Raw genomic sequence first — 42818 nt, 5'->3', positions numbered from 1 at the left:
GAATGTAATCAGTCTTTTTAGCGACCTGATGATGGTGAGACTTAAATACCGGTGCAATAATTTCATGTTTTTCTTCCATAAAGTAAAAACCTCCTAAACTAAGTTACTTATAGTTTAGGAGGCCTGAATCTTGATTCATAGACGTATCGTTATTGGATGCTTACCACATTCATAACATTTTATACAATTTCAAACGCTTAACAATTTAAACGAAAAAATAGGAGAAAGCTTGATTTAACAAGCTTTCTCCTATTTCATTAGCTTAGCTGACACTTTTGTACGAAAGCAATAATATGCCTCCGGTGGGGGTAAGTACCTAAAATTAAGTCGAATTAATATATACAAATACTTATTTCTTCCTATTATATGGAATTAACTTGAAGTACCATATTAATTTTTGATGTACATTTCGATGTACAGGTTACCCGACACCTCAAAAAAGTGCCGGGTTATTTTGCGTCATTTCTTTTTTCGACCCTTGTTTCAAGATATTCAGTCACAACTTTATCAAGGGTCTCACGCTCATATTCATCAAAGGCAAAACGAGGTTGCATACAGTTCCAAGTTATATCAAAAAAGCTAAGAGCATTTTGCGGAATTGTAACAGCAACATTATCATGAGCATCATAAATCTTAACACAATCTTCAACTTGTTCCGCAGACAGATCGCGTTCACGGTTGATACTTTCAATTAATTCATTAGTCTTCATTTGATTAATCTCCCTTGAATTCTTTAACTCAAATTAACTTGTAATAGATATTAGCATACGTTAGAACCAAACTACAATATTTCTTACAATTTGCAACTAACACAAAAAGCCCTAGTAGACGTGCAGGAAATGCAACAACCACTAGGGCTAATGTTTTATTCAAATTTCCCGAATGGTTGGTTTGTCTTAGCATCACGAACAGCCATGTAACCATAGCCGTTTTCTCGTAATTGACGAATCCAAACATATCCAGCATGACGACTAAAGGCATCATATTTAATAGTAGAACCAACTGGTAAAGTAGCAATAATATCTGATGTGGTCCGAGCACCACAGCGCAGGTTGACTGCAACATCAAGCGTGAACTTACCATCTTCTTTAAACCAAGAATCACCTAACTCATCAACAAAAGAAATTTCTTCAAGTTCTTTATGTTCTTCTACTGGTTGAACTGGTGATGGTTCTGGAATAGATACATTATTATTCGGGTTAGCCATCTTCAACCAGCCTTCTTTGGTTGTATTAACCATGTTTCGGTCCATGTCTGAACCTGTAAACTGATGAATAGTGAAAACCTCCCAAGGCGCAATACTAAACCCAGCTCCCTGGTAATTCCAGTTAAGAGGTTGAGAATACTTGTAGTAAGCAACCCACAGCGGACAATCATTTACACAGTTAGCAACTTGCCGAATTTCAGATTGCGATACATAAATCATGCACCAAACACCTGTTAACTCGTGTACACGATTAACAAATTGACGTACATAACCATAATTACCCCAGCTAGAATTCTGATAACCTTCCCAGTCTACCGCTAACACCGCTTCACCGACATAATTCTTAATGTTATTAATGAAGTAATCAGCTTCTGCAATCGGATTACCACCAGCACAATAATGGTATAACCCTAAAAGTTTCCCAGCAGCTTTTGCATTGGCATAGTCTGTGTTGCAAGCTGGATTGACATAGCCTGTACCTTGTGTTGCCTTAACCATTGTAATATCTGTTTCTGGTAAAGTTGCAAAACTACGAGGGCTACCAGAAAATACATCAACCATTTTTAACATTTTATTTTTCCTCCTTATTGCTTACCGTAGGCGTTAATGGTGACTTCTCATAAGCAGATTGAACTGCTGATTCGGCAAGCTCTTTAGTAACAACAAAGCCTTGGTTCTTCATAAAAGTCAATACATTCTTTGTTGCTTCATCAAATTTAGCTTGACCACTCATAGGTTGACCAACTAGAGCATTTACAGCCGTAGTGGCTACTTTTTCTAAGAGCATCCAAACCGCCTTTGATTGCTCAGTAGCAGCGTGTTCTGTTTTATTATCCAACCAGGGTTTAACATACTTCCAAGCAAAGATTGTAATAATTGTTAAAGCTCCAGATGATAGAAGCCAATTAAATACATAGTTAAGTGTCTTCACGTTGCTTTTCCTCCAATTGTTTTTTTAGTTTTTCATTCTCTCTTACTAACTCATCATTAACTGATGGCTTTTTGCTCTGGTGCGTTGTTAGATATGCAACTACAATTGAGCCGATTGTACTAATCAACGCTACTAGAACCTGGTCATGCAATACTATCAGCCCCTTTTGATTAATATTTCCCCCAAAATCGACAACACTATAAAAGAGGCAAACAGCGATTGGAAACCAAAGTGACCCATCGTAAAATCTTGGTATAAAAAAGCACTCAAGAACATTAACCACACAAATGTTAAAAGCCCTGTCATTAACGGCTTAAAAAACATATGCTTAATGTTCCAAAGTGCATATACCATAGCTAGAGTTCCTGCTATTGCTAACAAGAAAATAAATGGTGGATCATCAAGAAATTCTAAAACATGACCGGGAGGAGTAAATGTCCCGATGCTATGCTTAACGATAAATAAAATTCCTAGTCCATAGGTTTCCATCGCAAGCAAGAACCAAAAATAATTTTTCCGTAAATTCTTACCCACAAACTCACCCCTCACTTCTCAGTTGAAAAACCACTTGGACGTTGCTCAGGGTGCTCATCAAAGTAGCCTTTTTCTTCTAGTTTACTAACGGTGTCATCATAAAAAGGCTTGATAACTTTATCTAAAGTCCACAAGCCTTGCGTAATTAAGTCTACATATAGATTAACCATTCTGAATACCTCCCATTTGCATTGCTAATTGAGCGATTGCTAGTTGGTTCTCTTGTTTATTCTTTTGCATTTCTAAGATGATATATTCATCTTTATCATAAGTTGTTAGATCAAACTCATATTGTTTTTCCTTATTACCATTGATATCTTCTTCAATCTGTTTTAAATTTTCTGCCACATATACATGGTATTTATCAATCCATATATCTTTAGGTTTTACAAAACTTTTTACTGCTTTATTTTTCTTCATTTTATCAATCTCCTACTTAGTTATAGAGCCAAAACTAACCTAGCTGATGCGAACCTTTCCGCGGTTCTATCTGTTTCGCTCATTAACTTCATGGCAAATAGCTCAGGACCAGTCATTACATATACGTTATTCGTATTCACGCTAAAATCGTAACTTGCCCCAATTGGTTCAATACTTGTTCCCTGATTCATTATTGGATAAAAAGCCCAATCATCGTTTTCCGTATATTTAAATCGTGAAATATATCCTTTAGAGGCTGAAATAAAGGTAGATTTAATTTTAGAACTATCTTCATCATATATAGTTACTTTATTATTCAGTACTGAATACTTTCTATCAAAAAGATATATTGTATTTTTATTAATTTGCTTCTCACCTCTAAATGATCGATCCTTTAACATTCGGGTTCCGTTAAAATTACCATATTCAATAATAAATAATAATAAACTTATTGAATATGTAGCTAACGAAGATAATTTCCAATTAGGATTTAACTTTTGAGTATTTTCTAAATATTCTTTCCATCCAACCGCATCATTAGCCAAAGCATTATCAGTGACACCCTTTTTAGACGTTATATAGCCATCTATAGATGATGTTGTTTTCGCTAAATAAGAAGCTAAATAAATTTTGTCTAGTTCTTTACCATCTACAACGAATGCCGGATGAATCTTAAAGCCAATATGTGGAGTAGAAGAAACATAGTAGCGTGCTTTATCTAAAGAAAGTGTTCCACTACCATTATCAGTTGTTTTTACTGGCACAACACGATAATAGAACTTAGGTTGTTCTACCATAATTGCATATTCGGTATCAGTACCATAAGTTTTACCATTTACAGTAACCGATTGCGCTAAAGTACCTGTTTCTGAAAAGTTCGGATCTCCTTCGTACGCAACTACGTCACCTGTTTTATAATCAACCATGCAACGACGCCTTTTCCAAGGCCCTAAGTTATCAAAGTCTTTCCCTGCCGTTAGGTTCTTTGCTCCAGCTAAACGAGTAAATTGATTGTTCTCGAAATCAGCTTCTAAGCCAAAAACATCGTTTTCGTTATATCCAACGATTGTTTGCAAATCATTAAGCTGTTGCCGTACCTCTTCAACTTCATAAGAGCTTGCATAAGTCGTACCTGACATCAAATTAACTTGATTAGTATTACCAATAGTTACTGTAATCTTAAACATTGCGCCAGAGGTTGTTTTTCCGTTATATGGTGGCATATATCCTGGCTGATCTGCACGTGTATAAGCATATAGGATTTCGTTTCCTGCCCCATCAGCGGCACATAGACCTAAGGTTCGCATGTAATATCCCTTTGTTAATTGCGTATTATCAATACTAGCAATTACTTCAACAGCTGGGTTAGTCATACCTCCAAAGCTTTCAACAGCATGAACACTAAGTTCCGATGTCTCTTGATTAATCGTACTAAGCGAATCAAAAGATATAGACTCAACACTGTAGTTTTGCTCATTTCCCTTTATATCTTGAATATCTCCAATTTCATTTTCTGAAACGATCAATCTTGTAAATTGCATTTCCTTCTTCTTAGACATAATATCAGACATTAACTGCTGCCCGTCTCTAGTAATTATGACTCGTTTAAAATCTGCCATTTAATTTTTCTCCTTTTCCTCATCCGTCGTAATCTGGTACGTTTCAGCTGTAACACTAACTGTACCAAGATTAGCTTTACCATTTGTTTCTACTGAAGTATCGTATTGATCAGTTAACTCAGTTTCTTTCACATCAATAATTGTATTCCCTAAGTTAAAACTTCCCGATGCTTCACGGTTATAATCCTTGCTATCATCAATATCGACGGTTTCAACATTAATCATAGTAGTACCAAGTTCAAAGTGACCAACCGCTGTTGCTGTAAATTGCAAGTCTTGCAATCTCACTCCAGCAGCAATAATTGACTCTATTTGATGGATCATAAATTCCTGTTCATATTCAGAACGTGCAAATCTCATAGGAACACTGTTAAGTCGTATTGCCAGTGGCTCACGTTTTCCATCCGGCAGCTGTACTGGACGTAATCTAACGTCTCTTACACTTATTCCTAAAGCATTCTGCATTGTACGCAAAACACCATTAACTGTTGTATCTCCTTTTCGGTTTGCTACTTTAGCTTTAATCATCATTCGATAAAAGCTATCATCCGCCGGCCCACGCCTTACTCCGTACTTTTCTCCTAACTTATCCAAAAGGTTTCCTTTGGCATTATCAATGTTTCGATAAAAGTCTATTTTACTGAAAGTTTCATTTACCTTATCAAAACTACTAGAGTAAAACTTTGCTAATTTCCAATTATTGCTATTAGCTATTTTTACTAGTGATCCAGGCATTAGTTTCAAAAATTTACTAAAGAAACTCATAAGATCATCACCTTTTCAGCGCTTGTTTGAGCAGTTTCGATATTTGTCAAGGTTATATTTTGAGCTGATAGTTTGTTACTATCGGTACCAATTTTCACATCAGCTACTTGGATACCTGGAACATTATCGTATATAAGCCTGTAAAGATAGGAATAATACAACGTGTTTCCCATTCCAACTTCATTAATGTATTTCATTACTATATTCTTAACTTGTTCATCTCCATTTAATGGATATTCATTAGTCTTAGTTAACTTGATAGAAACATATACATCACGAGTAGTTGGGTAATCAAAACAAATAGTATGCTCTCCACCAGCAATATCAGTAACCTTTACTGATTGTTGCCCAACCGTTAAAATTCCAGCACTAATTGAACCAAAGATAGCCTCCGCAACGTCATCCTTATATCCACCATTAACATAGATATGAATTGACTTTGCGGGAGTATTGGTTGTTTCATCATCAACCATTGTATCGTTTGAAATGATACGAACAGCAGTTACACCAGTTACTTTCTCAACTGCTGTAATAATACCGTTATATGGCGATGAAGGAGCTACCGTTCTATTTGATAGATTAATACGGTCACGGAAGTTAATATCCGTTTCTATATCAGCACCACCGGAAACTTCCTGTACGATTACATATCTGATGTTTTCACTAGCGTTAACCATAATCGCCTTGGATTTATTCGCTTTATTGTAAGCTGCTCCTGCCTTATTCGCGTAAAGATAATGAGATATCCCCACTCCTATATTAGGACAGGTCCCATTACTTTCCGTCGGCATTTGGAGGTTGCTTCCATCATCTAAGGTCATATTATTTTTACCTGTGTCTTTCAGAACAATGTCCTCAGATGTCACGTATTCCAATCCATCATCAGTTCTAACCAAACTACCAGAAGGAACCGTATAACCAATTTTTCCGTAAAAAGTTACAGTTCCCATTGCAACTTGACTAGGTAAACGAGTTAATCCAACATTTGCACCTAATTGTTCTAATGTTGTTCCAGTTGCAGAGTCTACAAACTGAGAATTGTAAATAACTTCCGCTAACTGATAAAGCTTATCCATAAAGTAAGAATGAATGCGTATTAAAATACCGCCTACTGAATGTGCATTGGTTTGGGCGTTTTCGCCGAATAACTGAACCCACTTATCAGACTCCTGTTGTACTATTTCATCGTAAGTTGGTCTTGTGAACCCATTTTTATCAAGCATAGTTCACCTCCATTTCTACCGGTTTATCATTTCCTATATCAGCAGTTAGATTAAGAGTTATCGAGCGATTGTGTTTATCTACTTTTGTATCAACTTTAACGTTTTTTATTCGTTCTTCTTGTCGTACAGCTTCATAAACATCACTTGCAGCCATCTCTTCGGCATATTTCTTACCTAGCAAGTTTGAGTGATTTAACCCCATTTCAGGAGCTAACACAAACTCACCTTTACGAGTCCCAAGAATAATTTCTGCTGATTGGATTATTTCTTTACTTCCGGTAATGTAATCAAGCTGAATATCTCCTGCACTGAGCTTAATGTCCTGCACTCCACATCACCTCACAAATAACAGCATCGTTAACATCGTGCATTCTTTTGTTAGCCAACGAGAATTCTTGATTATCAGCCTTGCTCCAATTTTCCATTGAGCGGTCAAGAAACATGACAAGAACCACTGATCCTTCCGAAATATAGCCTTGAGCAACCATGCCCACAGGAACGTTAATTAGCGGTGCCCTTTTCTTACCACTAGCATCAAGAGCTAAAGGTTGAACGTCCGCTCTTGAATGATCATCGGTAAGCTTGTATACCCTTGCTAATTGAGCAACATGGAGATTAGCATTAATGTTATTTATTAACGTTTTAAGAAACCTAATGTCTTGGTCACGTTGTCTTACCATTTATTGTGTCACCGCCTCAAATTCCGTTCTTGCTTCTTCACCATCAAAGCTATGTTCACCATTAATGACCATAACTCCCACATCAGCATACTTATTATGAAGCTTAACCCATGCAAAAGTAGTTAGATGATAATTAAGAATTGACGTTGCTGAGTAGCTCCATGCTCCCAACCCATCGTCATCTTCTTCATAATCAGCCCAGTCATCATCACGACTTTCTCGTGTTGGTCCTTCTACCAATCCCGTAGCAGGGCTTAAATCAAACTGATCCGCACCATTTCCATCATAGACATATCGCATAGTTAACTGGCCTCGTAAATAAAATAAGCTTGCTTTACAGTCCTGAGCGAGCGTACTTAAAACTTCCATTGGGTGGTCATCAGCAGTAAAGCCATCGTTATAACACTTATTATCCTTAATAGAGATATATCGCAAATTAATACCAGCAGCACTTACAACTTGTGGAATGATAGTTGAGGCATAAGTATTATTAGCAAATGTCATATTTAATTTAGGCTTTCTCGTGTAGTCTTCACCCTCCAAAATACGGATTTTATATGCAGTATCAGCATCTTCCGCATAAGGAATTGTTGTTTTATAGATAGTTCCGCTTACCAGTAAGCCAACATCTCCAGAATAGCCAGCGTATAATTCTGCCTTATTTCCTGGCTGAATAAGATTAAAATGCCTAGTATCAATATTAAAAAGCTCAATTTCTGTTATGTGCTTCTCTGTTTCATTAGAAAATGGGACAGTAAAATGAATTTCAATTGAGTTTTTCATTTTTCCATATTCATATGTCAAATTGGCATTTGCTGTATAAACCACTACCTTACATTCGAAATTAAATTGTGGTTTACCCATTGTCTTCCACCACCGTATCTATAAATAAAAAGACCGTCTTGCCGAAGGTCTCTTTGTTGCAGATATTACTTTTTCCTGACTCATCTAACGGCACTAAATCTACTGCTGGAATACGTTCATCAACAGAATTACGCCATAGTCTTTTACCATAGATTAACTTTTCACCAGTAATAATTGGCTTATTCTGTATATCAAATAAGTCAACTGTATAGAAATCACCAGTCTTATTGTAATTAATTCCAATGTTTACAGCAGTATTCCCAAAACTTGTAGAAAAAACTTGTGGAATATTACTAACATCAATATCAAATTTTGATCTATAAGACATTTACTTCACCCTCGCTCTAACACCGACTGGAATCCTTCTATCGGGCCAATGGTTCCAATCTCTTAATGTTTGGATTGGAGTTCCATATTGCCGCCACCAACCCCAATAAGTATTCCCTGGTCGAACAGTTACCCATACACCAGGATTAGCTGGTGGGCTAGGTGCTTTAGGACCAACGTTTACTGCTTTAACAAAACTGGATTGAACTACATCAATATAAGTAAGCTCCATTGAGAACTTAAGAGCATTCTTATATCCACCATCTTCATAAGTACGATGCAAATTGGTAATCATCATATTTCCATGCCAGATGGCACCAGCATATTGCAAAATAGTACCATTATGTTGCCAATCAAGTAATTGTTGCCATTGCCGCTGAATATCATAACGATCATTACCAAAAAGCAAACCCTCAAAAGTGAAAGTTTGCTCTTCCCGTTGTGTATGGTCGGTTATATTATTTCCAGCTTGAATTGGGTATTTTGATACAGTATTAGTTGTTTCTTCTTCTTCCGTTTCAGAATGAAGATAAACCCGTTGGTTCCCAGTAGCTAACACAGCCATCCTTTTACACCTCACTTTCTGGGAATGCAACCGTAAGCTTTTCTGCTATTTGGTTAGCAATCTTATTAATTAGTTTCTGGTCAATGCCAGCACTACCATCAACATTAACGTTAATATTGAATGTATTGTTATTAACAACTGTTGACTTTTCACTCTTGTTAGAAGACTTAGCATCATTCTTAATATTAAAACTAGGAGTTCCTGTCTTTAGTCGTGGGAACTTCTTTTTTGTTTCGTTTGCATTAAGAACCTGTGTCCCTTCTCCAAGAGGAACAATCAAATTACGCTGTTTAGGAAAAAGACCAATAGTACCAGCCCTAGTCATAAACGCTTCTACAAAATCAGCACCTGGAGCATCATTAACAAGGTAGTTTCCTTTCTTAACACCACCATTAGCTGACCATTGGTTTGTAGTTGCTGCTGGTGTTCCTGTAGCTAATGCAGCAACAAAACTAGCACCAGCTCCTGGAGTTCCAGTAGCTAGTCTTCCTCTAAAGGCGTTTGAAGCCCCAGGTGTACCAGTAGCTAGATGTCCGCTCTTAGTAACTGTTGCTGAAATAGTAACATGTTTACTGTGAACAGCTGCAATTGCACTAGCTAAGCCACGTACTTCACCGGTCCCACTAACCTTAGCTGTTACACTAACGCTCTTTCCCTTTACGGAATTAATAGCACTAGTTAATTGCTTAACCTGTCCTGTTCCAGTTACTTTAGCAGTAACGCTAGCAGTTTTATTTTTAACTCCATTAATGGCACTTTGAAGGCTCTTAACTTGACCAGTTCCTGTTGCATGAGCCGTTACCCGTGCCGTTTTATTCTTAACACGATTAATAGCACTTGCGAGGCTTTTGACTTGTCCCGCACCGGAAGCAGAAGCTCTTACTCTTGCTGTTTTATTCTTAACACGTTTGATTGAACTGGCTAGCGATTTAACCTTTCCTGCACCAGAAGCCGTAGCTCTTACCCGAGCATTCTTATTTTTTACCTTTTTGATATTTTGGCTTAGTTTTTTAACCTTACCTTCGCCAGAAACACGTGCCCTTACTCGAGCATTTTTATTTTTGACTTTCTTAATATCTTTGGCTAGCTTCTTAACTTTGCTTTCACCAGAGACTTTAACCTTGACCTTAGCGTTTTTGTTCTTAATCTTCTTAGTATCTTTGGCTAATTTCTTAACCTTATTTCCACCAGAAGTTTTAGCCTTAATCTTGGCGTTCTTATTTTTTACCTTCTTGGTATCCTTAGCTAATTTCTTAACCTTGTTACCACCAGAGGTCTTAGCCTTGACCTTAGCACTTTTATTTTTAACGCCTTTCGTAGCCTTAGAAAGCTTCTTAGCATCCTTAGTACCTTTAACGTTTGCTTTAACCTTAGCATTCTTGCTCTTGACACCCTTAGTTGCTTTTGAAAGCTTTTTGGCATCTTTGGTACCTTTAGTTTTAGCTTTAACGTTAGCGGTTTTCGAATGTGGCTTAGAAGAACTTCGGCTCTTGTTATTACTCTTAGAAGAACCTTTTCTCTTTGACGAGGACTTGGCTTTCTTAGACGCAGACTTATTCAGGTTAGACGCAGCTTTATCTAACTTACGAGAAGCAGCTTTCTGGTCACGACTAGCATTTTTACTTCCGTTTGAACGCTTCTTTCCAGAACTTGAACGAGATTTTTTAGAAGCTGGCTTGGAATTGCCCCGAGAAGACTTAGCTTTAGAACGACTTGACTTTCTGCTCGAACCTTTTGATTTTGGCTTAGAAGAACCTTTACTACTTCCACGATTCTTAGAACCGCTCTTTGAATTCTTTTTAGACGCACCGCTCTTACTACCTTTACCTTTAGAACTTGCCTTAGACTTTTTGTAGTCTTCACCAGTGTCATCTTTGTACTTCTTTTTGGCTTTATTAACCTTATTCTGAGCAGACTTTGTATTCTTTCTGGCTTTTTGGTAATTTTTATCACCTTTAGCTAACTGTTTAGCTTGTTCTCTTGCTGCTTTACCTCGTTGACCATTGTTGTATGCCTCGCCTAATGCCTTAGTATAAGCATCATCATAGGCCTTTTTCTCAGCTTTCTTAGCTTTACTCAATCTGCTTTGAGCACTTCTAACACCTTTAGCATCACCTGCTTTAACCTGCTTTTGAGCTTGGCTAAAGTACTTGTTAGCAGAAGCTAAATCTCCTGCTTGCATAGCCTGATCATAAAGCTGAGCTGCTGCTTGGGATTTGGCATTACCTTTAGAAGCGGCGTTCATAGTCTTATATGCTTTGTTAGCAGAAACAGGAGCTTTCTGTCCAGCATTTTGATAAAGACTGTTATAGCCATTGGTGAAGTTGGTCTTAGCTACTATTTCATCAGCTTTAATGGCATCACGCTGTTGTTGGGTTAGCTTGTTACCAGAAGGCTTGCTGCCACCAAATTTAGAACCAATCCATGAACCAACTTTTCCTCCGGCCCAACCACCAAGAAAGCTACCTGCAACAGCTCCAACTGTAGGCATACCAATTAATGAACCCAAAGCAGTTCCAGCAGCCATACCAACAGTAGATCCAACACCTTGTCCTACTGCATTTCCAACGCCTTTATGTCGTGCAAGTGAGCCTGATTTTGTGGTTCCTATAACTGACATGGCATCCATAGCCGCAAAGGTAGCATTCATTCCTGGAGCACCTTTAGCTATAAAGCCTCTTGTTGCTCTTAAGCCTCGTCCACTTGCTAATGCCCCACGATAAATAACATTACCAATACGGCTTTCGCCAAAGACACGTTGGCCAGCTCTACCAACACCAGTAAGTACATTTCCTTTGATTCTCTGAACAAAACTACCTTTCCCATGCTTTGGATTAGCAGCGCCTAAATAATTTTGTCCACGAGAAATTAACTTATTAAACCAAGCATTAGGATCACCATTAGTACCTGCTTTACTATGATAGAGACCGGTTCTAGTTAATGGTCCAGTATAACCATCGTAAATTTCGCCATTATTGTAATAGCCATTACTACTACCATAGTACCCAGCTGATTTAACCCCATTACCACCAAAACCACTATTTCGACTACCGCTATTCATACGATTAGCAGCAGACATCATAGTATTAGCGGCATTTTGCATTTTTCCAGCAGCGCTTAAGTTTTTAGTTTCATCAAGCTTCTTAATACCAGTAATCTTGGATATAAGGCCACTTAGCCCTTTGCCAACTACTGGTAACTTTGAAGCAAACTTTAGCAATGGTTGCATTGCTTTAGTAATACCTTGACCAATCTTAGGTAACTTAGATAATCCACGAACAGCAACTAAAAAGGCTGTAATCTTTCCGGTAGCATTACCAAGTTCATTACCAATCGATGAAAACTTACCCTTAGCGCCTTTAGGAATAGTATCACTTAACTTAGAAGCTGTACTCTTCAAGCCGTTGTATGCAGTAGATAGCCCATTCTTAAATGCCTTAACCTGATCAATAAAACCAGTAGAAAATCCACCAGCAATCGGTTTAGCAACATCCGATAGCTTTTTAGCTAAATCAAATGCTTCACGTCCACCTTTACCAACGGTAGAAATAACACCAGCGGTCCCATCAGCTACTTTATTAGTGAAGCCCTCTGTTTTCTTAGGACTATTAAACCAATCGGTAATTCGTGAGAATAGCTTCCCATCACCACCAAACGCTTTATTTAGTCCACTAGCTAATCGCTCTTCAAAGCCAGCAGTCATACGAACTGCACCATTTTTTATAGCACGTTGTACACCCGCTAAACTTTGATTCATCTTCTTAGAAGCATCATTAACACCTGGAGCCATACCTGCCATATGTAAGGCTTTTACAAGATCATCACCAGTGTAATCACCGACTTTACCAGCTTTTTCACCAGTTCTCTTCTTGTGTGCTTTATCTAGGTACTCATCAATGTTAGGGTTAAATTGCTTTAACTGTTGAAGTCGTTCTGTGGTTAATTTATCTTGGTCTAACGTTTTAGCAACAGAGGAGATAAACCGTCCCATTTCTTCATCATTCATACCACCAGCATCTTGCAGGTTAAGCATGTCTTTAGTTAATTGGAGCGTTTTCTTTTTATTACCAGCAGTTGAAACACCAGCACCAGTAGCATAGAAAGCTAATGCTGCATCTGACACTTGCTTATAATCGTTACCAGCAGAAGTTGCAAGGTTAGAAATGTCTTTAACCATTCCTTTAGAGAAGCTAGTAGCTTCTTTATTACTCATATTCTTCCCAAGCAGTTTATTAACTGAACGAGCATTAGAAGCCCATGAAACTTGAGAAGCCTGCTGTTGACTGATATAGCTTAATCCAGAGCCAAACAAGCCTTTTACACCTTCACCTGCTGCCATAATTCCATTAGCAGCAAGATTACCAAGAGTATACATACCGGCTACATCACGGATAGCACCTCTTACTTTACCTTCCTTTTTGTCCGGTGAAGAGGAGCCAATCATTGCCATCTGTCGTTCAGACTGAGCGTTTTGCCGTGCTGCTTGAACAGCTTGTTGCCGTGCTTGCGCTCCTCTTTGAGCTGCACTTGCACTCTGCTGTTCAGCTTGAGCTACTGAATGAGCCGCACTGGCTAATTCTCTTTCAGCTGCAATTGACTTTCTAACAGAACCTTGAAACTGATTAGCTTTACTTTCGGCACGACTTAGACCCTCACTGATCTTTTGTCCTGCCATACCACCATTAATGTTATTTACTTGTTCAAGCTTACTTCTTAATTGGCTTGCCTTAGCTTCTGCTTTAGATAGACCTTCACTAGCGCTATTTCCAACTTTACTAAGGTTCACATCATTAGCCTGTTCGAGTTTATTTTTTAGCTGACCAGCCTTACTCTCAGCTTTATTAAGTCCTTCGGAAGCAGAACTTCCAGCTTTTGCAAGGTTAACGTTATTAGCTTGTTCTAATTTAGCTTTTAATTGATTGGCTTTATTCTCTGCTTTAGATAAACTCTCAGCAGCGGCATTACCAACCTTGCTTAAATTAACATCATCGGCTTGTTTAATAGCCGCCTTTAATTCTTTTGCTTCTACCTTTGCTTTGTTAATGCTAGAGGACAAACCACTTAGGCCATTATTACCTCCAGTACGACCCAAGCTGGATAGAGAATGATTCATCTCCTTGATTAAGCTATTAGCTTTTTCAAGTTCTGAAAGGCCACTAACTTTAACGTTCGCTCTAATAGTGGTTTCGTTACTCATTCTCTATCTCAACTCCTCCCATCAACTCTAGCTTTCGGCTTGCAATTTCATTTAAGATTTGCACCTCTTTCATAGTGGCCCTCTCCATTTCTTCACGAGTAGCCACACCAGCAATTACCGGAAACCAAAAAGCATCATTTTCATTGACTTCATTAATGATTTCCGCTTGGTTAGCTGGTTTAGAGTAAGCCACCAAGAAAGGAGTCCATAGCATTAAACAATTCATCTACCCCAGGACGATCAATTAAATCATCAAGCGATGTTAACTTTTCACTAACAACAATGTTTTGTAGGTATTCATCAAATAGAATAGACTTAGCAATTTGACCATTACCCATTGTTGCGTTATCTAACATTTCATATGCCTTTTTAAGTCCTGGGAATTGGAAACGGTACTTCCAATCGTAACCATTAGCATCAGTAAATACCCAATCTTCATGGGCGCTTAAACGATCAACAGTTTGTGGTTGTACTTGGTTGTCCTTAGTGTTTACGTTCTTTTCAGTCATAATAAAATTCCTCCTAAATTTTCTGTCTTTATAAAAAAACGGCTAAAGGAATTGAACCCTTAGCCGCTATTCAGTTGCTACTAATTAAAGTGCTTCTACTCGCATATCCAATACTTCAAATGTGTAAGAACGCTTTGGCGTATCTTTACCAAAGGCACCATCAGGAACCTTAACAATAAATGCTTGATTACCTGATACCTTTTCAAATTCAGAAGTAATAGTTAACGTAACCTGCTTATTAGCATTGGCAATGTTATTTAAGTACTTATGATCTACTGAATTACCAGTTAAATTAATTGTAACGGTAGCCAAGTGGTTGTTATTAATTGCAATCGCTGGGTTACCTTGTGCATCAACAGATGTCTTTACCTTTTCTTCCTTGTAAGTGTAGGAAAACATGTCTCCATCTTGGAAACCTTGAATAGTTCGACCATCTACAACAATGTTAGCCTTTAGAGCATCATATAAACGTACATCAGCCATGAATAAATCCTCCTCTAAATATTAATTTGACCGTTAACCTTAACTGTGTGAATTGCTCCAGAACGAGTGTAGCTAAATTGAAGACCCTTGTAGCTCCGTTGTGCGATGTCTTCTTTAGAGGACTCGGCACGTGAAGCAGTCTTAACAGTAAATTCACCAGCATTAGTTTCTGGATTAATAGAAATAATTCCATTGTTAGTTGCATCAGTAAGAACAGATGTTACTGTTGCATCAATTTGTGCAATACCAGCAGCATCATACGTAACCTTCTTGGAATTAGACAGTAATTGTTGAAGGCGAGTTTCTAGAGAAGCCTTTACCCAATCATCACCATGTAAAGCATCGACAAATTCTCCACCCAAAGTCTTGCCTTCTGATGTTTGGTCTAATCCAGCCTTAGTAACATAAGTAAAGATGTTGTTATCATGTAACTTTTGAATTTGAGTTACCGTTAAATCAACCGGCTTTACTCCACCAACCTTACGGAATTTCCATGTTACAGAGCCAACAGTTTCATTACCAACAGCTCCAACAAGCCCACCGATACCATATTCAGCTTCCGCTTGCGTTGAGCCACTAAAGAAAGCAATGGTACGTGGTGAGTTTCCAAACGCCTTCTTAAATTCAGGGGCATTTTCAACATTTTCAGCAATTGCAGGCTTAGCAACAACTGCAAAGCGTTCATTCTTTCCATCAATAAAGCTTGATAAAGCAACCGCATCAGCTAATACATTAGTTGTATCGGTAGAAGCTGGTTGGGCATCCTCTTTTCCTTCATCACTCGATGGATTAATTACGACAGGCGCTGTTGGGTCAACCGGAAGAACCGTAGCAAATTCCCAACCTTCACCGTAGTAAGCAGAAGCAGCCGTTGCTACATCAGTGTAGGTTACAACAAATAGCTTATTTCCGTGATCATCTTGACTAAAGAAACCGTTAGCTACCTGTTTCAATAATTCATTTGAACCGTATGTTTTCTGTAGGTCTTCATAAGACCCAAAAGTTTCTACACCTTGATTATTTCCCTTTACAAAAACAGCCAAGTTTCCCATATTTACAGGAATGCTTGGCGTTTCAATATTAAGTTTAACTGTAATATCAGATAAAATATTACTCATTTTGTATCCTCCTTATATTTAACATGTTCAATCATGCCTTCACCGTTATCTTCATATGTCTCCCATAATCGCAAGCGCATATCAAACCCAAACATAAAGGCATAATTATTACTTTCTTCAACATATCGTGGTTGTACCTGCATTCTTTCAACCATCACAATATCGTTATCTTCATAAATGTCTCTTGAAGCAAGATCACCTAAAACCGCTCTTAATTGATTACAGTAATTTAAGGCTTGTAGCTTTGTTTTGGCGTAGATAGTAAAAGAGACAACAGCCTCAAAGGTTCTGTCGTCTTCTAAATAATTTGTTGGTATCTTCGGTGCTACAATATCAAATGCTACAAACGGAGGCTCAGGTGGCTTTCCATTGCCATAAAGTTCAATCATAACTAAATTCAGCCGGCTCTTAATAAGTCGGCTGAAAGTTTTATATAGAATTGAATAATCATAACTTGTTGCCATCTTGTCCCTCCTCGCTTTGAAGATAATACATAGTAACGTTTGAATAGTCACTAAGGTCTTGGATATTGCATACTCTATAACGTTTTCCTTTATGCTCAACAATTGTATTGATTGGATAGTCTGAATGTTTAGATAACCAAATAGCGTTGTATTGAGTGAAGTCACCAACATCTCGCATAATATTCATAAATGAATACTGACCCACTAAATCATTAGGTACAAATGGCTCATAATAAGTAGTTTCCTGTCCTTCGGCTTCTTGCCATTGACCATCGACCCACTCACCGTTAGAACTACCAGAAATTACTTTAATTTCTGTTTTGAATGTATCTAAAACGCTGGTCATATCAATATAGAAGCTCATTATACAGCCCTCCAATCAATCGAACCGTACATTGATCCACTATCAATTAATTGTTTGCTATGGCCCTTCTTAGCGATTGTAGATGCTGCTAATGGAGCAAAACCACCAGCCGCAATCGTTCGCTGAATGCTCATTTGCATAAATGGTCCTAATGCATTGACTACTCCATCAGCCGAACCACCATTAAGAATATTAGTAATGAACGGAGCAACGTAGTTAGCAAAACGCCCTTCATTTTCGTAAAGAGCATTTCGTAGGAAAGGACGTGCTGGAATACCACGACTTGTCCCATATTCTTGCCACATTGCTTTCTTCTGGTCAAAGCCACCAAAGACACCAGCTTCAACAGCTTTTCCATCTAATTCTCTAAGATTGGTAATCATCTTTTCAATTCCCAAGTCGCCCTCAACGCTACCTTCCATTGAAATATTCATAAGATCACCTACATAAATCGAATGGAACTTTGCTTCAATGAGTTCTTTAAGCGATTGTATTCGACTAAGTAATCATCACTACCGCCACGATCAAAGTATTCAATTGTCAGTACTGATGCCTGTTGCTTTGAAATATTAGAACCAGTAGCACTTGCTAAGTTACAGAAGTGAGCTGCTAGGTAAGTAGCGCCACGAACGATATTACTTTCAGTAAAACCATCAGCTTGTGCTTGGCTCATTGCATCATCAACAAGATCATCAATAATTTCTTGGTCGAGTTTTGATAAAGCATCGCTTAAGTTAGGAAAGAGTTTCAGCCGTTTTAAGACTCGCTCATTTTGTTCCTTGCTCATCGTCAGTAACCTCCTCAATAAAGCCGCCATCAGTTAATTCAGCTAGTCGTAGCTTTGTTTGAGCGCCTGCATACTGTTTATAAGGGTATTCGTCTCCCTCCCAGTACACGTGCTTTTCTCCAGTTTCATCAACTGAATTAAGGTTGCTATCAGTAAACGCTTTAATAACTTGATATGCCATTAAGCTTCGCCTGGCTTCTTAGCATCGTTAGCTGTCTTAGTGGATTTTTTTGATTGACGACCTAAACGATTTTCTGCCTTAACGTTAGAAACAGTTTCATCAACTGACTGTTGAGCAGGTGCACCAGTAGTGGCATCAGGACCATTGACACCATTGAACGTTACCTTGATAACTTTTGATGGATCATAAAGATATGGTGCTTGGTAAGTAGTTGCGTAAAGACTTGTTGACCGTTCTCCAGCATGGCGTTCTGCTTCAACAACAACATCACGCTTTAGCATAATTTTTAATGCTGCTTTGTCCTTAGAATCCTTCTTAGGAAGAATAAAAATACCTTCGTTAGCATTTAATTTTCGTGAACGTACAATTTGGATACCAAGGGTTTCACCTATTACACCAGAGATGATACGTTGCGCTCCTAGTTCAGAACCTCGTAGCCAATCCTTGCCAGCAGACAAACGCAACCGACCAGCAACGGCAGGTGATACAACTGCAATAACAGGGCGATCATCTTCTAAATTGTACATATCAAGCACATCTTGAAGACCATCTAAAGTAGCATCAGCCGTCTTTGTTTGGGTTGCTCCTCGAAGTGCTTCTAATGAATCATTATCAACTTTGTTTTGAATTGAAGTAAGCAACTGATTACCGGCTTCACCATATGGATCACCATAACCTGTTAAAAGGCTTTGATCAGTAAGAGTTACACCATTACCAACTTCTTTAATTGTTGCTGACTTAGTGCCATAAGTAAGAGCAGCAGTTTCAATTGCTTCCCCTTCTTTAAGGTCCTTAGCATCACCAATGTAGTTCCACGCTGGGAAGTCCACAGTTGAACCTGGCTTTCCTTCTAACGTATTATCAATTTCTCCAAGTGGAGCAAAACGTAATCCAGCTGTTAATTGGGCTGATAACATTTCACTAAGAACTTGGGGGTCAAGCATTTGACCACTAACAGTAATTTCTCCAGCCATTAATTATTACCTCCTAATGCTTGCTCAACCAGTTGTTTATAAATTTCTGGCTGAGTTTGTTTTAATTTAAGTTTTTCTTGGTAGCCCATTGTATCAAACTTTTCAGTATCAATACCTTCACTACCTTTTCCACCGCCTGTAGGTACAGGATCATTGAACTCTTCGCGGCGATTATCTTGAGCTTTGCGGTTAACCAAGGAAACAAATTTATCAATATTAGCCTTTGTTGTTTCAGCATCATCAGCAACTACAAAAGATAATGTTTCACTATCAGCAGCTACACCCTTTTTGCTAAGAATATCTGTTGCGATACGCTCCATTTCATTGTGGTTGATTTGTGCTTCTAATTCAGCAATACGATCATCTTTCTGTTGATTTTCATATTCTCGCCGTTGATCTGCATCCATTCGTTTTAACTTTTTGGCTTCGTCTTGCTCATCCTTGATTTCATCACGAATTTCTTTTTCAATGACTGGCCGTAAGTCCTTGCGAATGTTACCTCGTTCTCGCCCTAATCGCTCTTCAACAATGCGGTCAACATCAGCTTGTGTAAACGTCTTTCCCGATTGGGCCCCACCGTTCTTTTCTGGCTGTTCAACACCTGCTTGTGTTTCAACTGCACTATTATCTTGTCCTTGATCCATGACGGATACCTCCTTTTTTAAGTCTTGTTTGACTATTTACCTTGCAGCTTTTTACGCCATCAGCATGTTTTGGGCATAAAAAAAGACACCCTTGATTGGATGTCTAATTCTTATCTTTAATAATTTTCTCAATTTCAGCTAAGAAATCATTATTTTCTTTTTCTTCTTTTGGAGTTAGTTTTCGTTTTCGTTTTTTCAATCCATTCTTCAACTCGTCAAATGTTCCGCGCCATCTAGGATCTGAGTATGGTTTATTATGAGCCATAATGTTCCTCCAAATATACAATTGGTAGTCCGTCTTTAATCGTCTTACCTACAATATGAAACACCGTATGGCGAGGAAAAAGAACCTCCTCTTCTCCTTCCACACCATACTTACTTATATCAACACCATTATAATACTTCTGAATAACAAATCGTAATTGTTGTTCTCCCCTTCCATAATCACCTTTTGAGGTTGAAAGGTAAGCATTATCAATAAAAGTATCAGACCGATTAAATTCTTTAGCAAAATCTACTAATGCATCCTTGCTAAAGAAATAATCACGGTTTAATGGCTTTGTTGATTTATATTTAGGCATTTTATTCAAAACGCTATCAAATGAATGGATAAACTCCTCATCTTCATCTGATAGCGTTCCTTTTCTTAAATTATCGTTAATCTTATAAGCGTAACTACCTGTATATTTTTGCAATAGAGCAACATCTTTTTCAGATAGATCTTGCGATTTTTCATCATTTCCATCAATAGGTATTCTCCGACAGCGACAGTTAGGATGCGAACTGCTTGGAATTCTTGGACTATCAGGATCACCTACTCTATAAGGTCCAGCTAGCGAAATCGAAATACACTTTTTACATGCACCCTTTTCTGTTACCCAGCCAAAGTATTTAATCTTCTTAGCTTTGAAGAATTGCTCGTCCAACTCATCTTCTCTACTGGCAGCTTCAGTCCTAGCAATCCGTTTAGCCGAAATTGAAGCATCTCTCATCGCCTTTGGTATGTTATCTTGTCGCATACTCTCAGCATTTCCAGGGAACATAACATCAGCAATATCAGCAGGAGTCATTCCCTTTTTAAGCATGATATTAATGTTATCGTCAATTCGATTAAGTAATCTATCATGATCCAACCATAACCTTTCTGGCCACGACACATAAATATCATTTTGTGATGGCAATTTGTAATCAGGCTGAGCAACTTGTTTAGTTTTCCTATTAAGCCGTTTATGCTGCGTCTTAGTAAACTCATTGTTCTTGGTCAAATAATCAGCTTCCTCCTTAGCGGCAGTTTGATTATTTGATTGAAGAATGTCCTTTGCTTTATGCGTCACTCCTATTAAGGCCATACCGACAACAGCAGTTATCAAGCCTCTTTGTGATGTTTGACTAACGGCAGTATAGTAATCACGCCTTTCTTCCTCTGGTAACTCTAAAACATCAGGAAGTTTGTCAAATTGTCGTTTAAGAAGCATCATGTCACTTCTCGTTACCTTATGAGAAAGATTAGCAGGAATGAGAACACCATCAATTGCATACTTAGTAAAGATTTCATTGATAATTGCTCTTAGCATGTCTACTCCTTCGTTGTAAACTGCTTCAAGTTGTTTATCCGTCTTATTATCTCTACTGAGTAATTGCTCTATCCGTTTCTTTTCCTGTTGAACTGTCGTCATTAGCCTCACCGTCCGTTACAGCATGTTTTCCCTTCAAAAACTCATAGTTCTCTTGAAGCTGCTTCTGCTTCTCAGCGTCCATATTCTCTTCTTCCTGCTTAGGGTCATTCACAGCAGAGATGGTCTTTAACCAAGTTAAACGAGAGATACCTAGATCAGCTAAAGCTTTAGCAGTCTGTGCTTCTGTCAATGTATCGTGAGGTAAATCGAATTGATAGTTAATATCCAAGTCTTTCCAAGTATCAGCATCTACTTGTTTGATTAAATCAGAAGCAAAAATAACCCTATACATCTGTTTAATGGAGCGAGTAAACATTCGACCTTTCAGAGTTGCAAGATTCATCATCGGCTTATATTTCATTTCTAAGGCAACACCAGTTGAATTACCAAAATCCTTGTCATTCAAATTAACGATCATTGAGATTTGATACAGATTATCAACAATTCGATTAATTAGATTTTCTTGTGTCTCATCAGCATTAGGTTTACTAAGAAAATCAACATCAAGGTCTTCTGGTTGCTCATCTTCATTAGTTGATGATTTAAGATTAATAATTCTCATGTCTCGTAATTGTTTAATCTGGTCATCATTTAAGATAGCGCCCAGCACTTTCATATAAGCGTCAGCAAAATAATCAACATCGTTTGCTTTCTCGCTTAACGATTTATCAAGCTCATCAATTAACGTCTTTACATTAGCAATTACACTTAACCGCTCATCGTTCTCCACAACTTCAATGATCGGAATAATGTGGAACGGGTTTCGTTTCCTGTCTCCTAGACTGTCTCTACCGTTACCACTTTCAAAATTATATTGGTAATCATTACTGTAAATAGTTACTTGATATTGCTGAGTTTGTCCTACTTTTGAATATCTAACAGCATATAACGGTTCGTGAGCTACCGTATTGTCGTAGATAACAAAACAATTCATCGGCGTTGCATCAGTAACGTAAATCTCTTTATTTGCACCGTAGACATAAAAATAAGCCCGACCATAAATAGCGGACTCTTTCCAGACTTTAGCAATTAAAGTGTCAATATTACGTGTTTGATTGAACTCAGACAATGATTTATTAGCCATGTCCTCTTGAAGAGTAATTTGTACTGGCTTCCCAACAGCAAAGCCGGTGTAAGTATCAACAAGTTTTTTAGGATAATTAAGGATTAACCGATTGTCCGGTTTATTGTTTGGCTTGGCTTCTGCATTCATAATCTTATCGTGCTTTGCTTTATAATACCTTCCATAAGAAGCATATTTCGTAGCTAAATTTTCGTTTTCTAAAATGAAACGCATAATATCAGCACGTGAAATTGTACCATCACTGTTGTAACAAAAGACGTCATCCTCAGTAACAATACACCGCTCATTTAGGTACTTGTCCAACTAAATTCCCTCCTTGTATAACTTGACACTAGTTCCTTTTCGCTTGTAAAGAACACGCATAGCAAAATAGCGGTCTGCATCCATGCAGTGATCATGTTCTTTAACCACCGCATCTTCGCCACGATCAGCAGCTTTTGCATCCCAAACGTAAGAATTAAATTCTTTAATGGTATGTTCAGACTTATCAGTCCATTTCATCTTCCCAGCATTCATTTGGGTCATCATAAAGCGAATACCATCAATTACATTGTTATTAGCATTAACCACTTTAAAACCTCTATTACGGAGTGATTTCTTGAATGAGGCAGCGGATGGATCAACGATTAACTTTACTAAACTTCTTTCAAGATGATTGTTGTAAAAGAAATCTTCTAAGTCATCGATATATTGCTCATCAGTCTTCTGTTTACCCGTTTCTCGTCCTGAGTAGTAATATTCGTCATTGTTATACCAAACGCCCTTATACAAGCTCCAGAGCTTAAATACAGTAGGGTTCTGAGTACCATAGTCGATACTGATCCATTGTTTTTCCCAAACAACATTTTCTGGTGACGTTACTACCATCTCATCTCTGTTGAAATTATCATAAACAACACCATCAGCAAGTACCCACATTCCCAAAATAAAGCGTTTATAGAAAACTCCAGAAAACATGCGGTTATAACGATCAATGGTTTCTTGGTTAAGTGATGGATTATCAGCCATCATAAAGTGAAGTCTCAATGCTCGCTTGTTTTCAAGTCGATCAATCCATTCCAGCTTAAACCAGTGATAGGGTCCTTCTGGGTTACAGTTAAACCACATTTTGGCACCAGCTACCGAACAACGGGCAGTCGCTTGGTTAACGAATGACTGTGGCATCAAAGCGACTTCATCAAAAAAGAACCCAGCCAAAGTAATACCTTGAACCAAGTCCTGTGAAGCTTCATCTTTACCGCCAAAGATAAAGTAATAGTTTGTGTGACCATTCTTACTAATGGTTAACATGTTATCTGAACGAGAGTCTCTAATTAGATAGCCTTCACTTTCCAACATGCTCCGTAATGGTCTTAGCACATTACGTCTAAATGAGCCTATTGTCTTGCCAGCCATTCCAAACTGTTGACCATCAAACCGTGTCATTGACCACAAAACATAGGAAAGGGACATTACAACAGTCTTGCCAGCACGAACCGAACCATCACAAATAATAGCTTCATAGTCTTTTAATTCATCATTAGCCCACCAGCTTAAAACTTGAAGTTGCTTTTGGCTAAATGGAGTAAATGGAAATCTACCCTTTATCGTCTTCATTCTTCTTATCACTCCATATTTCCTTCATACCATCTTTAAGCGCTTTAAGTAATGAATTAGTGCTATCATCGTTAACTTCTGGTTCAGGTAACCGATCAAGCAATAGCTGTAATGCTTTCTGCTGATCCATAAGCTCAACAATCACACCATCACGACCAATGCTGACTTTCTTTAATAACGATGTATCAACCTCATCTTTATTCTTCAAGTTAACAAATGACCTTGTACACTTCATATAATCACCAGTCTCTGGATCAATAACCGGCATCCCTTTAGCGTCTACCTCAGGAACTTCTTCACTTCCAAAATCAATGTAATCGCCATAATTAGCGAAGGCTTGCTTTGCTAATTGCTTTAAGATGTCGTTAGCATTTAAGTAGAGGTCTTGTGATTGTTGCTTCTTTAACTCAGCAAGGTAAGATTTAATCCGAGCATTTCCGAGCAATCTCGGACCATTAGTCATTGCTACATTGTAGCTTCCGCCGTATGCTTTTTGATAAGCCCAAGTCGCATTGTATCGCTGTAAATAGTACAAACAAAAGGCTTTCTGTTTGTCATTAAGCTCATCACTATCTGGCAATTCTGGTGGTGGTAATGACGGTGCAACCTTTTCCGGTTTTGTGTGCATACTTTTTTCTTTTGTGCGCACACTCTTTTTCTTGGTTGCATTCTTCCGCTGCCATTTATTCCTCGTCTTCCACGACTTAACAGTATTAAGAGAAACACTGTATTTCTTAGCAATATCCTTATACTTCATCCCTGCTAAGTAATCCGCCTTAGCTTCTTCCATCTTACTCATGACATATCACCACACCACCTTTTCCTAGAATTAATATGTATGCACTAAAAATTTATGTATTAAAAAAGCGCCAACCGAAGTCAGCGCTAAGGTTACTACTTGAGCAACCATTTAATTAGTTGTTTAATGTGCTTACTAGGCACAATTAGGAAAATTACACACCAATGCATGGAGTTTCACCTCCAAACTGCACATAGTAAGAAGTAGCTACCTTCTCGGCGTGCTTGTACATTGTATCATATTTTATTTATGTTATAATACGTGTATTAGGAAATTACACCGGTGTGCAAAATGAGTTCAGTTAGCTACTTAACTCGAACCGGTTGGGGCGCTTAATAGGCGCTCTTTTTATTTTAAATAAACTAAAAGACGGTAGCCACCAGCTATCGTCTTAATTATTTTTTCTTGGGTCCTTTATTCCTGTTATTGCTTCCATTCCCTCTGTGGTAACTACCCATGCTCTACCAAATTTTCGAATAGAACCATCAGGAAATTTATCTGGATTTTGCTTATAGAAGGTTCTTACATAGCTATCATTCTTGCCCCAAATATTAGCCGCCTCTCTAGCGTCCATAATATCAGGACTATTCAAATCTATCCGATCCATGAGTGAACCACCCCATAAACAACCCAAGCAACTACTCCAGTAATAAGCGCCCATTGAATACTTTTTCTATACTTTTTTTCCTGTTTACTCATGATAAAATAAGATATGGCAATATAGGCGAGGATTTATCCTCACCTTTGCTTTTAGTTATTTTTTAAGAAGAAAGTGATTAACTATATCTCTGATTGTTTGAACAATCGGATATGCTGGAACTGCCCAGGCGGCTATTGCCGTCCACTTGGCAACTTCGGCTCGTTGGTTATCTTTCTTCTTTTTATTTTTCTTTGCCATATCTTTTACCTCCTTTCTACAATTATTATATTAACACGTTATGGAGTTATAATCAATACTTTAACGTGTTTAATTTTAGAAAGTTGGATTTTTTCAAGCTTTACACAACCATATAGCCATCTAAAATACTGATGGACGGAATCGAACCGTCTTTTCTCCACAGTTAAAACGGAAAGTGACTTGTGGTGCTTTGCCATTAAGCTACATCAGTAAAATATCGTGGTAGTGATCAAACGTAAAGGAGGAGCTTTTCATCTCCTTTATTAATAAAATTATATTTATAAGCACCACGATAAAGCTAAGAGCTGGAATTGAACCAGACTTCAGGCATATATGTTTAACAGAGACTAGCGACAAATATACATGCCCTAACCATAGGACGTTAGCCTTATAGCATGATCTGCAAAATAAATGCTATAAAAGTAAATACTGGGAACTGCCCCCACAAGTACTACTTTTTCTGTGATACTTGATGTCTAAATTCACGTATTTACATTAAGAAACTGGTAAAAGAAAATGTGTTAGTTGCACAAATAACAAAAGGAAGAGATGTTATCAGAATAACAATCTGAGTATTACCAGTTTCAATGTGGATTATGGACTCTACCTCCATCTGCCAGTTTGCGGTGCCTGAAGTTCACCGTCTTCTTGCTTTCCACACAGCTATTATTAGCTAACGTTTGTTAAGCTCCCGAGTTGCGGTACACAAAAACAACTAGAGTGTACAAACGACCAACAGTTATAAGCTTGTTGAGGCTTAAATTGCTTACACGGACTCTCGTGAAAACTTCTATCGCAATCATGCGACAATATCATAATATACTAAAAGTTATCCTGCTGATGTCCCATGTTTTTCCTGTTTTTGTCCTGTTTTTTGATAAACGTGCAAATCTGGAATAATTTCTTCTGAAACTCCGTAATAATGACAAGCAGGCTCTAAACAGTCAGCAAATTCTGAACATGCCATCTTCAATTTTGAATAGTAAGTATCATTACCTGAATACCCTATTCTCTTTTTCACCTTGTCATTAGACATGCCTTCTAAATACCGACATTTAATAATTGTTTGACTCATTATTGAACAATGCTTTACAGCGTAATTCACTGCACATACAGCTCCACCATATAAAGCGTGTTCTAACATTCTCCGTTCTGAGCTATTTCCATAAGATGGCGCTTTAGGCATGTCATCGACAGTTGGAGAGCTATAATCACCCCAAGAACCTGCACGCCGTTTAACTTCTGGATAAACGTTATAGAGAAAGTCTTGTACTTTTAAAAAAGTAGCTTCTTTGTCAAGTTGTGGAAATAGTTGCACCAACTACACGCTCCCTTTATAATTTTTAGAGTTGATTGTTTATTTTGTAGTGGACGTGCCTTCTGGTGCGTCCCTTTTTTGTTTAGAACGACCAATTATTAGGATTAGCTGGAGAATGCAATGTATCAGTTGGCACTTCATATCCTTTAGCTAACAAGTGATACACAGCAAATTTATACTCTCGCCACGCCTCATCTCCTTCTTTGGGGTGTTCCATTGAAGTTTGCGCTGCCTTCATCGCCTTTTTGGCTAAGGTCTTGTACAATTCATCAGTTAATTTCATAAACCAATCCACCAACTAATAATTGTCTTCCATAGCCATGTAACACTACCAATCAACATCCCCAACATTCCTAAAGAAATAAATACTACTAAAACACCAACAAAAATTGCCACTAAAATTCCAGTAGCTTCTGAAACCTTACTTACAAGTCTGGTTCCCATTTTTCCACCTCTATTTCTACTCTTGGATTATCTGAATACAACTTATCAACTTCCTCATGCACTATTAAGCTATCGTCTTTCCAGACAATTCCATTTAATCCATCTTCCGTTGACTTTACATAGTTAGATATATCCGGTTTTACAATAGGTCTTTCCTTACCCTCAATCCGAGCCTGTTTTAGTTTCTTAGAGATACTTTTCTGTACTGGACGATAGAACCGCATTTTCACACTCAGAGGCCCTTCTAACGGTTTTCGACCTAACATATATTTCAAAGCAGTCATACTCAGTCTTCTTTTGTAAATTGCCGGATTTAATGGGTCGTAAACTCTAATTTGTCCTTTTCTACTAACAGTTGCTCTTGGTCTAGCCTGTGAAACTGGCTCAAAATAAAATACCATCTTAATCATTAGCTTTACCTAAGAAGAAACCAATAATAATTCCTAAGCAAAATGTAAATAATGTGAACATCTAGCTGTTACCTCTCTTTAGTAATAGTTTTTTCTTTTCCCACATTTTGAACACCTGTATTGAACTATTCGGCTATTATTAATCCAAATAATGCCGTGATAAACGTAATTGTGGTTGCAAAACAACTGTCTTAGCCTTAAAAACACTTACTTGTCATCCTCCTCTAAATCACTAGCTTTAATGAACACACCATTGACTGTTTTTCCTTTGCGATTAGCAATCTGCTCCCAAGCATAGTTGTAGGCTTCTTGTGGATTAATTCCGATTTGATGACAAAATACAACAATCGTTACTAAAAGGTCTCCCACACTATCAACCAATTCAGTATGCTTTTGCTTGTTATATGCTGCCGATGTTTCACCAAGTTCTTCTACAATTTTTGTAAATTGCACATGTGGGTCTTTATCAAGTAAGTCCCGTTCCTCAGCCCAGCGTCTTAAGTTATCTGTAAATTCTTCAAAATTAATCATGGTTGCTCCTTCATCATCTAAATCTTTAATCGGTATATCCAAGTGCACTCTTTTACCCATTGCTAACGTAACATTCTGTTTAATGCCGTTAACCGCAACAATATGGCTTTGTACTCCCTTGTAACGTACAACGTCATCGTTAATAAACTTGTTCATGACTTCATCAAAATCCATTACTCTTCCTCCTCGTTTAGTGGTCGTCCACATTGCGGACAGAAGTTAAACACATTTTCGATCCTCACTTCTATAGGCTGTGGTAAATTGTCAAGTGCATATCCTCTTCCGTCACCGTATTTAAGCCAAGTGATCCTAAGAGCTTTTCCTGATAGAAAACACTCAATATTGCGAACTGATCCATCGTCTTTGGTTCCTTTCACCCAAAAAGATTCTTTAGCATCTAGCACAGCACCATTATCATTAAAAGGACTATCTGGGTTTTTGCTGTCATAATGACAATACTTACAATTTTTCTGCTTTTCAGTCAATTTCATCTAATACAATCCCTTCTTTGGACGTGTCAACTTGCTTAGCATGATAGCCAAAGTAGTCAACGTTTCCATAAGTTTCTTCTAGTTCACTCATATAAACTATGGAAATTGCGTCCTCAATGTCACAAGCATTAACTAAGTACTTTGATAGGTGCCCTTCAACACGATAGAGTTTTAACTGAAACAAGCTAGTTTGCTTACTCATTCTTAATAAACACGCTCCATTTCGTTTTACTTCTCATATCACCCAGTATCGGTTGCTGACCGAACGCCCTGAATACTTCCTTGATTTGTATTTGGTCTTCGTTCCACTTAAAAAGCATTGTTCCTGTTGGTTTCAGCACCCGCATTATTTCTTGGAATGCACAGTGAAAATCATGTGGCCACCCCATTAAATCAAGGGTTCCGTATTTCTTCGCCAGCCATGAAGTCTTACCTGCACGGACCAGATGTGGTGGGTCGAAAATAACTAAATCGAAAGTGCAGTCATCAAACGGAATGTTCTTCCAGTCAGCTTGTATGTCTGGATTAATTTCAATCTTACGTACTAAGTTACGATCTTTTGCCGTATAGATAGCCTTACGAATATCCATGTAAGTTGTATGCGGTTCTTCTTTGTCATACCAAAACATTCGACTACCACAGCAAACATCAAGAATTTTCATCTGCGTATTTCTCCAATCGTGGTGCCAGCCATTCATATGCTTCAAGTGGCGAGTCAAAGCTAGCATTCAATTCCTCAATCCAATCCTCTGCTTTAGGTGGATAAACAAATGTTGACCAAGTTACTAAAGGAATATCACCAAACCTATTATTACGCTGGCTAGGAATTGGCAATCCTGTTTTCTTAGCAGTCCACCATGTTCCATTATCTATTTGATCAATGCTGTCTAATTCAATTCTCCAACCCTTTTTGACTAAGTTATGAAAAAGATTAAAAAGTTCTTCTAACGTTATGTTTGTCCATTCGAATTCATTCATCATTTCTTCCACCTCTTTGGCTTCCTAGCTTTGCTATGCCACCATTGGCTATATTCATAGCTTGCTTTGCTCATGAACTTAGCTCGCTCTAGTTGTCGCTTACGAGTTCGCTTAGTCATCACGCTTGACCCGCTTTCATTCGTTCAAGTAACGCATCATCTTCATATCTATCTTTATCATCTTTGAAGATTTCTGTTGCCCTGTAATAAAAACCATGCTCATCTTTTTCTCCAAAATTATCCGTAGCCGAATTAAGGAAGATTTTCCCTCTGCATTGAGGACAATTCATGAATCGATAGCCAAATGGAACATTCTTTATACAAGTCAAACCACAATAAGGACACGCTACTTCTGTTTTTACTGGTTCATGGTATTTAGGACGATTGTATTCCAGATAATTACGTTGAATTTGGCGCTCTCGTGGCTTCTCATCACTTTTAGGCTCATTTTCGGTAATCTCTAGCTCATCACCAGTAACAAGCTCATACGCCTTTACAATCGTTTTAAACTTGATGTTCTTATTTTCATCAGTAGTAGCAAGCTTCAAACTCACACCATTACTTTCAAGTTTTAATTTCATTAGCCCTATTCCTCCATTTTTAATAAATCAATTACTTTCTCTAATCGTGGATAATGTTGTTTCAATTCTTCTAGCCGTGAAGTCGTATAACTCACTGGCGCCCATTCAATACTCATTCCTTCATCATCGACCAATAAATACATACCATCGTCATCAGAGTCTTTTCCTAAGAATAGTACCCATGATTTTTCTTCTGGCATCATCCACTGATTAATTAGTGCCATTGTTGCTGTGTAAAGCTTTAATGGTATATCTTTACCAAACGATGAACTAAAGTTCTTTCCAGTGCCTTTATCAACAATAGTTAGCCAATGTTCATTCTTATCTGGTGTTCTAAGATAAAACGTGTAACCATCGTAAAATGATTTAATATCTTTCCAACCTAGTTTCAGTAACTGGTCTCGTAACTCTTCTTTTTTCGCTATTCTTAATCTTTCTTTATCCATTATTAACTCCCAATTTTCTTGCATACCGCCAACTAGTAGTTTCAGCATCATAAACTAACTCATAATTATCAGGATTGTAGTAATCTTCTAACTTTGTAAACTCATCCTGCATCCCTAAGAGATCTAAAAAGAATCTATCCGAGTTAATTTGTCCGTTTACCCTTGCTTCTACAACCTCTGTTGAATATCCATGCAGCGTTGCTAGTCGATCTTCAAAGTCTTTTTTCACTTTATGAAGAATAAATTCTCGTTCATGTCTATCAGCTTGCATACTCCAATCCCTCCTCTAGTTCAGAAAGCGTTATATTAATAGTTCCGTAATCATTAGTTAGATCAACGGTTCCGTCTCCATAAGAACCGGTAACCAAATATTCTGAACCTTCATACACAACAGGTTCTTGTTTCAAAATCAAAGCTGTAATATCTAAATTCACTATTTCTTTCCTCGCACATCATCTAATTTGTCAAAAACCACTATCTGGTTTTTATCTTTTGGTATAAGTCGACTAAGTAATTTATCGTTATACATTGTGTGTAACTCATCAAGAGTATTGTTAGTCGTGATAATAATTGAACCGACTGGAGCGTTCTCTTCTTCATCAAAACGTGCATTAGAGACTGAATACATCTCATCTTGCATATCTTTATGAACAGGCTTAATGCTTTCTTTCATTCCACCTTCTGTACCAAAATCATCTAAAAGCAAAACATCAGCCTCTTTCATTCCTCGCATAGTATCTTCTATTCGCTGTCTTAGCTCAGGGCGTTCATACCTATCTCGTAGCAACCGAAGAAGTTCCATTGTTGAAACCACCATTACTGTTTTATTTCGATGAGCAACATAGTTAAGCATTGCTAATGCTAAAGATGTTTTACCAACACCTGGCTTCCCAGATAAAACCACATTTTGATTTTTATCTAAGATTGACCGTGCTAATTGATGACACTTTTTAGCAACTAGTTTGGCCTTTTCATTGTCACTTTGCATTTCTGGTTTCCATTGATTGAATGAAAAATTAATCGATTTATTTCCGCTATAAAGGCTGTAACGGCGATAAGCCTTATTCTTTTTATTAGTTAGCATCTGCTCATATTTACGTTGAGCAGCTTTATTTCTATCTTCTTGAGTAGCAGCAGCCTTTTTAAGGTCGACTCCATGCTCCTCAGCCAGTCGTTCAAATTTTTCAGGATTACCAACTGCTTGTAAAACTTCCATTGCAATATTTTTAGTCATTATGATTTACCCACCTTCCTAGAAGAAGGAGAAGTCATTGCTACTATTTGGCTTCTGTGCTGGCTGCACTATCTCATTCAAATATCCATCAATCTTAGAAGGTCTAAATAAGGTTTCCGGCTTTAAGTAGTTATCACCTGGCTGTCCGTTTCCAAACACCTTGCCATGCCATTGCTGATATTTAATATCAATAATCTTCTTCATGTCCTCAACTGTGTAGCCTTCTTTTAGTCGTGGATCAATAGCCTTTTTATTACCTGAGGCATTAGGCTTAAAGTTCTTGCCTGTCTTCTCATTTAGATAAGAGATAACTTCTTTTCGCTGAGAAGTTAAAGTGTCGTCAGGCTGTGCCTGGCTATTATATTTTTTACTTTCTATTGTTTCTTCTTGTCTTTGATAATTCTTACTATTGTTATTTCTTAGTGACGGGTTTTCCGTCGGGTCAGTTTCCCGTTGGGTGGTTTTCCCATCGGACGGATTTTCCGTATTTTCTCCCCTTTTTTTGTCGTTTTCCCCGTCAACGGTATTTCCCGTCTGACGGTCTGGAATATCAGATAAAATCCATTCCATTCCTGAGAATTTTCCTCCATTGTTTTGACGGTTAACTCTCTTCAAATATCCGAACTCTTCTAATTCTTTTAAGCCATTTTGTAAGCTCTCACGTCCATCAGTAGCATGTTTAGCTACCTCGCTCACATAAAACTGCCAATTATCAGCTTGACTCCACAAATAGATAAATATTCCTCTTGCTTTCCAACTTAACCGATCATCTCTAATAAGTTGATTACTAACATTTGTGTAGTTGTTCTGAGTCCGTTTAATCAGTCTAGCCATCGTTTTATCCTCCTAAAACGGTAGTTGATCTTCTAAATCAATAGATGGTTGATTAGAGTAATTGTTTTGTTGCGATTTTGGTTTTGACTCCAGTAGTGAGAAGCTATCAACAATTACTTCGGTTATGAAGACATGCTGTCCTTGCTGGTTATCATAGCTTCGAGTCTGAATACGGCCATCAATTCCAACTAATGAGCCTTTGTGAGTGAAGTTACTGAAATTTTCAGCTGACTTTCTCCAAACAATACATCTTATGAAATCAGCTTCCCTATCTCCGTTTTGATTTTTAAATTGACGATTAACTGCTAAGTTAAATGTCACTACTGCTGTACCAGAAGTTGTATATTTTAGCTCCGGTTCACTTGTTAATCGCCCAGTTAATATTGCACGGTTAATCATTTGTTATCCTCCCTAGGTGTAATTCTTTTGCAAGTTCTGGTGTTACTTTGATTGGTTTTAAGTGGTAGCGCTCCATAAACTTTCGAGCACCCATAGCATGGCGGATTGTATGATGCACCCTACACAATGGTTCTATATACATTCCTGTATGGTTAATCTTGTTTCGATTACGTCCCATACCTACTGTGGTTATATGGTCAATATCCGCATGACCTTTTAAGCAGATTGCACACTTCTTATAGCGAATGCATAGCATAACTCTTGGAAAGTCATCCGGTAAGCTATCCCACAATTGTGTCTTAAATGGAATATCTTCATAAAAGAAGAAGGCAAGCATTACTGTTATCATGTGGCTTGCAGTAGTCACACTACAATTTGCAAGACTAAAAGGCTCAATATCATATGTGTCTTGGGTTAATTCTTTGAAAAAGGCCTTAGCTTCATCTGACATAAAACCTGTATATTCACAATAGTCACCAATTAGCGCATAAATCTTTTTCTGTTGATCCGGTGTAATATGCCTTCCATCTTCAATTGTCAGGCTCACTGTGGGCTGTTTTCCATTAGCTAGAGTATTTATTCGTCTTGCGTCTAAAACACTTTCTAAGGCAACCTCAGCTTTATTTCCACTAATACCTAATAACTTGCCAAACATTTACATCATCCTTGACTTGGTTGCATTGCTTCTTTTCCCAACTGTTGGGCAATATTGATACAAATTGCTAATTGTGCATCAACTGTTTTTGCATTAGCCCAATTAGGTTCCTTCTTCGCCATATCTTTTACCGAACTATCAGCTTTCTCATACTCAATACCTAAAGCTCCTGCTAATGCATTAATTGCATTATGATAGGCTTCTTTACGAGCATTATTTACTGTTTGTTTCCGTGGCCGTTGCTGAGGAGCTGGGGCATTATTTCGTGGATAATAATTATTCTGCTGTTGCTGATTAGTTGCTGGGGCTGCAACGTCACTGTTCTCTGCATCAGGGTCTTCTTCCTGGTCAGAAATGTTAAATAATTGCTTGTAAAAGTACTTTTGAGCAGTTGTACAAGCTTTAACCATTGCCTTTTCTCCGGTATCCATTCCAGAGCCAGGCATCATTCCAACTATTTCTTGTTCCTTTCTTCCATCAGTGATAGTGAAAATTCCCATTACATCAACAATATGATTTGTAGTTTTTCTTCCTGGTACATCACGTTGATCGAGTACCTCATACTTTGGAATAATAGCGAACCCGTTAAGTGCCATTACTTTTTTTACGGCTGCTTTAATAGCTGCCTCACTCTGAAACCTGTAATTTTGGTAATTATTGGCACCGTCTTTCTTAATTGGTCCAATATCTGCAATAGCTCTATTAAGCTTCTCAGCAAGTGAAAGATTTTCTTTTTTCTCCTTAGGAGTTTCAACTTTCTCAACCATTATTTGTCCTCCTTAATTGGCTTAATCGTGAATTCACGGCGAGCAGGCTTTACTTGTTCAACACCTTCAAGCATTTCACCAGTTTCAGGATCAATGACTTTGCCATTCTTTACTGGATAATCCTTAATATGTTTCTTAAATTCGCCCCACTTAACTTTCTTGATAGTTTCCGTTTTAATAAACTCATCAGGTAATACTTCAAGCAGCTTTTTATCATCGTGTTTATATTCAGGCTGCTTCTTTGCGTAACTGATGTTTCCGTTAGGTGTTGGAAGCTTATATGTCGCCTTCTGAGCTTGCTTTGGGTCTGTATATTCACGGATAAGTCCAACATAATAGTCTCTTGACTCGTCAAGCTTTTTATTGCTTTCAGCCAGCCATTTTTTAGCTTGGTCAATCTTAATTTGATGAGGGGAAATGGCTTCTTCCACCATTTTCTGATTATTTAACCGTTTCTCCTCAACCTCTTTAAGTTTTCCTAGTGCCCAGGTAACATCCCCATCATCAGTTAAAGTAAAGCGATCATCCGAAACGCCACTCATTGCTTGTTCTAGCGCTAATTGTTCTTGTGATTTAACTTGGTCCATGTCTATTCTCCTAACATTGTTAATGCTGCTATCATCGCCAAACGAATTTGAGGTGCTTTCTTTGCCGCTTCGTAAAGTAAATAGGCCATATCTTCCCGGCTGCCTTCACCCGTTATTAACGTTTTTTCGCCACCATCTGCCATCAAAATGAAGTTGTCAAACTTTTCTTTAGTCTGCTCATTGATTGCTTTCAAAATATCTGTTGGATTATTCATTAAGCCCACCCCATTTCTTTACAGAAGTTCTCATTTGCAAAGTCAAGATTGAAATAATCTAAGGATAAAGCATCATAATTACCGACTGTGCATTTGTTAAGGTCACGCTTTATAGCGCTTTTTGCACGCCATATCTCACCTAACCAGTAAGAAGCTACTAAAGACATTTCATTTAATTGTTGTTCCATGATATAATTACCTCGAAATTTGTTTTAATATGATTTGGATTTGCCATCGGCTGTGTCAGAGCCGGTGGCTTTCTTTGTGTGTAAATTCCACAGTAGTAGTGAGTAGAAGAATAGTAGGAACACTGCTCCATCATAATCACCTAAACTTGCACAATAGGCTATCCATGCACCTATCAGCATTGCTGTAATTTTAGAATTAACTATTTTTGTCATTCAATCACCTCCTTTCTCGGGTCAACTAGGAACAGAAAGAATTTTGCAACTTGAGTAGTAATAGCCGAGTTGCCTAAGTTATTGTTGCGATAAATCGCAATTGCATTACTAATAAATGCTTCTTGCTCCTCGATTGAATAACCTTTGAAGTTAACTAACTTCTTTGATAGTTCAACAAACTTGTTTAATTTCTTAGTACTCATAGGTACCTACCTCCTAATGCTTCTTCCGATACTTTGGCTTCAATACGTTCAATTTCTCGTGTTCGATCACGTTGACAATCGCTCCGATTAAGAAGCAAGCAATGATCACGAGCCATGGAATTGCTAGTCCTAGCATCAACTCATCTCCTTATCTTGCTAGCTTTTCGTACCAATCAATTTCATCGTGTTCATCAAGCCACTTCTTCATCTGCTCAAATTTGACGTACGTTCCTTTCATTCCTGGTTCACGTCCTGACGGATTGATCGCCCATCCTCCGTTCACATCAAGCGTTTCAGGGAAACGATCAAAGATCAGATTACGAATCCATTGCTTAGAATGATTGCGGAAGTAGTCCTTACGAACATCATCAAGTGGCGGACAATAAGCACGCAAATCTTCACGTGGTACAAGATCGAGTTTCCTCACTACTTCCATCACCGCTGAGTTAATCTGCTCATCTGGAATAGACATACTTATTTGCGCCATCTAATCAGCTCCTTTCTTTTGCTATAATTAATCCATCTCCTATGAAAGGAGGTGAAAATTATGAGTGATTTTAAGATCACCTTAAATAGTCGAACAACTGGTAATTTAGATATCTTGTCAAGTATCCTTAACTCTGCCGAATTCAATATCAAATGCCCAAATTGTAATAATGAATTCAAAGTTAAATTAGGTGACAACACATGCCCAAATTGCCATAAAATTATTTCTGTTTCTCAGTAAGATTTGCCAACTTAGAAGCTAGTACATCAGTTAATGTATTGGCTTCTTTTAATTTTGAAATTAAACTATCAACTTTAGCTTCACTTATATCAACTTGTGAAGAGTCAACATCTAGTTTTATTTCTATGTTTTCTTTTGCCATCTAATCGCCTCCTAAGCATCTAACCTTTCTTCATTAAGAAATTTATTAATGAAGTATTGCTGACCTTTTCCTGTTACCTTTGTTGTGATATTGACAGTTGTATGCCCGTCCGAATGATTGATAACTGTTTCTTTAGTCTTGAAAAGTCCCAATTCCATTGAACGTTGAGTAGGAACATTACGATTACTACCTCTAGTTCCTAGATAGCCATTCTTTCGCATCCAAGCAAATAGTCTATTTTGCCCAATGTTCACACCGTTTTGACGAAGAATTTTAGCAAGCTGTCCAACAAGAATTGCTGAATTACTTGTAGAAACTGCATCAGCAAACAATGCCTTAGGTTTCATTTTTTTCATTTTCAAGCTGCAACATTTGGCGACGCTGCTGCTCTTCTTTCAACTGCGTAGCAAGATTGATAATTGTATCTGGATTAAGTAGTGCCTTCTCAATTGTTTGTGGTGTCATATAAGCACCGTGTTTGCGAATAGATGGTAAGACCTCACTTGTTACCCAACGTTTGAATTCTTTAGCGGTTGGTAATTCCGAACTGAAAACTAGTGAATAGACCCCTGATTCAGCTATTACTGTTTTGTTAGTCCAATCATTCGTTCCCCATAGGGTAGTGTACAAATCGCCCGAATCCTTGCGGCTCAAGGACTTACGATCTTCATGGTCTACATGTTGGTTAATTGCCCTATTCAAATCTTTATATCCCAAAATCATCGCTACATCCTTACCAACAAAGTAAGGCTCATTATTAATTGTTACTGTACGAACTTGTTGTCCGTGAAAATTGAATAGTTGTTGCATTTGTTTGTCTCCTTAAATGCTTTGTTACCATTTAATTCATCTCCCGATGGAAAGAGGTGATTGTATGGATATAAGCTAATTACATCTATTTTAATTAGTATAAAGCTCGTTTTTCGTCCGTTTTAACTAATTAGAATAGTTAAAAGCTGTAAAAAAAATATCCTCTTTGGGTACACCAAAATAATCTTCTATCTTTTGCATCATCGGTGGCTTAGGAGTAGCAGTTCCTACCTCCCAAGATGAGATTGCTTTTTGAGATGTTCCAAGAGCCTTTGCGAGCTGTTCTTGAGTCATATTATGCTCTGCTCTTAAAATTTTTAATTTTGTTTGCAATTAAGTTTCCCCCTCTAAATAAAGCAAAACACTATAACGCAAATAATCAACAATAGTAATAAAATTCCAAAATGAATAGTAATAGATAAGTCTGATGTATTATCAGTCACATTGCGTTGAATAGAGATACTTCCAAGTAGTTTCTTTCTTAAATTCATTGTGTTATTAAGTTATGGTAAACTGTATACTAAAGGAGGAGGAAATTCTCCTCCTTTGTATCCAAAGCCTAGTGCTTAAAGCTAAAGCCTAGATGAATTAAAACTTCTGGGAAAAGTTTTAATTCAATTATCAAGGAGAAACTTTTTAATGGTTTCTTCTTTTTTTGTTTACTCATAACCTTTGCTCCTTTCTATTAAATTTATAAGGCATATCAACCTTACAAAACTATAATATACTATTTTAATTAGTATTACAACCATAAATAGTATATTTTTCTATTTATATTAGTAAAATACTGATTTCAATAGTATTTTACATTTAATAATAGTATTATCATAGTAAATACTATTAAGATTGGTGAAAGCTATGTTAGGAAATATAATAAAAGAGCTTAGAAAAGATAAGCATATTACACAAAAAGAATTAGCAAAATTAATGAACGTTTCACAACAAACAGTTGGAGCTTGGGAAACAGGTCGTGCTATTCCAGGATCAGACACTCTAGGAGAGCTTGCTGATCTTTTCAACGTCTCTACCGATTACCTACTTGGTCGATCCAACGAAGAAAAAAAGCCTTACTATGAATTAACAGATAAAGAAAAAAACGACATCGCCATTCAAGCCGAAAAGTTAATGGAAGGTATTGAATCTGGGGATAATCTTAATTTTTATGGTGAACCCGCTACTGAGGAACAAAAGGAAAGGCTGCTAATCGCTGTTCAAACCGCTATGGAAATGAATAAGCGAAAAGCTAAAAAGAATTTCACACCTAAAAAATATCGTAATTAGGTGGTGGGTTCATATGTGTTCGTTTATAGAAAAGAATTACAAAAAAATAAAAAGCAAATATACACTCACAACACCTCAAGAGCTGCTAAAGGAAGCTAATATCGAGTTGCTTATGATGCCATTAATTGATAGTACCGGTGGTTTTACAATAGCGAATAACCGTTATGCAACAGTTGTTGTTAATAGCGATTGGGATGAACACTATCTTGAATTCGTAATACTACATGAATTCAGTCATCTAGTATTACATGGCGGATCTAGCACCCCTTACTATCGTGTTATCGGCGCTGATCGTTTTATTCCCAAAATAGAACATGAAGCAAATGAGCTGGCTATGAAGCTATTACTTGATATGCACGATCAAGATGAAATAAAACGTCTTACGAAATCACAATTAGTTTACTATCTTGGAATTGATGAAGATTTATTAAGGTATATACCAAAGCTGGATTATTAAACATTACGTCCAAAAACTGATCGACGTTAAAAGCTGGATTATTATTGGAGGAGTTTATATGTATACACTTTCCTATGTTTTATATGGAATTGGTGGTGTAGCTGTCCTAATTCTCCTAGGCTTCACCATTGCATTATTTAAGAAGAAAGGTACAGCTAAAACAAATAAAATCGCTCTTATTATTTCAGTTTTAGTAGCTGTAGCCTCATTTGGATATGGTGGTTATCACCAGTACGATATTAATCAGACGATTGAAGCTGCTGACGATGAATTTGCTGATAATGCTGATAAATTCACTAAATTGTATAAAACAACTTACGATGATATTGAAGAGTCAGGTAATAGTATTAGAGATTCGTGGGCAAAGGGAATTGTTGATGCTGCAGCCGATGATGAACAAGCTGATATACCCTCAATAATCGTAGAAGCGGTAGTTGATAACCAAGAAAATATTGATAACTCAACCACCAATATACACAAGCTTAAAAAATACTTAGATACAATGAATGACTATGACACTGGTGAATATGATTATGATGCTTATAACAAAGCCTATAAACGTCTTAATAGTTTAGTCAATTATGTTAGTGATCCCAGCGGTTCCTTAAGTAGTTATTCAGATAAATTAGATACTTTAGTTTCGGATGTGGATGACGCATACAAAGATATTGAATAAGTTAATTGTAGAAACCGGTCGAAATCGACCGGTTTAAAAAGCACTGTAAAAGAACATATGTACGAAGAAAGGATTATTTATTATGAACAAAAATGAACTACTAGAATATATCGACAATAATTCCTCAGCAATCACTATCTTTAAAGATAAAGTCCGAACTGAACAAGAAGCTAAAAATAAAAAACGCCAACCTGCTAAGCGATGGAACGAAGCAAAGATTGAACGCATTGTAGATAAATATACTGATGATTTTATTGGTAACGTCTATGACAAGCTCTATAAAGCGGTAAAAGCTAATAGGAACACCCCTATCCAAGAATGGATTGCCTTTATTGAAACTAATGAAATTCTTGATGATTTGGAAGAAAACGTAAGCATGATGGAGATTGGAGAAGAATAATGGCTAACTTTATGAAACGTGGTAAAAAATGGCAGGCTCGCATTACTTGGCGAGATGAAAACGGCAAGCTCCACCAAAAGAGTAAGTCAGGATTCGACACCAAACAGCAAGCCAAACAATATGCAGCTAAATTGCAGAAAGAGCGGCTTGACGGCATTGATATAGAAAACGATCCTACATTTGCCGATTATTTTGATGACTGGTTTAATATTTATAAGAAAGCGCACATAACTCAAGTAACCGCTCGTCACTACATTTGGACGCACAAAAGGATTGAAGAATATTTCAACAATAAAAAACTTAAAAAGATTACTAGACGTGATTATCAACAGTTTATCAATTGGTATGGGAAAGATCACGCCCCGCAATCGGTTAAGAAACTGAATAGTCAATGTAGAGCTAGTGTTCGCTCTGCTGTTAATGATGGAATCATTGTTAAGAATTTTACCGAAGATATTAATTTAGTTTGGAACGAAGATAAGAAAGTTAAAGTTAAGTATTTGAGTATTGCTGAAACACAACAGCTTATTAAAACTCTCCTTAATGGTCGCGATACACGCTATACAGCTAGATATATGATACTGACTGCAATTTATACTGGTGCCCGTTTGGGAGAAATAATGGCTCTTTCGTGGTCTGATATTAACGAACCTTGGAAGACGATTTCAATTACAAAAGCATCAAACTATCATGTTGATGGTAGCGATAAAAAGACTAAGAATGAATCATCTGTCAGAACTATTAGAGTAAATAAAGAACTAATTGATTTATTAAATGAATTACAGGTTAACCATAGCAACAAGGTATTTCAAAATCAAGAAGGTACAGTTCCTGGTTCAAATGGAGTTAATAAGGTTCTCCGCCATGCAATGCAAGTTGCTGGAATAACCGATAAGGGGAAGTTTCATTTCCACAGTTTAAGACACGTACACGTTGCCTACCTACTTTCGCAAGGCGTAGATATATATGCAATTAGTAAACGGCTCGGTCATAAAGACATCACGACAACCACCAAAGACTACGCTTATCTTATAAATGAAATGAGAGCTAAGTCTGAAAAACACGTTGAAGGTATCTTAGATAATCTAAATTCAAGTGATGATGTACAAAAGATGTACAAATCTGATGAATAATAAAATAATTTTAAAACAAAAAATTCCTGTAACCCTTGATACACAAGGACTACAGGAAATAACTTTAGCCTAGCTGATAATTCGCATCACTGCTTAAATATGCCTCCGGTGGGGGTCGAACCCACACTCCCTCAACGGGAACTGGATTTTGAGTCCAGCGCGTCTGCCAATTCCGCCACAGAGGCATCAGCTAACTAAAAGGTGGTAATCGGATTTGAACCGATGATAAAGGTTTTGCAGACCTCTGCCTTACCACTTGGCTATACCACCAAATAGTTAAGATTAAGTCTTTACTTAATCAAAGGGCGGTATGTGGGATTTGAACCCACGCGTGCCGGACCCACAAACCGGTGTGTTAACCAAACTTCACCAATACCGCCAAAATATTCAGTTAAGCAGGGATAGTAGGAATCGAACCCACAATGACGGTTTTGGAGACCGTAGTTATACCGTTTAACTATATCCCTATAAAAATGGGGGAGAGTGGATTCGAACCACCGAACCCGAAGGAACGGTTTTACAGACCGTCGCGTTTAGCCAGACTTCGCTACTCCCCCATAAATGGCGCGGGACGGAATCGAACCGCCGACACACGGAGCTTCAATCCGTTGCTCTACCAACTGAGCTACCGAGCCATGGTGTCATGGGTATATGTGCAACAAACAATGTTGCTAATGGAGGATACAGGGCTCGAACCTGTGACCCCCTGCTTGTAAGGCAGATGCTCTCCCAACTGAGCTAATCCTCCAAAAGTGACCCGTGCGGGATTTGAACCCACGATACCAGCGTG

Annotated in this window: 65 protein-coding genes, 8 tRNA genes and 2 pseudogenes; 5 read left to right on the top strand and 70 right to left on the bottom strand. The window is 37.6% G+C overall.

Features of this window, described 5'->3' with window-relative positions; translation table 11 throughout:
• Positions 1–449 precede the first annotated feature (449 nt).
• From H5S39_RS03755 to H5S39_RS03450, 63 genes and pseudogenes are all read right to left on the bottom strand, one after another.
• On the bottom strand, positions 450–710 hold the full coding sequence (locus H5S39_RS03755) for a hypothetical protein (protein WP_182595910.1): 261 nt from the start codon (positions 708–710) through the stop codon (positions 450–452).
• A 155-nt stretch (positions 711–865) separates the two neighbouring features.
• Entirely contained in the window at positions 866–1777 is a 912-nt protein-coding gene (locus H5S39_RS03750) for a GH25 family lysozyme (RefSeq protein ID WP_182595909.1), read from the bottom strand.
• Position 1778: 1 nt separating this feature from the next.
• On the bottom strand, positions 1779–2138 hold the full coding sequence (locus H5S39_RS03745; protein WP_182595908.1) for a phage holin, LLH family: 360 nt from the start codon (positions 2136–2138) through the stop codon (positions 1779–1781).
• Positions 2125–2289, bottom strand: coding sequence for a hypothetical protein (locus H5S39_RS03740; protein ID WP_182595907.1), 165 nt, complete (start codon positions 2287–2289; stop codon positions 2125–2127). The genes H5S39_RS03745 and H5S39_RS03740 overlap by 14 nt, the downstream gene beginning before the upstream one ends.
• Positions 2290–2294: 5 nt before the next feature.
• On the bottom strand, positions 2295–2672 hold the full coding sequence (locus H5S39_RS03735; protein ID WP_182595906.1) for a hypothetical protein: 378 nt from the start codon (positions 2670–2672) through the stop codon (positions 2295–2297).
• 11 nt (positions 2673–2683) lie between these two features.
• A complete protein-coding gene (locus H5S39_RS03730; RefSeq protein ID WP_182595905.1) occupies positions 2684–2842 on the bottom strand; it encodes a hypothetical protein in 159 nt (52 codons plus the stop codon).
• Positions 2835–3092, bottom strand: a complete 258-nt coding sequence (locus H5S39_RS03725) for a hypothetical protein (RefSeq protein WP_182595904.1) — start codon at positions 3090–3092, stop codon at positions 2835–2837. Before H5S39_RS03725 ends, H5S39_RS03730 begins: the two co-directional genes overlap by 8 nt.
• Positions 3093–3112: 20 nt before the next feature.
• Positions 3113–4711, bottom strand: a complete 1599-nt coding sequence (locus tag H5S39_RS03720) for a DNA helicase ZGRF1-like domain-containing protein (RefSeq protein ID WP_182595903.1) — start codon at positions 4709–4711, stop codon at positions 3113–3115.
• Positions 4712–5476 carry a hypothetical protein gene (locus H5S39_RS03715; RefSeq protein ID WP_182595902.1) on the bottom strand — a complete coding sequence of 255 codons (765 nt, stop codon included), beginning with the start codon at positions 5474–5476 and terminating at the stop codon, positions 4712–4714.
• Positions 5473–6699 carry a baseplate J/gp47 family protein gene (locus tag H5S39_RS03710; RefSeq protein ID WP_182595901.1) on the bottom strand — a complete coding sequence of 409 codons (1227 nt, stop codon included), beginning with the start codon at positions 6697–6699 and terminating at the stop codon, positions 5473–5475. Before H5S39_RS03710 ends, H5S39_RS03715 begins: the two co-directional genes overlap by 4 nt.
• Positions 6692–7027, bottom strand: coding sequence for a contractile injection system sheath initiator (locus H5S39_RS03705; RefSeq protein WP_182595900.1), 336 nt, complete (start codon positions 7025–7027; stop codon positions 6692–6694). Before H5S39_RS03705 ends, H5S39_RS03710 begins: the two co-directional genes overlap by 8 nt.
• On the bottom strand, positions 7014–7379 hold the full coding sequence (locus tag H5S39_RS03700; protein WP_182595899.1) for an ABC transporter substrate-binding protein: 366 nt from the start codon (positions 7377–7379) through the stop codon (positions 7014–7016). The genes H5S39_RS03705 and H5S39_RS03700 overlap by 14 nt, the downstream gene beginning before the upstream one ends.
• The gene (locus H5S39_RS03695; protein WP_182595898.1) at positions 7380–8243 is read right to left on the bottom strand and encodes a phage protein; all 864 of its coding nucleotides are present in this window, start codon (positions 8241–8243) and stop codon (positions 7380–7382) included. It abuts the gene before it with no gap.
• Positions 8236–8571 (bottom strand): phage baseplate plug family protein, encoded by a 336-nt coding sequence (locus tag H5S39_RS03690; protein ID WP_182595897.1) that lies wholly within the window; start codon positions 8569–8571, stop codon positions 8236–8238. The genes H5S39_RS03695 and H5S39_RS03690 overlap by 8 nt, the downstream gene beginning before the upstream one ends.
• Positions 8572–9135 (bottom strand): LysM peptidoglycan-binding domain-containing protein, encoded by a 564-nt coding sequence (locus H5S39_RS03685; protein WP_182595896.1) that lies wholly within the window; start codon positions 9133–9135, stop codon positions 8572–8574.
• Positions 9136–9139: 4 nt separating this feature from the next.
• Positions 9140–14332: a hypothetical protein gene (locus H5S39_RS03680; protein WP_182595895.1), complete on the bottom strand. Its 5193-nt coding sequence runs from the start codon at positions 14330–14332 to the stop codon at positions 9140–9142.
• Complete coding sequence (locus H5S39_RS03675; RefSeq protein ID WP_182595894.1) at positions 14325–14525, bottom strand: hypothetical protein; 201 nt, start codon at positions 14523–14525, stop codon at positions 14325–14327. The genes H5S39_RS03680 and H5S39_RS03675 overlap by 8 nt, the downstream gene beginning before the upstream one ends.
• Entirely contained in the window at positions 14512–14841 is a 330-nt protein-coding gene (locus H5S39_RS03670; protein ID WP_182595893.1) for a hypothetical protein, read from the bottom strand. The genes H5S39_RS03675 and H5S39_RS03670 overlap by 14 nt, the downstream gene beginning before the upstream one ends.
• An 84-nt stretch (positions 14842–14925) precedes the next feature.
• The gene (locus H5S39_RS03665) at positions 14926–15324 is read right to left on the bottom strand and encodes a phage structural protein (protein ID WP_182595892.1); all 399 of its coding nucleotides are present in this window, start codon (positions 15322–15324) and stop codon (positions 14926–14928) included.
• Positions 15325–15338: 14 nt separating this feature from the next.
• Positions 15339–16442, bottom strand: coding sequence for a DUF3383 family protein (locus tag H5S39_RS03660; protein ID WP_182595891.1), 1104 nt, complete (start codon positions 16440–16442; stop codon positions 15339–15341).
• Positions 16439–16906: a phage neck terminator protein gene (locus tag H5S39_RS03655; RefSeq protein ID WP_182595890.1), complete on the bottom strand. Its 468-nt coding sequence runs from the start codon at positions 16904–16906 to the stop codon at positions 16439–16441. The genes H5S39_RS03660 and H5S39_RS03655 overlap by 4 nt, the downstream gene beginning before the upstream one ends.
• Positions 16890–17270, bottom strand: coding sequence for a hypothetical protein (locus H5S39_RS03650; RefSeq protein ID WP_182595889.1), 381 nt, complete (start codon positions 17268–17270; stop codon positions 16890–16892). The genes H5S39_RS03655 and H5S39_RS03650 overlap by 17 nt, the downstream gene beginning before the upstream one ends.
• Positions 17270–17704 carry a hypothetical protein gene (locus tag H5S39_RS03645; protein ID WP_182595888.1) on the bottom strand — a complete coding sequence of 145 codons (435 nt, stop codon included), beginning with the start codon at positions 17702–17704 and terminating at the stop codon, positions 17270–17272. The genes H5S39_RS03650 and H5S39_RS03645 overlap by 1 nt, the downstream gene beginning before the upstream one ends.
• An 8-nt stretch (positions 17705–17712) precedes the next feature.
• Entirely contained in the window at positions 17713–18057 is a 345-nt protein-coding gene (locus H5S39_RS03640; RefSeq protein ID WP_182595887.1) for a hypothetical protein, read from the bottom strand.
• Positions 18038–18238, bottom strand: a complete 201-nt coding sequence (locus H5S39_RS03635) for a hypothetical protein (RefSeq protein WP_182595886.1) — start codon at positions 18236–18238, stop codon at positions 18038–18040. The genes H5S39_RS03640 and H5S39_RS03635 overlap by 20 nt, the downstream gene beginning before the upstream one ends.
• Positions 18238–19212 (bottom strand): N4-gp56 family major capsid protein, encoded by a 975-nt coding sequence (locus H5S39_RS03630; protein ID WP_182595885.1) that lies wholly within the window; start codon positions 19210–19212, stop codon positions 18238–18240. Before H5S39_RS03630 ends, H5S39_RS03635 begins: the two co-directional genes overlap by 1 nt.
• Positions 19212–19856 carry a DUF4355 domain-containing protein gene (locus tag H5S39_RS03625; protein ID WP_182595884.1) on the bottom strand — a complete coding sequence of 215 codons (645 nt, stop codon included), beginning with the start codon at positions 19854–19856 and terminating at the stop codon, positions 19212–19214. The genes H5S39_RS03630 and H5S39_RS03625 overlap by 1 nt, the downstream gene beginning before the upstream one ends.
• Before the next feature lie 103 nt (positions 19857–19959).
• Positions 19960–20121, bottom strand: coding sequence for a hypothetical protein (locus H5S39_RS03620; protein WP_182595883.1), 162 nt, complete (start codon positions 20119–20121; stop codon positions 19960–19962).
• Entirely contained in the window at positions 20111–21532 is a 1422-nt protein-coding gene (locus H5S39_RS03615; RefSeq protein ID WP_182595882.1) for an ADP-ribosyltransferase, read from the bottom strand. The genes H5S39_RS03620 and H5S39_RS03615 overlap by 11 nt, the downstream gene beginning before the upstream one ends.
• On the bottom strand, positions 21483–22919 hold the full coding sequence (locus H5S39_RS03610) for a phage portal protein (protein WP_182595881.1): 1437 nt from the start codon (positions 22917–22919) through the stop codon (positions 21483–21485). The genes H5S39_RS03615 and H5S39_RS03610 overlap by 50 nt, the downstream gene beginning before the upstream one ends.
• A complete protein-coding gene (locus tag H5S39_RS03605) occupies positions 22920–24212 on the bottom strand; it encodes a PBSX family phage terminase large subunit (protein ID WP_182595880.1) in 1293 nt (430 codons plus the stop codon). It abuts the gene before it with no gap.
• On the bottom strand, positions 24193–25011 hold the full coding sequence (locus H5S39_RS03600; protein WP_182595879.1) for a terminase small subunit: 819 nt from the start codon (positions 25009–25011) through the stop codon (positions 24193–24195). Before H5S39_RS03600 ends, H5S39_RS03605 begins: the two co-directional genes overlap by 20 nt.
• A 391-nt stretch (positions 25012–25402) precedes the next feature.
• A complete protein-coding gene (locus tag H5S39_RS03595; protein ID WP_182595878.1) occupies positions 25403–25618 on the bottom strand; it encodes a helix-turn-helix domain-containing protein in 216 nt (71 codons plus the stop codon).
• 147 nt (positions 25619–25765) lie between these two features.
• Positions 25766–25909 carry a hypothetical protein gene (locus H5S39_RS03590; RefSeq protein WP_182595877.1) on the bottom strand — a complete coding sequence of 48 codons (144 nt, stop codon included), beginning with the start codon at positions 25907–25909 and terminating at the stop codon, positions 25766–25768.
• 126 nt (positions 25910–26035) lie between these two features.
• Positions 26036–26120 (bottom strand) — tRNA-OTHER (locus tag H5S39_RS03585).
• Between the two features lie 618 nt (positions 26121–26738).
• Positions 26739–27227 (bottom strand): ArpU family phage packaging/lysis transcriptional regulator, encoded by a 489-nt coding sequence (locus H5S39_RS03580; protein ID WP_182595876.1) that lies wholly within the window; start codon positions 27225–27227, stop codon positions 26739–26741.
• A gap of 82 nt (positions 27228–27309) precedes the next feature.
• Positions 27310–27510 carry a hypothetical protein gene (locus tag H5S39_RS03575; protein ID WP_182595875.1) on the bottom strand — a complete coding sequence of 67 codons (201 nt, stop codon included), beginning with the start codon at positions 27508–27510 and terminating at the stop codon, positions 27310–27312.
• Positions 27507–27671 (bottom strand): hypothetical protein, encoded by a 165-nt coding sequence (locus tag H5S39_RS03570; protein ID WP_182595874.1) that lies wholly within the window; start codon positions 27669–27671, stop codon positions 27507–27509. The genes H5S39_RS03575 and H5S39_RS03570 overlap by 4 nt, the downstream gene beginning before the upstream one ends.
• Positions 27653–28081 (bottom strand): RusA family crossover junction endodeoxyribonuclease, encoded by a 429-nt coding sequence (locus H5S39_RS03565; protein WP_220477047.1) that lies wholly within the window; start codon positions 28079–28081, stop codon positions 27653–27655. The genes H5S39_RS03570 and H5S39_RS03565 overlap by 19 nt, the downstream gene beginning before the upstream one ends.
• Before the next feature lie 207 nt (positions 28082–28288).
• Entirely contained in the window at positions 28289–28786 is a 498-nt protein-coding gene (locus H5S39_RS03560) for a MazG-like family protein (RefSeq protein WP_231832847.1), read from the bottom strand.
• Positions 28786–29103 (bottom strand): hypothetical protein, encoded by a 318-nt coding sequence (locus H5S39_RS03555; protein ID WP_182595873.1) that lies wholly within the window; start codon positions 29101–29103, stop codon positions 28786–28788. Before H5S39_RS03555 ends, H5S39_RS03560 begins: the two co-directional genes overlap by 1 nt.
• Positions 29090–29305, bottom strand: a complete 216-nt coding sequence (locus tag H5S39_RS03550; protein WP_182595872.1) for a hypothetical protein — start codon at positions 29303–29305, stop codon at positions 29090–29092. Before H5S39_RS03550 ends, H5S39_RS03555 begins: the two co-directional genes overlap by 14 nt.
• Positions 29298–29765 (bottom strand): class I SAM-dependent methyltransferase, encoded by a 468-nt coding sequence (locus tag H5S39_RS03545; protein ID WP_182595911.1) that lies wholly within the window; start codon positions 29763–29765, stop codon positions 29298–29300. The genes H5S39_RS03550 and H5S39_RS03545 overlap by 8 nt, the downstream gene beginning before the upstream one ends.
• Positions 29752–30084 (bottom strand): hypothetical protein, encoded by a 333-nt coding sequence (locus tag H5S39_RS03540; RefSeq protein ID WP_182595871.1) that lies wholly within the window; start codon positions 30082–30084, stop codon positions 29752–29754. Before H5S39_RS03540 ends, H5S39_RS03545 begins: the two co-directional genes overlap by 14 nt.
• 115 nt (positions 30085–30199) lie before the next feature.
• On the bottom strand, positions 30200–30661 hold the full coding sequence (locus H5S39_RS03535; protein ID WP_182595870.1) for a hypothetical protein: 462 nt from the start codon (positions 30659–30661) through the stop codon (positions 30200–30202).
• A gap of 5 nt (positions 30662–30666) precedes the next feature.
• Entirely contained in the window at positions 30667–31107 is a 441-nt protein-coding gene (locus tag H5S39_RS03530; protein ID WP_182595869.1) for a hypothetical protein, read from the bottom strand.
• Positions 31100–31378: a hypothetical protein gene (locus tag H5S39_RS03525; protein ID WP_182595868.1), complete on the bottom strand. Its 279-nt coding sequence runs from the start codon at positions 31376–31378 to the stop codon at positions 31100–31102. Before H5S39_RS03525 ends, H5S39_RS03530 begins: the two co-directional genes overlap by 8 nt.
• The gene (locus H5S39_RS03520) at positions 31368–31541 is read right to left on the bottom strand and encodes a hypothetical protein (protein WP_182595867.1); all 174 of its coding nucleotides are present in this window, start codon (positions 31539–31541) and stop codon (positions 31368–31370) included. Before H5S39_RS03520 ends, H5S39_RS03525 begins: the two co-directional genes overlap by 11 nt.
• The gene (locus tag H5S39_RS03515) at positions 31541–32341 is read right to left on the bottom strand and encodes an ATP-binding protein (protein WP_182595866.1); all 801 of its coding nucleotides are present in this window, start codon (positions 32339–32341) and stop codon (positions 31541–31543) included. The genes H5S39_RS03520 and H5S39_RS03515 overlap by 1 nt, the downstream gene beginning before the upstream one ends.
• Before the next feature lie 18 nt (positions 32342–32359).
• On the bottom strand, positions 32360–33175 hold the full coding sequence (locus H5S39_RS03510; protein ID WP_182595865.1) for a conserved phage C-terminal domain-containing protein: 816 nt from the start codon (positions 33173–33175) through the stop codon (positions 32360–32362).
• 15 nt (positions 33176–33190) lie between these two features.
• A pseudogene (gene ssb, locus H5S39_RS03505) lies at positions 33191–33574 on the bottom strand (single-stranded DNA-binding protein); the annotation flags it as partial.
• On the bottom strand, positions 33567–34229 hold the full coding sequence (locus H5S39_RS03500; RefSeq protein WP_182595863.1) for a putative HNHc nuclease: 663 nt from the start codon (positions 34227–34229) through the stop codon (positions 33567–33569). The pseudogene ssb and the gene H5S39_RS03500, both read right to left, overlap by 8 nt.
• A gap of 5 nt (positions 34230–34234) precedes the next feature.
• Positions 34235–34996, bottom strand: a complete 762-nt coding sequence (locus H5S39_RS03495; protein ID WP_182595862.1) for an ERF family protein — start codon at positions 34994–34996, stop codon at positions 34235–34237.
• Positions 34996–35583 carry a host-nuclease inhibitor Gam family protein gene (locus tag H5S39_RS03490; RefSeq protein WP_182595861.1) on the bottom strand — a complete coding sequence of 196 codons (588 nt, stop codon included), beginning with the start codon at positions 35581–35583 and terminating at the stop codon, positions 34996–34998. The genes H5S39_RS03495 and H5S39_RS03490 overlap by 1 nt, the downstream gene beginning before the upstream one ends.
• Before the next feature lie 2 nt (positions 35584–35585).
• Positions 35586–35798 carry a hypothetical protein gene (locus tag H5S39_RS03485; protein WP_182595860.1) on the bottom strand — a complete coding sequence of 71 codons (213 nt, stop codon included), beginning with the start codon at positions 35796–35798 and terminating at the stop codon, positions 35586–35588.
• Positions 35798–35986 (bottom strand): hypothetical protein, encoded by a 189-nt coding sequence (locus H5S39_RS03480; protein ID WP_182595859.1) that lies wholly within the window; start codon positions 35984–35986, stop codon positions 35798–35800. Before H5S39_RS03480 ends, H5S39_RS03485 begins: the two co-directional genes overlap by 1 nt.
• Before the next feature lie 24 nt (positions 35987–36010).
• Positions 36011–36199: a hypothetical protein gene (locus H5S39_RS03475; protein ID WP_182595858.1), complete on the bottom strand. Its 189-nt coding sequence runs from the start codon at positions 36197–36199 to the stop codon at positions 36011–36013.
• Entirely contained in the window at positions 36196–36402 is a 207-nt protein-coding gene (locus H5S39_RS03470) for a DNA-binding protein (RefSeq protein ID WP_182595857.1), read from the bottom strand. Before H5S39_RS03470 ends, H5S39_RS03475 begins: the two co-directional genes overlap by 4 nt.
• Before the next feature lie 13 nt (positions 36403–36415).
• A complete protein-coding gene (locus H5S39_RS11560) occupies positions 36416–36538 on the bottom strand; it encodes a hypothetical protein (protein ID WP_259407318.1) in 123 nt (40 codons plus the stop codon).
• Positions 36539–36550: 12 nt separating this feature from the next.
• Positions 36551–36889 carry a DUF771 domain-containing protein gene (locus H5S39_RS03465; protein ID WP_182595856.1) on the bottom strand — a complete coding sequence of 113 codons (339 nt, stop codon included), beginning with the start codon at positions 36887–36889 and terminating at the stop codon, positions 36551–36553.
• Between the two features lie 220 nt (positions 36890–37109).
• The gene (locus H5S39_RS03460; protein ID WP_182595855.1) at positions 37110–37271 is read right to left on the bottom strand and encodes a hypothetical protein; all 162 of its coding nucleotides are present in this window, start codon (positions 37269–37271) and stop codon (positions 37110–37112) included.
• A gap of 11 nt (positions 37272–37282) precedes the next feature.
• Positions 37283–38081 (bottom strand): annotated as a pseudogene (locus H5S39_RS03455) (phage antirepressor KilAC domain-containing protein).
• Between the two features lie 126 nt (positions 38082–38207).
• The gene (locus tag H5S39_RS03450; RefSeq protein ID WP_182595854.1) at positions 38208–38414 is read right to left on the bottom strand and encodes a helix-turn-helix transcriptional regulator; all 207 of its coding nucleotides are present in this window, start codon (positions 38412–38414) and stop codon (positions 38208–38210) included.
• Between the two features lie 525 nt (positions 38415–38939).
• Between H5S39_RS03450 and H5S39_RS03445 the strand changes: the two genes are divergently transcribed.
• The 5 genes from H5S39_RS03445 to H5S39_RS03425 all read left to right on the top strand — a co-directional run bounded on the left by H5S39_RS03445 (position 38940) and on the right by H5S39_RS03425 (position 42028).
• Positions 38940–39362, top strand: coding sequence for a helix-turn-helix domain-containing protein (locus H5S39_RS03445; protein ID WP_182595853.1), 423 nt, complete (start codon positions 38940–38942; stop codon positions 39360–39362).
• A 13-nt stretch (positions 39363–39375) separates the two neighbouring features.
• Complete coding sequence (locus tag H5S39_RS03440) at positions 39376–39819, top strand: ImmA/IrrE family metallo-endopeptidase (protein WP_182595852.1); 444 nt, start codon at positions 39376–39378, stop codon at positions 39817–39819.
• Between the two features lie 58 nt (positions 39820–39877).
• The gene (locus tag H5S39_RS03435) at positions 39878–40495 is read left to right on the top strand and encodes a hypothetical protein (RefSeq protein ID WP_182595851.1); all 618 of its coding nucleotides are present in this window, start codon (positions 39878–39880) and stop codon (positions 40493–40495) included.
• Positions 40496–40577: 82 nt separating this feature from the next.
• Positions 40578–40895: a hypothetical protein gene (locus H5S39_RS03430; RefSeq protein ID WP_182595850.1), complete on the top strand. Its 318-nt coding sequence runs from the start codon at positions 40578–40580 to the stop codon at positions 40893–40895.
• Positions 40895–42028 carry a site-specific integrase gene (locus H5S39_RS03425; RefSeq protein ID WP_182595849.1) on the top strand — a complete coding sequence of 378 codons (1134 nt, stop codon included), beginning with the start codon at positions 40895–40897 and terminating at the stop codon, positions 42026–42028. Before H5S39_RS03430 ends, H5S39_RS03425 begins: the two co-directional genes overlap by 1 nt.
• 100 nt (positions 42029–42128) lie before the next feature.
• On the opposite strand, the gene H5S39_RS03420 is transcribed toward H5S39_RS03425, so the two are convergent.
• From H5S39_RS03420 to H5S39_RS03390, 7 genes are all read right to left on the bottom strand, one after another.
• A tRNA-Leu gene (locus H5S39_RS03420) sits at positions 42129–42213 on the bottom strand.
• A gap of 14 nt (positions 42214–42227) precedes the next feature.
• Positions 42228–42298: transfer RNA gene (locus tag H5S39_RS03415), tRNA-Cys, on the bottom strand.
• Between the two features lie 34 nt (positions 42299–42332).
• Positions 42333–42407 (bottom strand) — tRNA-His (locus tag H5S39_RS03410).
• A 17-nt stretch (positions 42408–42424) separates the two neighbouring features.
• Positions 42425–42495: transfer RNA gene (locus tag H5S39_RS03405), tRNA-Trp, on the bottom strand.
• A 7-nt stretch (positions 42496–42502) separates the two neighbouring features.
• A tRNA-Tyr gene (locus H5S39_RS03400) sits at positions 42503–42585 on the bottom strand.
• Positions 42586–42590: 5 nt separating this feature from the next.
• Positions 42591–42663 (bottom strand) — tRNA-Phe (locus H5S39_RS03395).
• A 40-nt stretch (positions 42664–42703) separates the two neighbouring features.
• A tRNA-Val gene (locus H5S39_RS03390) sits at positions 42704–42776 on the bottom strand.
• Positions 42777–42818 lie beyond the last annotated feature (42 nt).

It is taken from the genome of Limosilactobacillus rudii (assembly GCF_014145455.1).
Lineage (GTDB): Bacteria > Bacillota > Bacilli > Lactobacillales > Lactobacillaceae > Limosilactobacillus > Limosilactobacillus rudii.
This window is presented reverse-complemented; position numbering and strand designations above follow the sequence as displayed.

What these genes read in the sequence shown, in the direction of transcription:
- H5S39_RS11560 (WP_259407318.1), bottom strand. Translation starts at nt 36,538, where the DNA reads ATGCTAGGACTAGCAATTCCATGGCTCGTGATCATTGCTTGCTTCTTA.
- H5S39_RS03750 (WP_182595909.1), bottom strand. Translation starts at nt 1,777, where the DNA reads ATGTTAAAAATGGTTGATGTATTTTCTGGTAGCCCTCGTAGTTTTGCA.
- H5S39_RS03720 (WP_182595903.1), bottom strand. Translation starts at nt 4,711, where the DNA reads ATGGCAGATTTTAAACGAGTCATAATTACTAGAGACGGGCAGCAGTTA.
- H5S39_RS03625 (WP_182595884.1), bottom strand. Translation starts at nt 19,856, where the DNA reads ATGGATCAAGGACAAGATAATAGTGCAGTTGAAACACAAGCAGGTGTT.
- H5S39_RS03555 (WP_182595873.1), bottom strand. Translation starts at nt 29,103, where the DNA reads ATGAAATTGACTGAAAAGCAGAAAAATTGTAAGTATTGTCATTATGAC.
- H5S39_RS03695 (WP_182595898.1), bottom strand. Translation starts at nt 8,243, where the DNA reads ATGGGTAAACCACAATTTAATTTCGAATGTAAGGTAGTGGTTTATACA.
- H5S39_RS03630 (WP_182595885.1), bottom strand. Translation starts at nt 19,212, where the DNA reads ATGGCTGGAGAAATTACTGTTAGTGGTCAAATGCTTGACCCCCAAGTT.
- H5S39_RS03525 (WP_182595868.1), bottom strand. Translation starts at nt 31,378, where the DNA reads ATGCAAGCTGATAGACATGAACGAGAATTTATTCTTCATAAAGTGAAA.
- H5S39_RS03445 (WP_182595853.1), top strand. Translation starts at nt 38,940, where the DNA reads ATGTTAGGAAATATAATAAAAGAGCTTAGAAAAGATAAGCATATTACA.
- H5S39_RS03565 (WP_220477047.1), bottom strand. Translation starts at nt 28,081, where the DNA reads ATGATTAAGATGGTATTTTATTTTGAGCCAGTTTCACAGGCTAGACCA.
- H5S39_RS03500 (WP_182595863.1), bottom strand. Translation starts at nt 34,229, where the DNA reads ATGTTTGGCAAGTTATTAGGTATTAGTGGAAATAAAGCTGAGGTTGCC.
- H5S39_RS03470 (WP_182595857.1), bottom strand. Translation starts at nt 36,402, where the DNA reads ATGAGTACTAAGAAATTAAACAAGTTTGTTGAACTATCAAAGAAGTTA.
- H5S39_RS03510 (WP_182595865.1), bottom strand. Translation starts at nt 33,175, where the DNA reads ATGGCTAGACTGATTAAACGGACTCAGAACAACTACACAAATGTTAGT.
- H5S39_RS03650 (WP_182595889.1), bottom strand. Translation starts at nt 17,270, where the DNA reads ATGAGCTTCTATATTGATATGACCAGCGTTTTAGATACATTCAAAACA.
- H5S39_RS03595 (WP_182595878.1), bottom strand. Translation starts at nt 25,618, where the DNA reads ATGGATCGGATAGATTTGAATAGTCCTGATATTATGGACGCTAGAGAG.
- H5S39_RS03665 (WP_182595892.1), bottom strand. Translation starts at nt 15,324, where the DNA reads ATGGCTGATGTACGTTTATATGATGCTCTAAAGGCTAACATTGTTGTA.
- H5S39_RS03490 (WP_182595861.1), bottom strand. Translation starts at nt 35,583, where the DNA reads ATGGACCAAGTTAAATCACAAGAACAATTAGCGCTAGAACAAGCAATG.
- H5S39_RS03440 (WP_182595852.1), top strand. Translation starts at nt 39,376, where the DNA reads ATGTGTTCGTTTATAGAAAAGAATTACAAAAAAATAAAAAGCAAATAT.
- H5S39_RS03755 (WP_182595910.1), bottom strand. Translation starts at nt 710, where the DNA reads ATGAAGACTAATGAATTAATTGAAAGTATCAACCGTGAACGCGATCTG.
- H5S39_RS03660 (WP_182595891.1), bottom strand. Translation starts at nt 16,442, where the DNA reads ATGAGTAATATTTTATCTGATATTACAGTTAAACTTAATATTGAAACG.
- H5S39_RS03655 (WP_182595890.1), bottom strand. Translation starts at nt 16,906, where the DNA reads ATGGCAACAAGTTATGATTATTCAATTCTATATAAAACTTTCAGCCGA.
- H5S39_RS03615 (WP_182595882.1), bottom strand. Translation starts at nt 21,532, where the DNA reads ATGACGACAGTTCAACAGGAAAAGAAACGGATAGAGCAATTACTCAGT.
- H5S39_RS03725 (WP_182595904.1), bottom strand. Translation starts at nt 3,092, where the DNA reads ATGAAGAAAAATAAAGCAGTAAAAAGTTTTGTAAAACCTAAAGATATA.
- H5S39_RS03545 (WP_182595911.1), bottom strand. Translation starts at nt 29,765, where the DNA reads ATGAAAATTCTTGATGTTTGCTGTGGTAGTCGAATGTTTTGGTATGAC.
- H5S39_RS03670 (WP_182595893.1), bottom strand. Translation starts at nt 14,841, where the DNA reads ATGACTGAAAAGAACGTAAACACTAAGGACAACCAAGTACAACCACAA.
- H5S39_RS03640 (WP_182595887.1), bottom strand. Translation starts at nt 18,057, where the DNA reads ATGAGCAAGGAACAAAATGAGCGAGTCTTAAAACGGCTGAAACTCTTT.
- H5S39_RS03715 (WP_182595902.1), bottom strand. Translation starts at nt 5,476, where the DNA reads ATGAGTTTCTTTAGTAAATTTTTGAAACTAATGCCTGGATCACTAGTA.
- H5S39_RS03485 (WP_182595860.1), bottom strand. Translation starts at nt 35,798, where the DNA reads ATGAATAATCCAACAGATATTTTGAAAGCAATCAATGAGCAGACTAAA.
- H5S39_RS03495 (WP_182595862.1), bottom strand. Translation starts at nt 34,996, where the DNA reads ATGGTTGAGAAAGTTGAAACTCCTAAGGAGAAAAAAGAAAATCTTTCA.
- H5S39_RS03570 (WP_182595874.1), bottom strand. Translation starts at nt 27,671, where the DNA reads ATGGGAACCAGACTTGTAAGTAAGGTTTCAGAAGCTACTGGAATTTTA.
- H5S39_RS03475 (WP_182595858.1), bottom strand. Translation starts at nt 36,199, where the DNA reads ATGACAAAAATAGTTAATTCTAAAATTACAGCAATGCTGATAGGTGCA.
- H5S39_RS03540 (WP_182595871.1), bottom strand. Translation starts at nt 30,084, where the DNA reads ATGATGAATGAATTCGAATGGACAAACATAACGTTAGAAGAACTTTTT.
- H5S39_RS03460 (WP_182595855.1), bottom strand. Translation starts at nt 37,271, where the DNA reads ATGGCAAAAGAAAACATAGAAATAAAACTAGATGTTGACTCTTCACAA.
- H5S39_RS03710 (WP_182595901.1), bottom strand. Translation starts at nt 6,699, where the DNA reads ATGCTTGATAAAAATGGGTTCACAAGACCAACTTACGATGAAATAGTA.
- H5S39_RS03685 (WP_182595896.1), bottom strand. Translation starts at nt 9,135, where the DNA reads ATGGCTGTGTTAGCTACTGGGAACCAACGGGTTTATCTTCATTCTGAA.
- H5S39_RS03645 (WP_182595888.1), bottom strand. Translation starts at nt 17,704, where the DNA reads ATGAATATTTCAATGGAAGGTAGCGTTGAGGGCGACTTGGGAATTGAA.
- H5S39_RS03605 (WP_182595880.1), bottom strand. Translation starts at nt 24,212, where the DNA reads ATGAAGACGATAAAGGGTAGATTTCCATTTACTCCATTTAGCCAAAAG.
- H5S39_RS03620 (WP_182595883.1), bottom strand. Translation starts at nt 20,121, where the DNA reads ATGGCTCATAATAAACCATACTCAGATCCTAGATGGCGCGGAACATTT.
- H5S39_RS03690 (WP_182595897.1), bottom strand. Translation starts at nt 8,571, where the DNA reads ATGTCTTATAGATCAAAATTTGATATTGATGTTAGTAATATTCCACAA.
- H5S39_RS03635 (WP_182595886.1), bottom strand. Translation starts at nt 18,238, where the DNA reads ATGGCATATCAAGTTATTAAAGCGTTTACTGATAGCAACCTTAATTCA.
- H5S39_RS03700 (WP_182595899.1), bottom strand. Translation starts at nt 7,379, where the DNA reads ATGGTAAGACAACGTGACCAAGACATTAGGTTTCTTAAAACGTTAATA.
- H5S39_RS03480 (WP_182595859.1), bottom strand. Translation starts at nt 35,986, where the DNA reads ATGGAACAACAATTAAATGAAATGTCTTTAGTAGCTTCTTACTGGTTA.
- H5S39_RS03590 (WP_182595877.1), bottom strand. Translation starts at nt 25,909, where the DNA reads ATGGCAAAGAAAAATAAAAAGAAGAAAGATAACCAACGAGCCGAAGTT.
- H5S39_RS03435 (WP_182595851.1), top strand. Translation starts at nt 39,878, where the DNA reads ATGTATACACTTTCCTATGTTTTATATGGAATTGGTGGTGTAGCTGTC.
- H5S39_RS03530 (WP_182595869.1), bottom strand. Translation starts at nt 31,107, where the DNA reads ATGGATAAAGAAAGATTAAGAATAGCGAAAAAAGAAGAGTTACGAGAC.
- H5S39_RS03465 (WP_182595856.1), bottom strand. Translation starts at nt 36,889, where the DNA reads ATGGCGCAAATAAGTATGTCTATTCCAGATGAGCAGATTAACTCAGCG.
- H5S39_RS03550 (WP_182595872.1), bottom strand. Translation starts at nt 29,305, where the DNA reads ATGAGTAAGCAAACTAGCTTGTTTCAGTTAAAACTCTATCGTGTTGAA.
- H5S39_RS03430 (WP_182595850.1), top strand. Translation starts at nt 40,578, where the DNA reads ATGAACAAAAATGAACTACTAGAATATATCGACAATAATTCCTCAGCA.
- H5S39_RS03680 (WP_182595895.1), bottom strand. Translation starts at nt 14,332, where the DNA reads ATGAGTAACGAAACCACTATTAGAGCGAACGTTAAAGTTAGTGGCCTT.
- H5S39_RS03560 (WP_231832847.1), bottom strand. Translation starts at nt 28,786, where the DNA reads ATGGATTTTGATGAAGTCATGAACAAGTTTATTAACGATGACGTTGTA.
- H5S39_RS03730 (WP_182595905.1), bottom strand. Translation starts at nt 2,842, where the DNA reads ATGGTTAATCTATATGTAGACTTAATTACGCAAGGCTTGTGGACTTTA.
- H5S39_RS03575 (WP_182595875.1), bottom strand. Translation starts at nt 27,510, where the DNA reads ATGAAATTAACTGATGAATTGTACAAGACCTTAGCCAAAAAGGCGATG.
- H5S39_RS03515 (WP_182595866.1), bottom strand. Translation starts at nt 32,341, where the DNA reads ATGACTAAAAATATTGCAATGGAAGTTTTACAAGCAGTTGGTAATCCT.
- H5S39_RS03425 (WP_182595849.1), top strand. Translation starts at nt 40,895, where the DNA reads ATGGCTAACTTTATGAAACGTGGTAAAAAATGGCAGGCTCGCATTACT.
- H5S39_RS03535 (WP_182595870.1), bottom strand. Translation starts at nt 30,661, where the DNA reads ATGAAATTAAAACTTGAAAGTAATGGTGTGAGTTTGAAGCTTGCTACT.
- H5S39_RS03600 (WP_182595879.1), bottom strand. Translation starts at nt 25,011, where the DNA reads ATGAGTAAGATGGAAGAAGCTAAGGCGGATTACTTAGCAGGGATGAAG.